Here is a 57671-nt window from a genome sequence, read left to right on the forward strand (position 1 = left end):
GCCATTCTTGAAGTGTGACGGGGTCACCCAACAAGTAGCGTACCGCTTGCTCTTCGAAGCTTTTTTGATGATAGAAGCCCGAGTAATAGCTGTAATCGCCAACGATGATATTGGGATTAGTGATGTGATCTTTAATGACTTGACCTTTTAACCACGTGTCGAAAACACTCATAACTCATCCTTTCAAATTTAGGTTGTACAGAGTTTAGAGGCTTTCTATTATTTCCAGTAGTTTGATTTTAGAGATTCAGAATTACTGTATGGAAATAAAATGGCTCAGCTACGTACCACTTTACGTCGCTTTGTGTGAGGAACGGAGTATTGCTGGTGCAGCAAAGCGACTGAATTGTTCGAATGCGCATGTAAGTCGGCAACTTAAACAGCTTGAAGACATATTGTCGGTGCAGCTTATTCAGCGAACTACGCGCCAGTTTAATTTGACCTACGATGGTTTGCGGTTTTATCAGCAGGTAAAGCAACTGCTCGAAGGCGCTGAGCAGATCAATGAGCAAGTCATGGCAAACGAGATCGTATCGGGAAAATTGAGAATAGCGGCGTCCGCTTCTTTCGGAGCTGCGTTACTCAGCCAAACATTGATCGAGTTTCGATTGCAACATCCACAAGTGAGCGTCGAAGTGATCTTCACAGAGACACCTCTCGACTTGATTGAGGCTGGGTTTGATATCGCATTCTACTTTACCGATACTCCCCCAGAGGGATACGTCGGCCATCAGCTACGCACTTTACACTGTAAACCGATCGCTCATCGCTCGTATTTAGCTGATAAACCAAATGTAAGTACGCCAGAGGATCTTGGTGACTTAGAGCACATCCTTTATAAAAGTCGTGACTTGGTGTTAGACAAGTGGACGTTTACGCATAAGCAAACTCAACAGCAGTGCAGCATTGAGTTAGAAAGTACGCTGAGTTTTAATCTTGTCCAGTCCATGTTGGATGCTACTTTGGCTGGCTGTGGTGTAGCCATGTTAGATGAATTTGCACTGGCTAAACTCGACCCTGCACAAAAAGAAAAACTCGTGAGTTTGCTGCCAGAATGGCAAACGGATGCGATTTTGCCGCTTTATCTGCTTTACCCAAAACGTGAGCACTTACCAAGAAGAACGCGAGCGTTCATTGATCACTTTAGGAACATATATTCTGTCGGCGAATAGCGACAACAAACTTAGCAACAATTGAGGAAGCAAAGGAATGCGAAAACACTGTATTGCGATTGGCGGTGGGGGCTGGATGATGGGAGAGAATCCGAGCCCGCTCGATCAATACATTTTGTCTTTGTCTGGTAAGGAGAATCCAAACATTTGTTTTATACCTACAGCCACGGGAGATGCCGATGAAGTGATTGAACGTTTTTACGATGCGAAGCTTAGTGAAAACGTGACCCATTTTCCGCTGTTTAAGTTTGAAGCTGGTTGGAAAGAAACGCTATTTGAACAAGACATCATTTACGTAGGTGGCGGTAATACGCGTTCGATGTTGGCCATTTGGCGCGAATGGGGAATCGATAGAATACTCAAGCAGTGTTATGAACAAGGCATCATCATTTGTGGCATGAGCGCAGGTGCAATTTGTTGGTTTGAGTTTGCGGTGACAGACAGTGATCCCGAAGCATACCAAGTTATGCGTTGTCTTGGATTTATTGACGGTTTGGCTGCGGCACATTTTTCTCATGTAGGTGAGAAGTTCGAGGTTTTCCAAGCCTTTGCTCGTTCTCAACCGAGCATCACTTGTTATGGCATTCACGATTATGCGGCATTGCACTTTGTTGATGGAAAATTGTTAGCTACTGTCACCAGCCTCCCTGATGCAGGCGTGTTGGTTAAAACAGGTAACGAAGAAAACATATTGCGAGGGGAGCTTCTTCAAATCAGCATTAAAGGCAATAACTACTGACCGGACACAGAAGAAGCTCATGGATTCAGCTAACTTACATTAAGTATCGTGCTTACAGCTCGTAACGTAGACCTAAGTGGTAGTAGCTTTCGTCTGCGTGCGCACCGCCAAACGAGACTTCTTGTCCATTGCTGTAGCCACGCGAGCCGTTACGATCAACGTAGTTTGTGTAGATAGAAGAACGAGGCGTCAGTTTGTATTGCACTTCTAGCGTTGTATCTTTCAGCTCTAGCTCGTCACCATCACTGTTTTCTAAAGAACGATAACCAGCACGCAGTACCCATTTGTCATTTACACTGTAAACCGCCGTTAGTTCCATCACTTTGTCGGTACTGGTTTGTGAGTAATAGCCCTCTAGTTCATCTTCCGAGTACAACGCACCCAACATCAAATCACCTAGGTAGTAACGCGTACCTGCGCCCCAGAATGTGTAATCGGTGTCGTTTCTTTCACGTGCATCACCTTTATTCTTCTGCATCGCCACCACTGGTGCCAAGGTACCCAAATTTCCCATGTCTAGCGTATAACGCAGTGCAGTGTTGTAACCGTAGTCGAGCTCAGAAGTGTTGTTTCCTAAAATGTACGCGACAGAAAAATCGAAATTACCTAGGTTGTTTTGGTATTGCAGCGTGCCATCTTGACGGAAAACTTGCGTCGCGGTTTTGTCGACTTTATTCGCTTGGCGCGCCATAGAAACATCGGAAGAGGCGAACACATCACCAATGTCGGTAAACATAATCAATCCAGATGCCACGCGACCACCAGTAATACGACCATAATCTTTCGCATCAATACCCGCCCATACATAACGTGCGGTCAGAGACGGTTTGTCGTTTACTTGGTTTGCGTATTCAGCTGCACCCACTTGGTATTGCGCTTGGCCGATGATCGACGCGTAGTCGTTGATGGTTTGTGAACCGTTTAAACCAATACGGCCATCAAACTCGCCATTTGCATCGCCGTGCTCATCATTTTTACTGGTGACATTGAAACCAAGACGAGAGTAAATATTTAAAACTGACCCATCTTCCGCTTGATACAGCTGCGCTGCCATTGCGTTTGATGCCATCAATGTTGGGAGAAGTAGAGTCAAAATGTGCTTTTTCATGATTAACGACCTTTCATTTCTATTGTTTTAGGTACGACAAAGCCCCTCCCGAGTAACGGAATAAGAAAAATTGTCGTGAAGTAGAGAGAGGGTGCGCCCTTGTTTGCCAAGGGCGCGAGCTAGTCCATTCCTATAGGGGAAGAATGATTTAGCTTAAATCGACGTCTTTGCAGCCAAAGAAGTAAGTCGCGAGAAAGCCGACGATGTAAGAGATAAGCAGGCCAGCAACAAACACCATCATGCCCGGGAAGATGCCATTTTCAGATGTCATGAGAGGAATCGCCACGATACCGGATGGGCCAAACACCGTATTAAGACCAACTGGTAAGCCAAGGTAAGAAACTAAACCGATAAAGAAGCCGCCCGCAGCACCACCAATACAAGCGGTAACGAATGGTTTTACACGTGGTAATGTCACGCCGTAAATCAATGGTTCGCCAATGCCTAGAAGACCCGGAATAATAGCGCCTTTAACTTGAGTGCGCAGTAGAGCGTCTTTTTTGGCTTTGAAATACAGCGCCATTGACGCGCCAACCTGACCGCCACCTGCCATCGCCAGGATAGGGAATAGTGAGTTAAAGCCCTGTGCTTCCATCAATGCGAAGTACACTGGAACAAAACCCTGGTGGATGCCAAATACCACAGAAATTAAGAACAAACCTGCCAAGATTGCAGCGCCTAATGGGTTATCGTTCAAGTTGAGGAACAACCAAGACATTCCTTTAAACAGCTCGCCGCCGATTGGCATGATGATCAAGAAGGTTACCGCACCCATGATCAACAGAGTGATAACGGACGTTAAGATCATGTCCAGATCATCTGGCATGTATTGACGAACCTTACGCTCGACTTGTGCACCGATGATCGCTGCTAAAAGTACGCCGATAATGTTGCCGCGCGGATCAATCGCAAAACCGAAAAACTCGTTCATGCCAGAGTAAATGCCGGATGTCGCCTCTGGGTTGTAACCCAGCACAAACAAAGAGGCGAGAATGGCACCATTAACACCAGAGCCGCCAAATGCTTGCTGCGCGTTGTAACCAATCAGAATACTTAGGAAAGCAAACAGACCCTTACCAAAGACTTTCATGTAGGCGATCAGATCCAACATAAACTGGCTTGGTGTCTGGTCGAGAACAAACATTTGTTCCAATAACGTCGCAAAACCTAGCAACAAACCAGCGGCAATAAAACCAGGGATCAACGGCGTAAAGATGGTGGCAAACTTGCTTAAAAAACGCTGAACCGCACTGGTTTGTTTGCTCTTCATCTGTTTTTTCTGCTCGGCCGCGACGGCAGAAAGATCTTGTTGCGGCTTATCTGGTTCTTCACTATCACCAGAGGTTAAGCTGTCGATCAATTGATTCATCATCTCAGCTGCTTGTTGAGCTTTTCCGGGACCGAGAATGATCTGAAACTGCTCATCGCTTTCCACCACACCCATTACGCCGGGAATTTGCTTGATAACTGATTGATCAGCCAAGCCATTGTTGGCGAGCGATAAACGCAAACGCGTCATACAGTTACCACATTTGCTTACGTTGCTACTGCCACCCACTGCGGACAGCAACTGCGATACTGTGTTTGAAGTTATTTTTGCCATAGGGTCTATCCTTCAGAACTCGGATTATTTAGTTATTATTTAGTGCTGCGCGAATAAAGCCGTTGTGCGCGGTGAGGCGTGATTTGGCTTGTTCGGCATCCAAATCGGCCAAAATCATTAAGATGGCGGTTTTGCAGTGGCGACCGCAGGCATTTAATGCTCGCTCTGCTTCTTCTTTTGATGCGTCGGTTGCTTCCACAACAATGTTGGTTTGGCGTTGTATGAGCTTGGCGTTAGTGGCTTCTACATCCACCATTAAGTTGCCAAATACCTTACCGCTACGAATCATTGCGCCTGTCGTGAGCATGTTTAGCACCAGTTTTTGTGCGGTGCCGGCTTTCATGCGAGAAGATCCAGTGACAACCTCTGCGCCAACTATCGGCAGAATCGCGATGTCGGCCGCTTCTGCCATGGCACATTCTGGATTACAGGCGATAGATGCGGTCGTGGCTCCGATGGATTTAGCGTAGTCCAAACCACCTAGTACATAAGGTGTACGGCCACTCGCTGCAATGCCTACAACCACGTCATGCTTGGTGAGGTGAAGTGCTTTTAAGTCGTCTTGACCCATTTTCGCGTTGTCTTCTGCGTTTTCTACCGCTTTTAAAATCGCTTGATGTCCACCAGCAATTAAGCCAATCACCATATCTGGATGCGTGCCGTAGGTAGGAGGACACTCGCTTGCATCAAGAATGCCTAAGCGACCTGACGTACCAGCTCCCATGTAAATTAAACGGCCACCATTTGCAAAAGCTTGGGTAATTGCGTCAACTGTCTCTGCAATTTGTGGTAGCACCGCTTTTAACGCGAGCGGGACTTTTTGATCCTCTTCATTAATGACTTGCAGCATCTCGATGGTCGAAAGCGTATCGATCTCGGCACTGGCTGGGTTACGGCTTTCTGTCACCAATCTGCTTAAATCAATTTTCATGTTTTGCACTCTTCGTAATGTTCAATCTGAGGGCGATTTTATGGAATAAAATATTCAGGTTTGGTGATAAAAATCACACTTGAGGTTATTCTTTATGCAGGAGAAATTTGGAATAATGAGAGAAAATATACGTCTATTACGTCCGGGATTAACTGTCTTGGTTAGAATAATCAGGGGGTTAAATCAAACGCCTATTATTTCTGATTTGGAATAATTTATTTAAAATTTTTGAGGTTTTTGTTGTGTCAGTTATCAATAAGATAGTCGCGAGGCGTACTCAGCTTTCGCAAAGTGGTCGTTTGGTTGGCGATTGGATTGTTGAAAACGCAGAAAAGGCGGCGCTGCTCACCAGCCAAGAACTTGCGGCGCAAGTAAAAGTGAGTCAATCGAGCATTGTGAAATTTACTCAGCGTATCGGCTTTAAAGGTTACAGCGAGTTTAAGTTAGCTCTGAATGAAGAGATTGGTCGTAAGCATGCGATGCAGTCGACACCGCTGCACAGTGATATTTTGGCTGACGACCCCATTGCGGTTATTTCACAGAAACTGGTGAAAGCGAAAACCGACGCTATGTTTCAAACCACCAATACGCTGTCTTACGAAGCGTGTCACCAAGCGGTGAAATGGTTGAGTGAAGCGCGTCGAGTGCAAGTGGTCGGGATTGGGGGCTCTGCACTGACCGCGAAGGATTTAAGCTTTAAACTGCTTAAACTTGGTATTACGGCGCTTTCTGAACAAGACAGCCACGTGCAGATTGCTGTTGCCCGCACGCTCTCTCCAGAAGATGTTCAGATCGCAATCTCGTTTTCGGGTGAGCGCAAAGAAATTCTCGTCGCGGCAGAAGCGGCAAAAGAGCAGGGCGCGAAGGTGATTGCGTTATCTGCGCCTGGAAGAAGTCGCTTGCGCGGTATTGCCGATATTACGTTTGATACGATTGCCAATGAAACGGAACATCGCAGCTCATCCATTGCTTCGCGTACCGCGCAAAACGTGATCACCGATTTGCTGTTTATCATCTTGGTTCAGCAAAGAGACGACAGTGCCCGTCAGTTGATCAGCGATATTAGTACCGACATCAAACAGATCCTCACATGATCGCTTGTTTAACAGCGGACTAGAGATCCGGATCGTGCCTCAGCAAAGCAATAAAAGCGGAGAGATGTTTTTCAATGGTGAGATCGGCAGAAATCGCGGGTAATTCCAACGTGATGCAAGGTAAATCACGTTCACTACACCAAGTGCCGAATGAGCCGGGTGTTTCGTAGTCGACATCGTCTACAATTGGCAGTTGGAACTGCTCGCGGAGCCATTTGGCAAGGTCGGAATGTTTGGGATCATCCACAAACGCAAGCGGTTCATGAAACGACACCACAAACTTTGGCTTGCGCAGTTCAATCAAGTTAATTAAAGCGCTAACTTCAGGCTCTAGTTGATTTTTAGTGCCAGTTTTCACCTGTACGTCTCGAACGGGGGTGTGAGAACTCCATCGATACACTGTGCCATGCTCAGTCCAATTTTGGGTTGGAAACGCGCGATTGAGATCCACTTGGTTTGCATTTGCGCGTGTGCCTAGCTGGTTGCCGTCAGGATTCATTGACAGAATCACATCATGTCGTAAGTTTTCAGCAGGCAAGCTTCTTAGCGCGCAGGACAAACCTGCAATCGAGGCTGTCTCATCCCCGTGAGTGCCTGCCAAAATCAAACCTCGTGAAGCACTTTCGACTTGAGCCGGAAAATACAGTAATGGCGCACCAAGCACGGAATGACCGTATGTTGTTGGCCGAATTAAAAATGCCGCTCTTTCCGTTCTTGGAATTAGACTCACCGTTATCTCCTGATTGATGAAGTAATATCAATATCTAAGCTAATTAAACCTAGCTAAACCGAACCGTTTAAACTCGTCAACGGTTGAAATGTTAATTGTGGCGTTTGCTTCACAAGACGCGTTAGGAGAACGAAAAACGATATGGATTTTAAAAAACATTCAACGGCGTTGCTGATTTCCTCTTTATTCACCCCTTTTCTTTCTGCATCTGTCGTTGCAGATACCTTACCTAACGGCGTTCAACTCGCCGCAGAGCAACATTTGGTACGTGCGAATGACGCAGAGGCGGCAACGCTTGATCCGGCAAAAGCCGAAGGTCTGCCAGAAATGCACGTGATTCGTGACTTATTTGAAGGGCTGGTGATTCAAGATCGTGACGGAAACATCATTCCCGGAGTGGCGGAATCGTGGGAAACCAAGGACAACCTAACCTTTGTTTTTCACCTACGCAAAGATGCGAAATGGTCGAATGGCGAGCCTGTGACGGCGGATGATTTTGTCTATTCACTGCGCCGAGCAGTAGATCCGAAAACCGCTTCTCCAAATGTTTGGTATCTCAAACTCACCAAGATCAAAAACATCGCCGATGTGGCAGAGGGCAAAAAGCCTTTGGACGATCTCGGTATCGCGGCGGTGGATAAATACACCTTACGTTTTGAGTTGGACAGTCAAGTTCCGTACTTTGTTGCTATGACCGGGCACACGTCCATGATGCCAGTGCATCAAGCGACAGTGGAAAACCGCGACAAGCCGTGGAGCGATCCAGACCAATTTGTTAGCAACGGTGCATTCACATTGGATAAGTGGGTCGTGAATGAGCGCATTGAACTGGTCAAGAACCCAAATTACTGGGACAGTGCTGATACGCATTTAAACAAAGTGACTTACATTCCGTTTGAAAACCAAAACGCGTCGATCAATCGCTATGCGGTAGGTGAGGTGGATATCACGTCAGATGTACCTACTCATATGGCGCAGAAGCTTAAACAAGATTACAAGCAGGCTTACACGGTGGTGCCATTGCTGTGCACGTATTACTACGCGTTCAATACCACTCGTCCACCATTTGATGATGCGCGAGTGCGTCAAGCGGTATCGTACTCCATCATGCGCGATGTGATCACGAATGGTGTCACTCAAGTCGGCAACCTTCCTGCTTATACTTTTGCGCATCAGTACACCGCAGGGTTTGATACAACGCCGCCAGAATACAGTAACTGGAGTCAACAACAACGTGATGAGAAAGCACGTGAACTGCTGAAAGAAGCGGGATACGGTGATGGCAAACCTTTGGATTTCAAATTGCTGTACAACACCAGTGAGGCAAATAAATCTATCGCCGTTGCAATAGCCTCGATGCTACAAAAAAATCTCGGTGCAAACGTGGAGTTAGAAAACCAAGAGTGGAAGTCGTACTTAGTGGCGCGTAAACAAGGCAATTTCGATGTGATGCGTGCGTCTTGGTGTGGTGATTACAACGAAGCGTCCACTTTCTTGAGTTTATTGCGTTCAGGTTCTTCGGGTAACTTTGCACGTTACAGTAGCCAAGCGTACGACAACGCGATGAACAGTGCATTGGCCGCAACGGATGAGAAAGCGCGCCAAGGTTTCTATGATCAAGCCGAGCAATTGTTGGCGGCGGATATGCCAATCGCACCGATTTACTACTACATGCAAGCGCGTTTGGTTCGTCCTACGGTTGGCGGTTTTGCCAAGAACAACGTAGAAGGTCGTATCTACTCGAAAGACCTCTACATCAAGAAGTAGCGCTCAAAACAAGCGATAAATATGAAGCCCCGAAGATGTATCTTACGGGGCTTCTTTTTATTGTTAGCGAGTGGAGAGTTTATTCACGAGCATAGCGACTCGTTTGCCAAGATACTCCGCCGTTGCAACATCAGAGGCATGCAACTGACCATCTTCATCACCTTGTGCAACAATACCGCCTTGTACACCATAACGATTCAGGTTTTGCTCCCCAGAATTGCTGATCTTATCCAACCCGACCCACATCATGCCGTGCTGGTATGCAAAGGTTTGAAGGTATTGCAGTGTGCAAGATTGATCGCCATTCAACGCTCCTCCGCTAGTAAAACCTGCTGCCACTTTGTTTGCCCACTTCTGGTGGTACCAAGATTCACTGCTCGCATCGGCAAATGCTTTAAACTGCGCAGCCACGCCACCCATGTAGGTCGGTGAGCCAAAGATAATCGCATCACACTCAGCAAGCTCATCCATTAAGTGAGGGTTCACAAAACGTCCCTCAATAATCTCACTGCCTTCAATTCGGTGAGAGAGGATTTCACATTCACCTTGCTGCTTAATGCCTTGTTGTTCAACGCCTGCGGCAATCGCGCGAGCAAGCTGACCAGTAACGTCGGTTTTAGAGAAATAAATAATCGCAATTTTGGACACAATGGTTCCTTTTTTCATTGTTGATTTTTAATCGTGCGACTAAGGCTAAAACCTCAAGCTAAGTTGAGGTCAAGAAGAGATTTGAGATAGATAAAGTACGAATTGGTATCTAAAGAGCTTTCTTATAGGGTAAGTCGACGGCATAACTACAGTGAATGCAACGACGATGAATATCGTGTATAAAAGCGTTAAAGGAAGATCTTAAAGATGTAGAAAACTCTCTTGGAAACAATGATAAAGGTACCGATACTAGTGATGAGTAATAGGCGGAAAAATAGATTAAAATATGTAAACTCAGACCTGATCCAAGGCGGGAAAAGTACATTTCATCGTTTCTTAAGGCGAGGGATTATTATCATTATGGTAGGAGGCCTTTCTACAGCCTCTTCCACGGTATTTGCACACTTTATAGCGGGTGTGTTTGATGTGGATATGAATGTTCATCCAGAGAGCTTAGAAGAAAAAGTGCATGCACTACTTTTTGTTTCGGTCAGTCTTGTTTTTTACCTCTTTTATGCCCTTATCTCGCTAAATATTAGTGGGTGGCTGATAATGAAGCTAAAAATATAAGCTTAACTAAAACCATGTCCTTGTATTTTAAGGAAGATGGAACTAGTGACGATTTTTTCTTTGCTTGCACCATCTCTATTTTTTGTATTTATTTAAGGTTCGTAAATAAGAAGCTTCCTTTGGTTGAAGTGGCGCTTTTGGTTTCGGCGATGTGTCATGCTTTTATCATGAAAGAATACAGTGGTGACCTTCAGCTTATACGTTTTGTCTCTTCACTGTTTTTCGCCATTAACTTTGGGTTATTTGTGACCACCAAGTGATACTAAAAAGCCGATGTAGATACATCGGCTTTTTAGTGGGTTATTTCTTTCTGCGAGTATAAATCCGAGATTTTGCTTTACTTGGCTCTGGCTTGTTTTTTGCCAGCTTTAGCACTGCTTTTTGCAAAATCTGGTTGTTTGGGTAAGTGATCAGCATTCAATCTCTAATTTGACTGATGGCGTTGGTACAATAAAAACAATAGGAGAATATAATGAATAGAATAGTAAGACTTTTGAAAATAGGTAGTCTCTTTACGTTTTTCTCCCTATTTTTAGTTTGGCTATTTTGTACAACACCTGATACTAGTACATTTAAGACTGTAAACTTGAGCTTGGATGAGGTGCTTTGTGCTGATTCTAGGGGATGGGGAAATGGGACAAAAGTTGCGATAATTAAAGATAAAAAAAGCAATCTACAATATCATGCAGATAGCCTGTCACCGCAGATGTGCAGATGGTTACAAACACAACTTTTAAGTACAACAACACTAACTGCTTCCGGTGCCTATGATGCTAGTTATGATCAGGGAAAAAATATTGAGTTACAACAGATATATTTAGGAAAAGAAATGATCTATCAAGATCAGTATATAACCGAAGCAGGATTTTGTAAGTATATCCCTCTATTAACATGTATATAAATGAACGTATTACAGAAGTATTGGTGCTAGCTCTCGTAGCATAAAGGATAGAGTTCAACGATGTAGCGCTGGCGTGTCGAGTATTAAAGCGTTAAAGGAATATCTTAAAAAGGATGAGTAGATGATCGTTTTATCGAGGGGCGTATCACTGTTTCTACTATTGATGTTGGTAGTTATGCTGCACACCGAGCTTTCAATTAGCGACGGTAATACCAATCTTTATGCTTTCATTCCTTTTGCACTAGTTTACTTATTACCTTTGTTCCCTAATTCGATTTTGGTCAAAATTAAAGTAATAATCATAATGGCTTTCGTGGTCTCTGTGGTGCTGTGTTTCGGTGTTTGGTTAACGTTCCCTGCAGCGAGGGGAGCTGTCGTCGGTTACTTTTTCGTAATTAACATACCAATATTTTTGACCCTTTATCAGAGGGTGAAAGCGGAATAAAAATAGCTGATGTATACCCGTGATTATGAAGGAGTCTTAGATTCGACATCACTTATCGCTAAAGGATAAATAACTTATGACGATTTTTTTCTTTGCTTGCGCCATCTCTATTTTCTGCATGTATTTAAGGTTTGTAAAGAAGACGTTTCCTTTGGTTAAAGTAGCGCTTTTGGTTTCGGCGATGTGTCATGTTTTTATCATGAAAGAATACAGTGATGACCTTCAGTTTATACGTTTTGTCTCTTCACTGTTTTTCGCTATTAACTTTGGGCTATTTGTGACCACCAAGTGATAACAAAAAGCCGGTGTAGATACATCGGCTTTTTAGTGGGTTATTTCTTTCTGCGAGTATAAATCCGAGACTTTGCTTTACTTGGCTCTGGCTTGTTTTTCGCCAGCTTTAGCACTGCTTTTTGCAAAATCTGGTTGTTTGGGTAAGTGATCAAGTTTCCGTTGTCGTGCTTAATTAACACGTGAAACATGCTGATTTCTTGAATCTCGCCACTGATGTCTTCGTCTTTGTCTACGACTTTAATACGATCGCCCACTCTGTATGGGAAGACAAAAAAGATCAAAAAGCTGGCGGTGATATTGCTCAGAATTGACCACTGCGCGATAAACGCCACACCCAATACGGCGAAAATGGACGATAGGAACAATGACACATCGCCATAGCCTATACCGGTGATAATGGCAAAAATAGAGGCGGTCAAAAATAGCAGCGCGACATTGAAACAGCGCTGAATAAAACTCAAACGAGCCTTTTTTACACCTTTCGTTGTTGCCAAATTTAGGATGGCTCGATTTACAATCCTCTTCAGGATGCGATACGCGATCAGGACAAAAATGCCCATCAATAATTTGTAACCGAGGGAGCCCGTAGTGAAATACTGGCTCACTTGCTCTAATTGGATCCAATCATTCATTTCTTCATCTCGACGATATCTAGAAAGCGGCTTTTATAGCTGATTTTTTGCTGTAAGTAATCACAATTTTTCTTTACACCATTTGTCTCTGTGTTGAGGTACCACAGAGTACTATATTGGTTAATCAAAGACTTAGTGAGCATTGCGAACTCTTTGGCTTCATTACTTATATTCAACCAAAGCTGACGTGATTTTGAAAAGAGCAATCTTTGAGCTGTATCCCATATCCGACATTCTATGACGCTAGTTCCTTATAAACGAGCTGAATATGACTTTTGTCCTGATAACCTAAGGTGTATTAATTGAAATAGCTTTTAGGGCGTTGAAAAATGGAAGAAGATGAAAAGGCGATTATGATTTTATTCGTGATTGTTGGCCTTGTACTCGTTTGGGTCGCGCTTGAAGAACTTAATTATCTCGGGCTCACAATAAAATAAGCCCCGTTAAACACAAGTTAAACGGGGCCCTTGTCTTTTATCAATGTGAATTCAGGCTAGCTAACCGCACGCACTTTGCCTTGTTTCAAATCGTTCAGCACTTGCGCTTTAGGACCATCTGCAATGATGCTGCCTTTTTCCATCACAATTACGCGATCAACGATGTCGAGCATAGACGTTTTATGCGTAATCAGAATCAGCGTTTCACTAGGTTTCAACTGTGCTAATTGATGCTTAATGTGCATCTCTGAGCGGTTATCCATCGCACTGGTTGGTTCATCCATGAGTAGAACAGGAGGACGACCCAAAAATGCACGAGCGATCGTGACTGCTTGACGTTGACCACCCGAAAGCATTGCACCACCTTCACCAACTTGGCGTTCTAAGCCCGCTGGGTCAGATTGCGTAAACGCAGTAACACCGGCACGATTCGCTGCGTCTAGTACGTCACGGTCATCGGTTAATGGGCGACCTAGCGTAATGTTGTCGCGGATAGAACCAAAGAACAGATTCGAATCTTGCGGCACACAACCAATATTACGGCGAATGTCGACATGATGCAGTTGTGCGATGTCGGTATCATCAATGCGAACATGACCTTCCGTCGGCTGATACAAGCCCATGATGAGACGCTCTAACGTGGTTTTACCCGAACCGATACGGCCTATGATCGCTACTTTTTCGCCTGGGTTAATGGTCAAGCTCAAATCTCGAATCGACGCCACCGGTGAATCTGGGTAGTGGAAGGTCACGCGTTCAAGTTCAATTTTGCCTTGTACTATTGGACGGTGAATGTAACGTTTACCTTCTTCTTGTTCATCCGGCATTTCCATGACTTGATTGATAATTGTCATAGAAGACTTCGCTTGGTTGTAGCGCGTAGAGAGTAAGGATAACTGAACCAAAGGACCTATCGCGCGGCCGCTAAGCATGGTTGCGGCAATCAAACCACCCATGGTTAAGTCGCCCTCTGCAATCAAGTAAACGCCTAGGATGATCATCCCTACGTTACTACTTTGCTGCACAAAACCTGCTGCGTTTTGAATGCTATCCGTAATTCGTCGGCTTTTTATATTCCAGTTCGCCATGTGCGCAACTGCCTCTTCCCAGCGGTATTGGAATTGGCTTTGCGCACTGAGCATTTTTACGGTTTCTAACCCAGCCAAGCTCTCTATCAAATTGGCATATTTTTGCGATGCTAGGCGTGAACCCTCCTCAATGGAGCGGCGCAGCGGCCCTTGTATCAGTAGCGAGTGAATAATCAAAATGACCACGCCCACCATCGGTACATACACAAGATCGCCAGCCATTAGCCATATAATCACTAAGAATAAAATGGCAAAAGGCAAATCAATGAGAGCACTGACGGTCGCTGAAGTAAAAAACTCTCGAATAGATTCGAATTCTTGTAAATGGCGAGCGAAGGCACCGACCGAAGGCGGCTTCGATTCCATTCTAATCCCCATCACTTTGCTGAACAGTTTGGATGAAATCAGAATGTCAGACTTCTTGCCCGCCACATCAATGAAGTAATTTCTCAGCGACTTGAGAATGAAGTCGAACAGGAACACGACAAAGATGCCACTTGCTAGTACCCATAGGGTTTCAAACGCAAGATTCGGAACCACTTTGTCGTACACCAAGCGAGTGAATAGCGGAGCGGCAACCGCAAAGAGGTTGATGAGAAGTGATGCGATTAAAACATCGCGGTAGATGCGTTTTGACTGCCACAAGGTTGACCAGAACCAGTGGCCTTCGTTGGTTTTGAGCACTTCGGGAGAGCGCTCATCGAAACGGAATTGCTTTTTAACTAAAAAGTACCGACCAGTGTATTGCTCAAGTAGGTCTTCTAATGGAATAGAGATCGGCACCATTCCACTTTCTAGGGTGGTGACTTCGGCCTCGCGTTTCTCCATATTGATGCTGTTGAGAACGCAAGAGTCACCGCCTTTAAGAACTAAGATTGCCGGCAGAATTAGGCTGGAGATGCTCTCCAGCTCTGCGCGGTTTTCCTTGGCAACCAATCCGGCCCTTTCCGCTGCTCTTGGTAGCAAAAATGGGGTCAGTTTACCGTCAGATAGCGGTAGTCCGTTGACTAGCGCTTCTGGCGAGTTAGCTAACCCATAGTAACGGCTAACGTAGATGAGCGAATTCAGTAAAGGGTCTTTCATCGTTGATAAACCTTTTTATTCCTTGTCGACGATGAATCCTTGGAATACCTCAACAAAATGTTCAGTGAGGAAGTCCAACTGGATTTGAGTTTCGATACGCGATGCGATAGTCGTAATACCAAGGTTGTGGGCAGTACGAGAGATCGACGTTAGCGTGAATTTCTGTTTTTCGTCGTGCAAGTTGTGTGTGAATAGGTAATCGAGCTTCACATAGTTCGGGCGGAACTCTTGGATGTATTCCAAAGATTGGAAGTTACGTCCGTAGTTATCTACGCCGAACTCAGCACCTGATTGGCGAATGGCATTACATAACAGTGCTGTGTGGTGAGGCTGATCGATAAAGCATTCCTCTGGAATTTCAAAGTGTAGCTTAGAGGCCACTTTGGCGTGTTTTTCCAGCATGCTAGTTGTCCAGCGAATAAACGATGGTTGAGACAAGCTGCTTTGCGCGATGTTAATCGCGACTGGGTCATTAAGTTCACCACTTTCTAGCATCTTAATCATTGATTCAATGACATACTGGTCAAAGATGTTGGTGGCGTCTAACTGTTCTAGTGCGAATAGGTATTGATTCGCACGATACGTTTCACCATCTTTTTCGATGCTTGAAAATACTTCGTTGTGGAATACTTTACCCCATGTGTTTTTCGCAGCTTGGAAACGGAATTTAACCCAATCACTATGAATGGCTTCTTCAACCAACGCTTTCCATTGCTGTTTACCCATCAAACTAGAAGGTGTATCACTGCCAATGAAGCCGTATGGCTTGTCTGGTTGCGCTTTGGCTTTCGATAGTGCGTTGTCCACCATCGAGAGGATTTCAGAGCGCGTTTTCTGGTCTTTGCTGTGTGCAACCCCTAGTGACGCTTTAGGTTTTGCTAAGCCTGTTGGGTCAGTATTTAGGCCGTTCACACAATTGACGATGCTGTCCGATAAAATGCGTAACTCGCTCTCATCCATATGAGGGAAAAGCAAGCCGAACTCATCACTAGATAAGCGAGCAATAGTGGCACCCGGTACATCAATGGTGTTTTTCAAACGTTGAGACAGTTCTTTAACGTGGGCATCTGCGCGTTGGTAATCTTTGGTCTCGTAAATGTCTCCAATGTATTCAGCATGGAGTAGCGCGATACCCCCTTGCGTTTGCTCTGCAAGCCATTGGTCGATTTGGTTGATGTAGAATGAGCGGTTACCCAATTTAGATATAGGATCGAGGTAAGCCTGAGCACGCAGACGTTGCGCCTCTTTGGCTTGCTCTTTGAATGATAGCTCGATTTGAGCAGACATCATGTTAATGCCATCTACCACCGCGATAAGATCTTTGGTTCTTGGACGAGCAAGCGGTTCACCAAATTGGTTATTCGCGATTTCATGCATTTTATTTACGATGGCCGTTAATGGTTTTAGCGAGCGACGTAGGATGTATGAAATTGCCACTAAACCAGCTAGAAAAATGACACTGAATACAGACAGCAAGCCAATAAAACCTTGCCAGAGCTGCTCGTAAGCTGCGCCTGGGTGGCTAATGATTTCTACTTCGGCGAGCTGCATCCAACCACTGGTCACAACACGCTTATCGTGAATCGCTTTAAATAGATTCATGTCGATAAACCATTGTGGCACCGTACTTGGTTTAACTGGGTAAGTACGCACGATCTGGTAGTCAGAATCTAATGCAGTAAGACGAACAACTGAGTAGGTGCTGCCGTCAAATAGAGCATTAATCACGGACTCAACCGCGACTTTATCTTTGTCCTTTAGGTAAGGAGCCAATGCCAAACCTACGGTGTTAATAGTGTTGTTGACCTCTGAACGTTGCTGTTGCTCCAAGCTGTCTCGAGTCGTGTTGAATTGGATTACGAATACTGATGCCAACAAGAGTATAAAGACCGTAACCATCCCCACCACAAGCTTCTTATATAGGGTCATGTTTCTCACTCGTCATAGTTAATTTTAGGTTTATTTAACTGCAACTTACGTTCGCGCGAGCGTAAGTCATTCCAAAGGCTCAACCGTGATGCTTTCCCTGCCAGCTCTCCAGTGCTAGCAGATGACTTCATCAACCACAGGTTTGTACCATTAAAACTGTATATCGGTAGCAAGTCGCTACGCTTAGAGGCTCGGACAATGTCAGGATTGATATTATCGAGAATGAGCGGCTCAGAACTTGGGGTAGGGTAGTAAGCTAATACCATGTGAAACTGATTCAGTTCGATGGCTTTTACGTATATTAACCGCATCTTTGAATCTGGTATTCCTAGCTCGAGTAAAGAGAAGTACTTAGCAATAGTGAAATCTTCACAGTCTCCTGCGTTACTCCCTAAAAATTCGAGTGGCGTAGCCCAATAATCTGTCTTTCCCCACAGTTTTATGTCGTCAACGAAATACAGCTGATTAAAAAAGTCGTTAACGCCAGCGAGCTGTTCATGAGTCTCTAATTGTTTAAATAAGTCGAGGTTCTTTCGCCATGTATTTACGCGCAATCCCGCACGTTCGCCGTACACCGCTGTGACCGTATTGACCCATCGTTGTTCTTTACTGTTCAGCGCACCAAGTTGGAACGACAAACAACTTAAGCTGATTAATAATGTAACTTTACGCTGCAAATTGGATCGCATATTCGACTCGTATCACAAGTATACTCTTCTAGAGAGTTCGTCAGTGAGAAATAAGTGCTTTTTATTTAATCACTTATCGCTCAATACTCCCTATCGCGAGTATCTTAATGTGGTTTACTCCTTCAAGGCGTTAGTTTTGGCACTTAAGATAGGCTTAAGTAGATACTCCAAAACGGTTCGCTTCCCTGTGATGATATCGACCGATGCTGTCATTCCTGGAATGATTGGTAAATCTGCATCTTGACCAAAGTTTGTTTTTTCGGTGCGTACACGAACAATGTAGAAGCTGTTGCCTTCTTCATCTTGAGTGGTATCCGCGCTGATATGTTCCAACTCACCCTCTAAACCGCCGTACTTTGTGAAGTCGTAAGCTGTAAACTTCACGATAGCATGAAGATCTGGGCGTAAAAATGCGATGTCTTTTGGCGCAATTTTCGCCTCTACCAATAGTGTGTCTTCTGTTGGTACGATCTCGACGATATCCATACCAGGTTGGATAACACCACCGACAGTATTGATGTTCAGTGTTTTGATTTTGCCTGTTACTGGCGAATTCACAACCGTTCGGTTTACTCTATCTTCCAAGCCCACCGCTGATTCAACCAAAGCAGATAACTGGTCTTGGGCGCTGTTGAGTTTCTCTTGCTGTTCAGAGCGGAATTTGAGTGCAACATCAATACGGTTGAGCATGGATTCTCGAATCGCTGATTGCAATACGGGAATCTTGAGCTCACTGGACGTCATTTCACGACGGGTATCGTTGACTTGGCGCTGTAATTTGAGCAGTTCAATACGAGGAACAACGCCCTCGTCTGCCAAAGGTTTGGTGATATCGAGTTCTTTTTTCGCGTATTGGTAGCTTTGACGCAAGTTCCTTACTCGCGCTTGGATCTCTACTAAGTCCTGCTGCTTTTGCTGCACTTGTTGGTCAATAACAGAAAGTTGGTTGCGTAAATTATCTAGATCTTCGCGATATTCTGCTTTTTGACGCTGTGTGAGTTGAGGTCGAGTCTCTTCCAAGGTTGGTGGGAAGGTCAGTTTACCGTAATCAAGTAGTACACTTTGACGCCAGTTTTCCGTTTCAAAATCACGATTAACGGCAACACTATTAATAGAAGCGGATAGTTGCAGCACAGATGCGGTAAGGTTGGCAACTTGTTGCTCACGTTCACGAAAATCTGAGCGAAAGCGGGTGTCGTCGATAAGCAGTAACTGTTGGCCTTTTTCAACCAACTGACCTTCTTTGACCAAGATTTCTTTGACTAAGCCACCTTCTAAGTTTTGGACTACTTGTATCTGTGAGGAGGGAATCACTTTGCCTTGACCAACCGTGACTTTGTCGATTTCAGCCCAAGATGCCCAACCTATTGCTGCAATGAAAAATAGCACCATAACCCAGAGCATAAAACGCGCGCTGTTGGGGGTATTGAGGAGCAATGCTGCAGTTTTGTCATCAACAAAATCCAACTCTTCATCGTTGAGTTTGTTGTAGTTATCTCGGCTCATCACAGTCCCTGCTTATATAATTACGGATTATCTTTTTGATCTTATTATTATTAACCGATCATGTCAGCATGCTCGGCTAATAAAATATGAGAAGAGGGTTATTCTCTCTTCAAATGAGCTTTCTTACACTTTCTAAATCAAACAAAAGCATAATTAGCGCCGGAGTATAGCTATTACGCCTTGAACTTGGCTTTATCCAACTGATGTTTTTTTAGTTTGTCGTACAAGGTTTTGCGTGATACCTGTAATTCTAGTTGAACCTCTTTGAGTCTGCCGCGATGTCTTTGCAATGCATCGAATAACAAGCAATATTCAAAGTATTCTGTGCGCTGAGTCATACTCTGAATTTCAAGACTTTTCTCACTGTTCCAATCTTCCATTCTAAAAGTATCTGGCTTGAGGGCACGAAGTTCAGCAAATTGGCGTAGCTGCTTAACGTTTTCTGGCCATTCGAGACTGGTGAGGTGTTTGACCTCTTCTAGGCTGATATGTGGCGGCTGTAACTGATATCGACTCGCTGTGTGGCGCACAAAGTGCTTGTATAAAGGCCCTATATCTTCCTTTCTTTCATCGAGCGTCGGTAAGTGAATTAGAGTCGCCAGGGATTTTAGAGTCGCCAGGGATTTTAGAGGTGGCTCGGCTTGGATGGTCGCGCCAAAAACACGCTCAAGTTTTGGGTGCTTGAATAAGTATTCCCATTGCTCAAATGATACATGCTCTGCGCTATGTAAGTACAAACTGCAGTGGCGTGTTCCTTCACTTAAGCGGTGTATGGCTTTGTCGAGCGCTTCTAATGAAAGCTCATAGAGGTCTTCACCAGAAGCGGCGATTAGCTCACTATCCGGTGTTGCATGTATGTCGTGGGCAAATTGTGCAGCGAGTCGCCGACCCGTACCATCTTGACCTACAAAAATGAGCGGCTGGCTTGTGGGCGCACTGATCAAGGCGCGACGAATGCTCACCATAGCCTTACTGTGACCAATCATTTTCGGACCAACATGAGTTTGCATGTCGAGCTCTTTCTTAAGCCAGATGTTTTCTTGCAACAAGTTCAGTTTATCGCTGGCATTGTTGAGCGATTTCATGAGCTGTTCCGTTGAAAACGGTTTTTCTAGAAAGTCGTACGCGCCGCTTTTCATCGCATCTACCGCGGTTTTCACATCTCCATGTCCAGTAAGTACGATGAATTGAAAGTGATCGTTTTTGCTTCGCAAAGTTCGCATAAACTCCAAGCCATCCATCACGGGCATATGGATATCGGTAATGATAATCGCAGGCATATTTGAGTCGATTACGCGTAAGGCTTCTACTGCGTTTGGTAAGCAGGTGACGTCTATCCCTTCAATCAGCAGGGCTTGAGACACGGCATCACGAATGTGTGGTTCGTCATCAACAAAGAAAACTGGGTTATTCATGGTCGTTTTCCACTTCTGGGGTACGTTTATTCTGACTGACAATTGGTAGCGTCACGATAAAGGTCATCCCTCCTGCTTGTTGTTCTGTGCTCTGATGTTTATAGGCACAGAGGGAGCCGTGATAGCTCTCTAAAATGCGTTTGGAGATGGTCAAACCTAATCCTAAGCCCTCTGGCTTAGTCGTAAAAAATGGATCAAAGATTTTTGCTAGGGCTTCGTCTGACATCCCTGGTCCGTTATCGGAAACAAGAATGTCGCAACTGTCATCATGACACTGAACAGCAATTGATATTTGCGGATCGATACAGTGGTTTTCCATCGCTTGTGCGGCGTTGTGGAAGAGGTTTATCAGCACTTGTTCTAATTCAACGCTGTGAATGGCCAGCTTCACATCATAGTCGATGGCCGGAACTTTTAGTGTTACTCCTTGCTTAATAAGCTTGTTGCTCAAAATGCTGGTGGCAGTATGTACCGCGTCGTGCAGTACTGAGATTTCATTGTGTGAATCGTGCGTGGCTTTCCGAGTAAAGACTTTTAAGCGGGCAATGACTTCCGAAATGGTGTCATTGAGTGTCAGCATTTTGCCCAAATTGTCAGCGACCATTGGGTATTTTTCCATTGCCAACAAACGCTGCGAGTTTTCGGTATAGGTTCTTAGTGCGGAAAGTGGCTGATTTATCTCATGATTAATACTGGCTGATAGCTCGCCCAACAGTGCCAATTTCGCGGCTTGCGTCAGCTCTTGTTGTGTTTGTTTAAGCTCTTGTTGGCTTTGTTCATATTGGCGGATGGTCTGTTGTAGCTTTTGGTTGGCTTCACTCAGAACTAGTGTCCGTTGCACTACTTTTTCTTCTAGGCTCACATTGAGATGAGCAAGGCGTGCTTTGTTAACTAGGGTTTGGAACCATGCTAACGCAATTAGAGCAATGAGCGCATATAAGATCAGGAAGACGATATCGGCCTGTAAAACGGCGGCAAGAACGCTGTTGTGGTTAATTAAGGCAACGACGCGAAACCCTTTATCCAATAAGTGTGTTGCGTATGCGAGGTAATTCGGTGATAGAAGCAATTGATTGTCATCAAACTCCGTGACACCACTGTGTGCCGTTAACTCACCAAAATATTCGGGTAAGGTATCGCCATATTGACGCGTTTCGGTAAGTTCATTTATTGCACTCGATGACAGTGGGAAAAGTGCACGATAGCGCCAGTCTGGTAAATTGCTCATAAACACGACATTGTGTTTATCTGTAATGAGTACGTCAGTCGTGGTTTGCGAAAGGCGCTGTTCTAATTGCTCCAAATTCACTTTTACTGTGATCACGCCAACGACTTCCTCATTTACCCACAGCGGAGATGAGAAGAAGTACCCACGTTTATTCGAGCGTACGCCTAATCCAACGTATTGAGCGGGCTCACCGCGTCGCGCATTTTTAAAATAGGGGCGATAGCTAAAGCTAGAGCCAACAAACGTATCTTCTTGCTGAAAGTTACTTGAGGCTATGACTAACCCGGTACGGTCATGAACGTAAATCGTATCGGCCAAGCTTTGCTTCAACCAATCTGCTAACAATAGGTTGAGCTCGTGAGAGGGCGTTCCGCGCTCTACTGCTTGGAGTAATCTCGGATCGTGACTTAATAGGTTTGGTATCTGTTCAAACTTTGCCAGCTCGTAGTCCACTTCTTGTGATACTTGCGCGGCTTGTCTCTCTAGCTTTTGTTGCCATTGATCATGTTGGTATTGAGTTGCGTAATGATGAGTAAGCGCAAGCCCTGAAATGCCAACGGCACACAGTAGCAGTAAAAAATGACGTAGGGCTTTGGGGTTGAGTAAGTTCACGATCGGCTCACTGGTTTTTTGTGTCATGGTATCAAATGAAGCACTGTGATGCTGTGAGCGGCAACGATAACAAGCACAATGATGTCCTTGTATTTCCTCAGTATCGGGAGCACAATCGACAAAAACGAGTGAAGGAGTAAAGATGGAACTTGCTGATATTCGTCGTGAGTACACCAAAGGTGGGCTGCGTCGTAAAGATTTGAAAGCTGATCCTATTGATCAATTTAATCTGTGGCTAGAGCAAGCAGTTGAAGCGGGTTTAACGGACCCGACTGCGATGACAGTTGCAACGGTTGATGAAAATGGCATGCCGTTTCAACGCATTGTTCTATTGAAAAACGTCGACAAAGATGGTTTTGTGTTTTACACCAACCTAGGCAGTCGCAAGGCCCAGCAGCTAGAGCATAACAGCAATATTAGTTTGCACTTCCCTTGGCATCCGTTAGAGCGCCAAGTTCATATTACTGGTGTGGCTGAAAAGCTTACCGCCGTAGAGAATATGAAATACTTTACTTCTCGTCCTAAAGAGAGCCAGTTGGCCGCAATCGCGAGCAAACAAAGTAGCCGTATTTCTGCCAGAGGTGTGTTGGAAGGTAAGTTTTTAGAGCTAAAACAGAAGTTTGCTAAGGGTGAAATACCAGTACCAACCTTTTGGGGTGGCTTTCGCGTAAAACCAAAGAGCATCGAATTTTGGCAAGGTGGCGAACATCGCCTTCACGATCGTTTTCTTTTCTCCCAGCATGATGGAAGTTGGGACATTGATCGTTTAGCGCCATAGGCTTATGGTCCCTCATGAATAAACAAACACCGCCGAATTGGGGCGGTGTTTTTGTAGGTAGAAGCGATGCGAATTATCGCTCTCCATTCAACACAACCGATAATTGATGCTTAAGCAGCGTTTTGGGTACAACAGAGCCGTAGCCTGCTTCCATTGCTTTATCTATTAGCTCGTTCTTGCTGTTCGCTGCAAACTTATTACGTAAGCGTGCGACGTGACCTTCAACGGTTTTTGTTGATATGCCCATGACCTGAGAGATAAATTGAGGCTTTTTGCCATAGAGCAAGAGGAAAAGCGTTTCTTGCTCGCGGCATGTGAGCTTCTCTGGTTTTGGTTGTAAGTCAGAAAAACGAAAGATGGATTGTTGATTTGGGTTGGTACTGATTGCACGACAAACCCAATACCCGACTTCAATCACGGCGGTATCGGTGAGTTCCCTTCCGTAGAAAATGGTGCCTACGATGTCGCCTTTGTCATCTCGCCACGGTGTTTTAGTAAATATATGTGCTCGCCAGCGGCCATCTGGATAAGGGTGGATATCCAGAATTTTTAGTGACTCGCCAGTTTCGAGAACGTGTTTATCTTGGCGTTGAAATTCTTGCGCGCATTCAGTGGTTGGGCTGGCCATATCAAAATCAGTTTTACCCAAGCACTCCTCGGGCGACGTGTGCCCTAACAGTTCTGCGTATTCCTGGTTTACGTATAGGAATACCGAATCTTTATCTTTGCATCCCCAACAACCTGGTAGCTGTTTAAGGAGGGATTGTTCTATGGTATCGACTGAAATATTCACAAAAGGACTCACTACATACTGCTTTTACCAATACAGAGACGTTCGTGTTATATGGCTCGTATTGATGTTGCCAAGTAGGCAGTTACGTTGCTAGAACACGTTCGTTGATTGGCGCTCAATCCAATTAAATTCATGGTGTTCGATGTTTTCGTCAGGTAGTCATAGACAACGACGAAATGGAACGAAGAGTTTAATTGGGAAAATGGTCTGTTTCATTACAGATATGTGCGCTCACGGATGTCCGCCAATGTTCGGCTTACAACTCGTATCGTCCTTGATCATGCTTCCTACTACTCAGTTGTAATGTGGTTGACGTTCATATCACTTGTGAGCGAAAGAGCAGCACCTAAGCATATGAGAGGGACAGTGAGACAAAAGCTATGATATCAGCTTATGCCATTGTTTTCATTGTTGAGAAGCGAAAAAAAAGCCAGCCTGAAGACGGGCTGGCAACACAAGATATAATCTTGTCGACGTGTAGAAGAGGTTCTAAATTACCTAGCGAGGGTCTGCTAAGTAAGTTAGAGGTATCAATGAGATACCGAGAGCTTTAGATCGTATGCATCTTAAAGCTCGATAACTAATGTATTGAATCAGAGGCATATTAGTAAGGGGGGAAATCCCTCTATGTTGAGCTTAAGAGTGGGTTTCGATCCGTTTCAGGGGCGACTTATCTAATATGGAGCACGGTGTTTTACAAAATAACAGATTGTTCGGTAATAAGGATCTTTACATTGATTGATTATATATACGTAAGGTGTTGCCTATCTATCCGTTTTTGTTAATAAAATTGGTTGCTCACTGACCGTAAATTAACCTCGCATGATCATCGTTCCGGAACTATGATCATGTAAATGAACTTGATCATGCTGGTTTGATCTTGTCGATTGAGTTGGGTAAAAGTTGCAACCCAACAAAGAAGGTATATGATGCGAAGACGTAAGCTGACCGTGTAAAGACGACTGTTTAAAATGAGTGATTCAGATAACCAAAAAATCCTTTCATATCAAGAGATTATGCTGCCAAAGCCGGCGGAGCTGATCACACTTCCGTCTTATATGGATTGCCACGATCATTCTTATACGCAGATCGTGATTGGTTTAAAAGGGCAAGCCGAATTTGAAGTGCGCGGGCGAGGTAATCTTGTCGGCCCTGGTCAAGGTTGTGTGGTTACCGCATGCTCTGATCATGCTTTCGGTGGCGTCATCAATCAATCGGATATTTTGGTGCTGAATATGCCCAAACCGACAAATGATGATCCTGAAATGCTGCAGAAAATCAATAACCTGGAGAGAGACCATGTCTACTTCCAGTTAGATAGTCAAATTCAGAAGCTGATACAGATGTTGGTTCAGGAAATGCGCAACCATCCGGATGACCTGCTGTTAAGTCGTGCGTGTAACGACACTGTGATTGCATTAATGCAGCGCCATATCTCGGCATTTGAGACCAGTCGAAAAGAGTCGCGCTTTGATTTGGAGGCGATTGATCGTTACATTGAGCAGCACCTGAGTCATAAGATTAGTGTGGCTCAATTGGCCGGGCGAGTGTTTCTTGGGGAAAGTCAGTTCCATTGCTTGTTTAAAGAGCAGATGGGGATTACACCTCATCAATATGTTCTCGGAAAGCGTATCGACATGGCTCGTGAATTAATCGAGCAAGGGCACCTTTCTTTAGGGCAAATTGCCGAGTTTACTGGCTTCTCAAGCCAGAGTACTTTTACTCATACTTTTACTCGCTTACAGGGAATATCACCTTCCCGTTATAAAAAACAAGTTGGATAACAACGCGTTTTTTAGGTCAAATAATCATCAATTAGAATAAAGCCATGCACTCTGCGTGGTTTTTTTATGTTTTATTCACGTGACCTATCTCTCGTTTTTTTAAATTCTCTGTTCTTTGCAGTGGCTGATATGCCACTTGATCCTACATTTTTTCTTAGAACGAGCTCTTCACAAAAATCTTATTGATATTCTTGATATTTTGTTGTGAATGCAATGAAAAAATTAAAATTTACAACACAAAATATTACCTATTTGAATGTGACTATGTGGATGTTTTGTTATAAAAGCGAGTTTTTGGCAAAAATGTCGTAGTTTTTGACAAGTATTCTTATCGGCCTCAAAATACACTGCCAGCCATTGATAATCCTCGAAGCGGTTTTCGAGGAGTGAGATTGAGGAACACACATGTTTACAGCTACGAACGTGTTGACACCGGAATTTATCGGGCAGCCGCTTGATAAGTTGTGGTCACTGATCTCGCCATTATATATGGTGGACGAGTCTCAATGGCTAGAGCAACTATTGCCACTAGCGACGCCGACAGAGGATGAAAAATCGGCGATCACTACCCAAACGACCCACCTTATCGAAGCCATTCGTGCCGATAAGAAGTCAATCCAGATGATTGATGCTTTATTGCTGGAATACAGCTTAGATACTCAAGAAGGTATCTTGCTGATGTGTCTTGCAGAAGCATTAATGCGCATCCCAGATGCCGCGACAGCAGATTCTTTGATTAAAGATAAGTTGAGTGTCGCAGACTGGAAATCTCACCTGAAAAACTCTGACTCTGTGTTTGTTAACGCATCAACATGGGGCCTCATGTTAACAGGTAAAGTGGTTGGTCTTGGTGAGCAAGGCACCCAGAGCCCAGGTCAGGCTGTAAACCGTCTGGTAAATAAATTCTCTGAGCCCGTGATTCGTAAAGCCATGTATCAGGCAATGAAGATCATGGGTCACCAGTTTGTTCGTGGTCGTACGATCGAAGAAGCGCAAAAGAACGGTCGCCCAATGCGCGACAAAGGTTTCACCTACTCGTTTGATATGTTGGGTGAGGCGGCGTTAACTACAGCGGACGCGAACAAGTACTTCAAAGATTACCTAATGGCGATCGAAGCGGTGGGTCGCGAGACTTACGGTAACGACACCAGCCCTGCGCCTTCGATTTCCATCAAGCTTTCTGCATTACACCCGCGCTACGAAGTCGCAAATGAAGAACGTGTAATGACAGAGTTGTATGACTCACTAATGCAACTACTAAAACGTGCTATTGAAGTCGACGTTGCAATTACAATCGATGCAGAAGAAGCGGATCGCCTTGAGCTTTCCCTGAAGCTATTTGAGAAAGTATACCGTAGCGATCTTGTGAAAGGTTGGGGCAAGTTTGGTTTGGTTATTCAAGCCTACTCAAAACGTGCGCTACCAGTCTTGGTGTGGCTAAATGCACTCGCAAAAGAACAAGGTGACGTTATTCCTCTGCGTTTGGTTAAAGGCGCGTACTGGGACAGCGAAATCAAGTGGTCTCAACAAGCGGGTTATGCAAATTACCCAGTATACACTCGCAAAGAAGCGACGGACGTTGCATACCTAGCTTGTGCTCGTTTTCTACTTAGCGAAGGTGTTCGCGGTAATATCTACCCACAATTTGCAAGCCACAATGCTCACACAGTTACGGCAATTGCTGTCATGGCGGAGCACAAAGAATACGAGTTCCAGCGCCTGCATGGTATGGGTGATTCACTGTATAACCATGTTATGAAAATGTACGGTCAGCCAGTACGTATTTATGCACCTGTCGGTAGCCATGCTGATCTTCTTCCGTACTTGGTTCGTCGTCTGCTTGAAAATGGTGCGAACAGCTCGTTTGTACACCGTCTAGTTGATGCGCGTTGTCCAATTTACGAGTTGACTCATCACCCTGTGGATGTGTTGACGGGTTTTGACACGCTACACAACGACAAGATCCCATTACCTGCCGACATTTTCCCTGAGCGTAAGAACTCATATGGCGTCAACATCGACATCGACAGTGAAGCGAAGCCATTTGAAGCTCAGGTCGAAAGCTTCATGGACAATCAGTGGGTTGCAGGCCCGATGATCAATGGTGAGCGCTTTGCCGAAAGCATGATCAAGGAAAATGCGGCTGAGATCATCACCGCACCATACGATCGCCGAATTGAAGTCGGCAAAGTGGCATTTGCAACTCTTGATCACGTTTCCGCTGCAATTGATGCGGCGCAAACTGCTTTCTCTGATTGGAAAGCCGTTCCTGTTGAGCAAAAAGCGGCTTGTTTAGAAAAGCTTGCTGACTTAATGGAAGAAAACCTAGCTGAGCTGGTGGCGATTTGTCACAAAGAAGCGGGTAAAACGATTCACGATAGCATTGATGAAGTTCGTGAAGCGGTGGATTTCTGTCGTTATTACGCGAAACAAGCGCAAAACTTACAGCCATTTGAGCTAGAAGGCTTTGATGGTGTGAAACGCATTTCTAGCCGTGAAGGTCTTGGTGTGTTTGTGTGTATTAGCCCTTGGAACTTCCCGTTGGCTATCTTCCTTGGTCAGGTAACGGCAGCACTGATTGCAGGTAACACTGTGGTTGCAAAACCTGCTGAGCAAACAAGCTTAATTGCCGCTCGCGCTATTGAATTAATGCTTGATGCGGGTTTCCCTGCTGGTGTGATTCAGTTACTTACTGGTCGCGGCGCTGAGATCGGTCATGCACTGACTTCTCATGATGCCATTGCTGGTGTGGCATTCACTGGTTCAACGGCAACGGCGCAACGCATTAACGTCACGCTTGCGGAGCGCAGCGCGAAACCGGTTCCGTTTATTGCGGAAACAGGTGGTCAAAACGCAATGATCGTGGACAGTACTGCATTGCCAGAGCAGGTGGTGCGTGATGTGATTCGTTCGGCGTTTGCATCTGCAGGTCAGCGTTGTTCTGCCCTTCGTGTTCTATTTGTACAAGAAGATGTAGCAGACCGTATGATCAACCTGATTCAAGGTGCGATGAATGAGCTGCATGTTGGTTTACCTTACCTACACAAAACGGATGTTGGTCCGGTTATCGACAGCAATGCAAAACAAAAACTCCTTGCTCACCTTGAGCAAATGAGCAAAACACAGACTAAAGTCGCTCAGCTACAGCTGGATGAATCGTGCCAGCATGGTGACTTTGTCTCACCAAGTGCGTTTGAAATCTCGGGCATCGATGTGCTGAAAGAAGAACAATTTGGTCCAATCTTGCACATTGTTCGCTTTAAAGCGTCTGAATTACCGAACGTGGTTGCGCAGATCAACAGAACGGGTTTTGGCTTGACGATGGGTATCCATAGCCGTAACGAAACCACGTACCGTTGGATTGAGAAACATGCACGAGTAGGTAACTGCTACATCAACCGAGACCAAGTTGGCGCTGTGGTTGGTGTACAGCCGTTTGGTGGTCAAGGCTTGTCGGGTACTGGCCCGAAAGCTGGTGGTCCACACTACCTATTCCGATTTACTCAACATCTTCTTGCTCAAGCAGAAAACGCATAAGGAGTCGCATTATGGTTCATCAGATCACCTATTTTAAAGATGCATTCTCTGCGTGGGAGCAGTGGAATCTGACTGATTTTGATTACAAATGCGAGCATGTTCTGGCATTTAAATCTGCACTAGAAGGGCAGCAGTCTACCGTTGCCAAAGTGGTTTCTTACCACTTGCAACAAGCATCAGCTCTTCTTGCAGAAACTCACCAGTTAGTTGGCCCTACAGGGGAAACTAACGAACTGTATGCCGCAGGACGCGGTGTGGCTTTGGTGATTTGTGAAAACAACATCGAGCCTGCTGATAATGCGTTATACAGTGCTTTTGCGATGATCACCTGTGCCTTAATTGCAGGAAACAGTGTGGTCGTTTGCAGTGACAATGCAGAGCTAAACCAATTGGTTAAGCAAGCTGTAGCGTTGGCAAACTTCCCATCTAACTTAGTCCAGGTTGTTGCGTACGATGCGTCTGCCCCGTTGCTTGAGAGCGATGTACGTAGTGTGGGTTATGTTGGGCGTTCACAGATTGAGCATGCGCTCAATCTTCAACTAGCTAAGCGTGACGGTGCAATCGTCGGCTTAGTTTCTGAAACGGATTTAGAGTCACCGAAATTGGCTCATGATCCTCATCTCTCGTTGCGCTTCATTACTGAGCGCACTCGAACGATAAATATTACCGCGGTGGGTGGTAACGCAACTCTACTCGAGTTGGGGAACGAAACTCACTAACCTGACTTGTAATGCCAATCTGGAGTAACTGGACTGAGAGCCGGTCCAGATTGGTTTTTTATACTCTGATGTATTGCTGAGACGGTAAAATATCAGGGCAGGCAAGGAAGGAAATAATTATAACGAGGACTATCTAATGATAGAAAATAGCTTTGCTATCACGTCCACTTTTGTGGCGTATTTACTGATTATGGTTGCTATTGGCGTTTACGCGTATAAGAGGACTTCCAATTCATCTGACTACTTCCTAGGTGGCCGTAGCCTAGGTCCGTGGCCTGCTGCATTATCTGCAGGTGCTTCAGACATGAGTGGTTGGTTGCTGCTAGGTTTGCCTGGCTATGCGTACGCTGCGGGTATCGAGGCCTTCTGGTTAGCCGGCGGTCTACTTCTTGGTACATGGGCAAACTGGCTCATCAGTGCAAAACGCCTACGTACCTACAGTATCCAAACTGACGCGCTAACGTTGCCAGAGTTCCTGTCACGTCGCTTCAACGATAAGTCGAAACTGATTCAGACAATCTCTGCGTTTTTCATTCTTCTATTTTTCCTTTTCTACACCAGCTCAGGTTTGGTCGCAGGGGGCAAACTGTTTGAGACGGTATTCGGTCTAGATTACACCTACGCTGTTATCATCGGTACGGTGTGTGTCGTTTCTTACACACTATTCGGTGGTTTCCTAGCGGTATCTTGGACTGACTTAGTGCAAGGTCTGCTAATGGCGGCTGCGCTAATGATTGTTCCTATAGCGGTAATGGACGGTGGTTTAGGTCAGCTAAGTTCTGATCTACATGACATCAACCCAGAACTTGCAACGCTATGGAATGACGCGAAAGGCGAACCATTATCTGCGATTGCTATTATCTCTCTAGCGGCGTGGGGCCTTGGTTACTTTGGTCAGCCACACATCCTAGCGCGTTTTAAAGCGTCTCGTTCAAACAAAGATCTAACGACTGCACGTCGTATCGCAGTGATTTGGACGGCACTATCTATGGTTGGTGCAATGCTTGTTGGTCTTGTTGGTCTGGTTTGGGTTACGGGTCATCCGGGTACTCAACTAGAGGACGGTGAGAAGATCTTCATGCTATTGGTTAACGCAGTATTCCACCCTGTCGTTGCGGGTATGTTGTTAGCAGCAATCCTAGCGGCGGTAATGAGTACCGCTGACTCACAGCTCCTTGTTTCATCTTCAGCGCTTGCAGAAGATTTCTACAAGCAAGTATTCAAGCCAGAAGCGTCTTCTGAAGAAATCGTAATGATTGGTCGTATCGGTGTTATCGTTATTTCGCTTGTTGCGCTATTCCTAGCGATGACGCCTGATAGCTCAGTACTTGGTCTTGTATCTTACGCTTGGGCTGGTTTTGGTGCGGCATTTGGTCCTGCGGTTGTACTTAGCCTTTACTGGAGCGGTATGAACCGTAACGGCGCGTTAGCAGGTATTCTTGTTGGTGGTATCACTATCGTGGTTTGGAAGCAGCTAACTGGCGGTTGGTTTGATGTGTACGAAATCGTACCGGGCATCATCTTCTCTACGCTTGCTATCATTGTGGTAAGTAAAGCAACGGGCGGTGCTGCGCAAGACGTGTTAGACCAACACCAGTCGTTCGAGAAAAAACTGGTTGAACTAGACTAGTAACTTCCCTTATATGAACACAAAGCCCGCTATTTTAGCGGGCTTTGTTTTATCCGAAACTTAATTAACGTTAATGGTGGTAGCTTGAGATCAGAGCTTAGCATTGCTCGGTTAGATTGGAATGTTAGTCGCGACGAATTTTGGCGTAAATAACGGTGTTACTCAGCTCTCCCGATGTGGTAAGACGTTCGTTTCTGAGCTCTCCTTCGAACTCATAACCACAGCGCTCGGCTACAGCCCGGCTCTTTTGGTTGGTGCTATCAGCATGAATTGCGATTCTCTTGGCACCCAAGTCATCAAACGCATAGCGCTCAACTTCGAGCACAGCCTCGGCAACATAACCATTGCCAACGGCAGCATCATCTAACCAATAACCTATCTCAAAGGATGGTACGTCGGGATCTCGAATCATCAAGCCGACCGCACCCAGTAAGCGATCGCTTTCCTTTTCAATGATGTAGTAACGCAGCTCTTCTTCGAAGTTTTCAAAGTTTGCGATGGCTTTCTCTGTCCCTTCTATCATCGCTTCTAATGTCAGCACATGAGGCACCCACGGCAGATAGACTTCGAGAGTCTTTTGGCTGCGAACGACAGCTTGATGCGCCTCTTCGGCTCGTTCTAAACAAGCAGGGATGAGTTTGAGACGTTTCGTTTCCATGCCGACTCTCCTATGGGTGAAAAATGAACGGAAAATCATTTAAACAGATGTACTTAGAATGATCTAGTCAACGCCGTCATATTATTCACTTGGTTTGCCAGAGAGAAACTGAGAGAATCGAACCGTTATCAAACCAACTAGGTTCATTATGAAACTTTTAGTAAGAAACTTGGCTCGTCACATGACCGAGCAAGATATCCGCAAATTATTCTCAGCGTACGGCAAAGTAGAACTGTGTTCGCTAGTGCTTGATCAAGACACGGGTTTGTCGAAAGGCTTCGGTTTTGTCATCATGCCGGACGAAGCAGAAGCCATTTCTGCTCTTGAAGCACTGAATTTGACGAACGTAGAAAAAAGCAAAATTCGCGTGAAAGTCGCACAAGACTAACACAGAGAAAAGCCAGCGTTATTGCTGGCTTTTTTGTCTTTCTATTTAGAGACCAAATTGGCAACACATTCTAGAATGTCTTCTCTTTTCGTTTTAGCGAGATTGATCATCAATTCTCTCTTCAAGTTGTTTCATTAAATCCTTTAACTGTAGAGAATCGAAATTGTTTGAATTCGGCACTTGGTAAGCGTCGTTGACTGTGTAGAGCATCAAACTTTTGCTAGAGAAGAACTCTTTCTGTATTTGGACTTTGACAATGTCATCAAGAGGTAGACGGAAGTAAACTGTTGAGCCCTGGCGGTACTTCAAGGTGTTGGTGCTTGCATCGATATCTAGCGTTTTAGGATTGAACACGCGGCGCGTGAAGTACGTTGAGAGAAGTTTCAATCCTATTATTGTGAGTGCTACGAGTCCAAACTCGACGATCTTGTCTGCTAGGTAGGAAAAATAGAACAGCGACAACAATACAGTTCCTAGCAAGAAAGGGTTGTTCTTGGGCAGATTTTGTGAAGTTTCATGGATGATCATCCGACATATCCCTCGACTTTATTCAGAAGCGACGAACGTGAGTTGGTAGACACAAACCTTTCGTTCTTTGCCTTGCATGCGCAATGTTTTGTCACCGATGTAAGGGATATTTAGTTTTTGGATCACCGATTTAGAACGCTGATTGTCCATCAAATGCATCACGGTTATTCCGTTTAACTCAAAGTGCATTCGAGCAAATTCGAGTAAGGCTTTGGAGGCCTCGAATGCATAGCCTTTCCCCCAATGTGGCACACCAACCCAGTAGCCTAATGTACCGTAGCCCTCTTCGATACGCGGTAAACTCACTGCACCAAGTAACTCCCCAGTGTTTCGCAAGGTAATAGCGTACGCCACGCCTTGATGCTGCTGATACATCGGATCGTGCCTATCTATCCATGCTTGCGCCATCGGTCGCTCATAAGGATGAGGGATGTTTGCTGTCATGTCGGCAATTCGCTTATCTCCAGCGAGTAAAGCCACTTGTTGGCAGTCATCGATATTGAATGGCCGGAGGACGAGTCTTTCGGTAGTGAGAATCGGTTGTATCGTCATGCATTTCTTCCTTGATGAGACGGCTATAGCTGCTAGCAACTGGTTTGCGGGGTAAATCGAGATAACAAGGCGTCTCGAAAGCTCGATCTAGCCAGGCGTGTAGTTGTCATGCGCCTTACTAAATAATAAGCCCGAACAATTGCTTATGTGTAATGTGTCGTATTATTACACACATAAGCACGTTTGCTCATATTGATGGTACAAAAGTTGAGGTCTGACCAATGTCTCAGTTTTTTGATACTTTCGTTCAATTTTTTGAAGATAGGGCACAAAAAATTAAAGGAGCTTTTTAATTGTGGAATTATTTTGAACAAAATATGTCAATTGTCAGTAGGACGAAAAAGTAGGGAGAAGAGAAATGCCGGATATATATTGCGCAGCTTGTAGAAAATCAACGCAACATAAAGTGATTATGAAGCGTTGCGAGCCTCAGTCTGTTGAGTCGTTAACAGGCAAAATGGTGAGTTTTACACAGCTGATGGCGAAATTTGTATCAGGTGAACATTATTACGAGATGGAGCCTCAATACTACTGCCGTTGTTGTAATCATCGTGCAATTGGAGAGGTTGTTCCACATCCTACACGGCATACATCGGCCGCACTCTAACTCTGAGTGATAGCCATGATTAATGGCTAAATAGGGCGGCGTTGCCCGAACGACATATCTATACAGGCGTGTCATGCGCTTTCAAATTTGCGACTCCGCGGGAGCCGCTAGGTTGCTTTTTCTCTTCATATCACGGTTACTAAGTGAGCGGCAATAATCATAGCTCTTTCCCTCCTTCGTTGTTTTCTGGTTATTCTCTGCTGAATTTCACATGCTGTGCATTTGATGGTTTGCAATTTTTTGAGCAACGATTAATGTGATGCTTTCTAAGTGGTTACAAGGAAGTGGGTTAATGAGTTATCAATTGGACCGGATTGATTTACATATTTTGAGAGTGCTTCATTCGAGAGGCAGAATTCCAGTTGTAGAACTAGCAAAGCTGATTAACTTAACGACTTCTCCATGTTCTGATCGTGTAAAGCGACTAGAAAAAGAAGGGTATATCAATGGTTACCATGCAGAGTTGAATGCGGAAAAGTTGGGGCTGGATGTGCAAGTATTCATCCATATTCGTTTAGACCAAACCAGTTTTTCTATTTTTGAAAAGTTTGCGAAAGCGGTGGAATTGATGCCTGAAATTGAAGAGTGCTACTCGCTCTCTGGAGATTTCGATACCATGATAAAAGTTCGTGTTAAGAGCATGAAAGCGTATCAGGAGTTTATGTCGAGCAAGTTAGGCACGCTTCCGGGCGTGATTCAAACTCGTAGTGAAGTGGTCATAGAAGAACATAAAACGGGATTTGGTGTTAATCCCGAGCTCCTTGGTTAGGCGAGGTATGTGTTGAGTCTCCTTATTGAGCGTGACTTGGCGTATTATTTTTTCAAGATAAAAAAAGGAGCCGAAGCTCCTTTTTTAATAAATCGGTGAGCGATTATGCCCCGATAAAGGTACTGATAACGCCAATTAAACCACCAAAAACACCGCCCCAAACGACTAGCCAGCCAAGGTGTTCTTTGATCATCTTTTGCACCATTTCTTTAACTAATGCCGGTGTTAATTCGCTTAAACGTTGATCGATGATACTTTCAATGTTCTGCTTTATCTCATCCATCATTGCAGGAGATTCGAATTGCTCTTTCAGTGCTTCTTTGATGTTATCGCTCTTGCTCAACTCAATGATGGATTCTTGCATCTTTTCGACGAAAGGTTGGCGCATGGGTTGTAGCGCTTCCGAGCCGCCAAACATCGCTAGCATGCCACCAAACTGAGAGCCTTCAATTACTTCCACTAGGGAATCAAATGCTGGATTTAAATCTACTTTCTCAATTACTGGTTGAAGATCGATGTTCACACCGCCCGCCATTTCTTTATTCAAGAATCGGTCAATGTTCGCTTCAGTAAAAAACTGTTCCATCATCAGGTTTTTGATAGCCAGTTTAAACTCTTCAAATCGCGCTGGGATCACGCCAGAACCGTATAATCCAGGCACTTTCTCAAACAGCATATGGATGGCAAGCCAGTTGGTGATGGCGCCTGAGAACGCAAACAGCCCTGCATACCAAAGATAGTCGTTTTGTAATTGATGACCTCCAGCCATCAAAGCGATAGCAAGGACATTCGTTAGCAAACTTTTGTTCATAGTGACCAGTTATATATGAATATCGGAAAGAATAAGTGGGCCTGATTCTATACCTAAGTCACATTAAGATGCTAGGTTTTGCCGTGATGAGTGACCGTGTTGCGAAGGGATAAAAATGGATGTACAGAAAAACAAAACCCGACAATCATTGTCGGGCCACTGCTTTTTCTTAGAAAAACTAAGATTCTATTTTTAATTTTAGATGCGGTAGATCTTACAACAAAGTTGGCATTTCCATCTTTCTGAGTAGCCAAATAGCTTGTCAGCCCAACTTGGTTTGAGTTGTACGATCTGCATTGAACCACATTTACACATAAGCTAATTACCTTATTGTTAATATAATAACTAAGCCATCTATTGAGTATAGCTGTTTCTCAAAAAGTGAAATGACAAATGAAGACGGCTCAATACTCTGTATTGTGTTCATTGCAATGGATACGCAACGAGGCGGTATATTAGCAGAAAAAGTGTGAGCTTTATCATGGAGAGTGTTTCATATATGAGAAACCACAATGGCTATATGAGCATCTAGCCATGGATTTAAATAAAAAACGGCGCTTAAAGCGCCGTTTTTATTGAGCTTATCACTCGTTAAGAAGCGTGTTGATTGTCTAGTTCTTCAGCGATAAATCCGCCAGTTTGATGCGCCCAAAGCTGGGCGTAAATGCCGTTATTCGCAATGAGTTCTTGATGAGAACCTTGTTCAACGATGCTGCCTTTATCTAGCACGATGAGGCGATCCATTTGTGCGATGGTCGATAATCGGTGAGCGATAGCAATAACTGTTTTCCCTTGCATTAATTCATTCAAGCTTTCCTGAATCGCTGCTTCGACTTCTGAATCCAGAGCCGATGTTGCTTCATCCAGTACCAGCAATGGTGCGTCTTTGAGTAGCACACGAGATATTGCGATACGCTGACGTTGGCCTCCAGACAGTTTTACACCACGTTCACCAACTTGCGCATCGTATCCGACATTACCAAATGGGTCGGTCAGAGTTTCGATAAACTCATGGGCATGCGCTTGCTTAGTGGCTTTCAGCAAATCTTCTTCTGTCGCATCTGGATTGCCATACAAAATATTGTCTCGAATTGAACGGTGTAACAGAGAAGTATCTTGGGTCACCATACCGATCTTTGAGCGCAAAGAGTCTTGTGTGACTTCTGAGATGTTCTGTCCATCGATCTTAATGCTGCCGTCTTCGACATCGTGGAAGCGAAGTAACAAGTTCACCAAAGTCGATTTTCCGGCGCCGGAGCGCCCGACCAAGCCTACTTTCTCTCCTGGTTTGATGTTGAGGTCGAGATGGCTAATCACGCCTTTGTTCTCACCGTAATGGAAGCTGACGTTATCAAAGTGAATGCTTCCTTCAGTGACAACCAAGTCTTTTGCGCCTGGTTTATCTTTAATATCAATAGGCTTAGAGAGCGTTTTCATTCCATCGACAACGGTTCCCATGTTTTCAAAGAGGGCGCCAACTTCCCACATTATCCACATAGACATACCGTTTACGCGCAATGCAAGACTAACAGCAATCGCAATCGCGCCAACGCTAATGGCACTATCCAACCACAGGTAAATCGATAAAGCAGCAACGGAAAAGACCAAAATATAGTTTGAGATCTCTACAGCGACGTCGAAGCCGGTCACTAGGCGCATTTGACGATAGACCGTATTTAAAAATCCTTTCATGCCTTGCTCGGCATATTGGGTTTCGCGCTGGCTATGAGAAAACAGTTTGACGGTTTGAATATTGGTATAACTGTCGACGATACGCCCTGTCATTGTCGAACGTGCATCGGCCTGCGCTGAAGCGACGTCTTTGAGCTTAGGGACAAAATAGATTTGGATAGCGATGTAAGCTAGCAGCCAGACGATCATTGGGATCATCAAACGCCAGTCTGCCGTCGCTAACATAATGATCATGCTGGTGAAGTAAACCGTAACGTAAACAAACACATCCATAGCTTTCATTACGGTTTCGCGCACAGCTAATGAGGTTTGCATGACTTTCGTTGCGACTCGGCCTGCAAAATCATCTTGATAGAAGTTCAAGCTTTGATTGAGCAAATACCGGTGTGCAAGCCAGCGGATAGACATTGGGTAGTTGCCCAATAACGTTTGATGAACGAGCAACGAGTACAAGATCACCAATATAGGCATGACAACCAGCAATAAGGCTCCGTAGAAAATCAAATCCGATTTGTTGTCTTGTAAGAACGTTTCTGGATTGCTGGTAGACAACCAATCAACCAATTGTCCCATGGCGCCAAACAACATTACCTCAACAACAGCCACAATTGTGGCCATCAAAGACATGATGATCAAAGGCTTTTCATAACCACGAGTGTAATAACGCAGAAAAGCGAACATCCCTGAAGGAGGCTGATCCGGTGTAGATTTGGGGAACGGCTCTGTAAAGCCTTCAAATCGTTTAAACATAACTCATCCTAAAGTTAAAACAATGCCATATGGGGTGGCTAAATCCATCGATTCACGCTGCTTTGGACGAAACCGCGTGTATGAGAGTTTCTTGCCTGCTCCTCGATAAAGCAGACCGATTGACGAGAGGGGCGAAAAAATAGTCTAACCGATAGTGTCTTAAATGTAACTAGTTGGTTATGAGTGTGATTGTCTATGGTTCTGATTCTTATGATGAATTCTTATCATGTTCATTACGGTGCCATAAAAGCTTAAACCTGCAAAGTGACAATAAAATTTAGGGAAAAATAAACTTAATGCAGCAAAAATTACTTTTGGGCAATTAAATTAATTGTCAAAACAGCAAAACTGAAGTTAACAATAAATTTACAATCTCCTCATTCTAGTGATAAGGAATATATTGGATGCTATTACACGAATCAGTGACCCAATTTGCTAATGGGAAAGAAGAAAGCACGCAAAGTGCTCAGCGCCAAACCGCAAACTGCGTAGTGATGGTGCCACCGAAAGAGTTTCGTTTTAATGAAGAAACCGCACAAGATAATGAGTTCCAACATAAAGTGTCACTCAGCCAAGAAGAAGTCTCACGTCGAGTAATGGCCGAGTTCGCGAGTATGGTTGCAACGCTGCGTCAAGAGGGCGTTCAAGTTGTTGAGTTTGATTATCCAACTTCAGATGTTGCGACGCCAGACGCGGTATTTCCAAACAACTGGTTTAGCACTACGCCAGATGGCACGTTGTACACTTTTCCAATGGCCTGTGAAAACCGTCAAAAAGAAGTACGTCCCGATGCACTTGTGGCAGCACTAGCGCAAGCAGGGCGAGAGGTTCATCGACGCAGCAGTCTAACTGAATATCTTGACGAGCAAGCGTATTTAGAAAGCACGGGTGTGATGGTGTTTGACCACCTAAATAAAACGGTCTACGCCGCACTCTCACAACGTTGTGATCGTCTGGTTTTAGAAGATTACGCCGATCGTATTGGCTATGAACGAGTGATTTCTTTCCAAACTCGTTTGCCGTCTGGTGCGCCGATTTATCACACCAATGTGATGATGGCGGTTGGCGAACAGTTTTGCGTGATTTGTGACGAAGTGATCCCAGAATTTGAGCGTCGTTTTGTAATGAAGTCACTCGCCAAAGACAAGCAAGTCATCTCAATTTCGCTTGAGCAAATGAACCAGTTCTGCGGTAACATTCTGCAACTGGAAACGATCAACGGCGACAAGGTGATTGCGATGTCGCAATCGGCGTACGATGCATTCTCACCAGCACAAAGAAACCAATTGGCGACGCACGGTAAATTGCTGCCATTCGACGTTTCTACCATAGAATCTATTGGTGGTGGTTCGGTTCGTTGCATGTTGGGTGAAGTGTTCTTACCTAATCGTAAAGCTGTGCTTTAATAAACTGCACATTTCTTTTCAGCCGCAGTGAAAGGCTGACGAAGCATTCTCTTCAAGGGTTTTTAGCCGTTAGCTCTGTGGCAGTACAGACTAACGGCTTTTTTGCGCTTTTTAGTTTTCTGAAGATTTGCGTAGGCGACGCTTGGTTTAAGCGCCTAAAATAGGATGGTTCACCTAGCAGATTGTGGTAAAGTCCGCGCCTGCGTTTTACCGCATCTTCATTGTTTTTATTGCCTCTTCAACCAAAAGTACAAGGTTTCGCTAATGCCATTTTCTACTCTCTCATTGAGTTCTGAGCTGATTCACGCCCTGCCAAAAGACTTCAAGAAACCGACCGATATTCAAGCGTTGGCCATTCCTGAGCTGTTGGCTGGTCAAGATCTATTGGCTTTGGCAAATACAGGCAGCGGCAAAACCCTTGCTTATGGTTTGCCTTTGTTGGAAAAGCTGGGTGTCAATCCAGAGCAAAAAGCGCTGATTCTTGTGCCAACTCGTGAGCTGGCAATGCAAGTGAGTGAAGCAATTAACCAAGTTGGTCAAGTTCTTGAACTCAACGCAGTGTGTTTGTGTGGCGGCGTTGATAAAGAGCAACAACAGCAGGCGCTAGCGACAAATCCTCATATCCTTGTCGCGACGACAGGTCGTTTGGTTGATCTGGCAAACAACGGTTTAGACTTAAGCAATATCCATTACCTAGTGTTGGATGAGGCGGATCGTCTGTTGGAAATGGGCTTTTGGCCTGACGTGCAAAATATTGCGGGGCTGATTTCAAACCAGCGTCAAACCGCAATGTTCTCGGCAACGTTTTCAGATGAGTTGAAGGGTAAAGCGAAGCTGCTTATGCAGGCAACAAAGCAAGTTGCAGCGCATCAAGAAAACAGCACCAACCAAGATATTGCTGAAACGCTGTACCTCGTCAACAAAGGCAGTAAAACCAAGGCATTGATTGAACTGATTCAAAAAAACGCGTGGACTAAGGCATTAGTCTTTATTGGTGCGAAAGAGAACGCCGATGGCTTAGCGAAGAAGCTGAATAAAGCGGGCATCTCAACCAATGCGTTGCATGGCAATAAGAGTCAAGATGAGCGAGAAGAAGCACTGGCGCAGTTTAAATCTGGGCAAATTCAGGTGTTGATTGCCACCGATCTACTAGCGCGTGGCATTCACATTGAGCAATTACCTGTAGTGATCAACTTTGAACTGCCAATGTATGCAGAAACCTATGTTCACCGAGTAGGACGTACCGCTCGCGCAGGCGAACAAGGTGTCGCGATGTCATTGGTTTGTCATGGTGAAATGGACGCACTAAGCGCGATTCGTCACCTGACTCAACGTGCATTACCAGTGCAAGATCTGGCAGGTTTTCCAGTAACGGATAAGCCATCAACTGGCGAGAGCAAACGCGCGCCACGCGATAAAAAAGCCAACCGCCGAACTAATGCTAAGAAGAGCATTAAGCAGTTCCAAGGTAAGTCGAAACGCCCAGCCCCGAGTGCGAAGTAAACCAAAAAAAACACGCTCTGACGGCATAGTCGGTTCAGAGCGTGGCTTAAATTTTACTTTGGGGTGTTAATCCACAGTTGGGCCAACCAAGCGCATTTCCCAATCTTCAACTTCGCCAGTTTCTAGGCGGCGCTCGACCAACTTGCCCCAAGACTCGACTAACGGCAGCTCAGACAGCTTAGTGAGTTCTTTTCTATCTAAACAGCCAGTGAAAACCGCGCCCATGATGCGAGCCAGTGGCCATTCTGGATAAGGTCTTTCGCACAGAATAATCTCGTCACCTGCACCGATATCGCCTTCTTCCAACACTCGGAAATACCAGCCTGTTCGAAGCGTATCTTGCAGTCTTCTCGCCATGTCGTGTTGGTCAAAACGTACGTTAAGTTTCCAACAAGGCATGCGACCTTGCGACACTTCCAGTAGTGTTGAGCCGATGCGAATTTTATCTTTCAAGCAAATCGTGGATTCGGTGACGCCTTCGGAGCTGATGTTTTCGCCAAAGCCGCCGGCGGATTGGAAAATTGGTCTTTTGCCTAATTCTTGTTGCCAGATTGGGTAGTGCTCGCTTGGGTAAATATGAAGCGCTTTTTGAATGCCACCATGAAAGCGCGGATCACCTTGCTCATCACTGGTAAAACCAAGCTCTGTTGCGTGCTGGCGCTCAGGTAGCACTTGTTTGTTGATTGCGCTTTGCGCTCCATGAGCATAAGGGACGGTTTTCCCTGCTAGCACAGCTTTTACGACGCCGATTTTCTTCATATAACCTCCTTATTATTTGAATGAGAGATAAAGTGTTTACCTTCATTCGCGATGCGGAGCATGATAGCCTAGTAAACTTGTGTCGGTATAGGGATAAAAAGACAACTAACAATGCTAACTCGCCAAATTGATTCGAAGTCAGGCGTCGTCACCTCCAATGAGATGATGGCCGCGAATCCCCATTCTCCTGTTTTAGTGAAAACCATCGACATGCCAAAAGGTTACATTGATGCGCTGCATCAACACACTTGGCATCAAATCATCTTTCCTATCAAAGGGTTATTGCAAACACAAACGGAGCATTATCAGCATTTGGTTCCGCACACCTCTGCGTTATTTGTTCCTGCGGGTGTTCAACACGAGTCGATTGCTCTAAGCAACACGATATTTGTTGGTATTTACCTCAACCCTGAGTTTGGCGCAACGTACGAGCCACAAGTGAGAACCATTGCTTTAACGTCGTTTTTAAATGAGCTTTTACAAGAGATCCGCAGACAGTGTGAAGGTGAGACAAGCCACGAAGAAGTGCTGCATTTGCTGGCGGTGCTGCATGATCAAATTTTGAAACGCAACGTGCAGACATTTCAGTTATTGCTGCCACAAGACAGACGACTAAAACTGATTTTCGAGCAGTTGACCGACGAGCCCGCGTTGAGCTGTTCGCTAAAAGAGTGGGGGGAGAAAATTGGGGCGTCTGAGCGTACTTTATCACGGCTGTTCGCCAAGGAATTCAACACTTCATTTCTACTTTGGCGGCAACAAATTCGGCTAATTTACTCGCTTTCTTTGTTAGATGAATCGTTGCCAATCCAAGCCATTGCAGACCTAGTGGGTTATCAAAACGACTCATCCTACATCAAAGCATTTAAAGCCTATTTTGATATGACGCCACAACAGTTTAGAGTGAACGGCGCATCGCGCAGGTAGAAATACAGAGCTTCGACTTCACTTAATGCTTTTGAGTAGAAGTCGCGAAACTTCCTTTTTGAATTTCAATTACATGGTATGAATAACAATGGCACCAACGATAAATACTCGAGTGAATCAATTCTGTTTTGGTCAACCCAAAACGTCGCTGTCGTTGGAAAAAGAGCCCCTCAAACCGCTTGCTCAGGGCAAGGTTCGGGTGCGACTGGAAGCCACCAATATTAACCCAAGTGACTTGCTTTCCATTCATGGTGTTGGGCAATACCGCCGCGTTCACGTACCACCTCGCGTGCCGGGATTTGAAGCGGTTGGGCGTGTGGTGGAAGTCAGTGCAGTTGATCAAACTGACCTTCAAGTTGGGCAAAAGGTGTTGGTGGCGATGAGTGGGACTTGGCAATACTACATAGATGCCTCGCCTGAGAATCTTTTTCCGCTACCTGAGAGTTTGGAGAACGGCTATGCCTGTCAGTTGTACATCAACGCGTTAACCGCGTGGGTGATCACCACTAAAGTAGCTAAGTTGAACAAAGACGATGTGGTGATCATCAATGCAGCAGGGTCAGCGATCGGTAAGATATTTGCCCAGCTCGCCCATTCACTGGGTTTTGCACTGATTGCTGTGACTTCAAAGCCAGAAAAGTATCCGTACGATACGATTCCAGTGTTGGACGCAAAACAAGACTTACACGCGCAACTGCAAACGCGCAAACTGCCACAACCAACGGTCGCTCTGGACGCGATAGGTGGTGAGGCTGGCACGGATCTTATTCGTACTTTGAAAGAAAACGACCAATACATCAACTACGGAACATTGTCGTTAACGCCTTATACGCCTGAGTTTTTTGAATCGATGAAGGCCAACAACATCGACTTTAGTACATTCTTTTTGCGGTATTGGGAAGAATCGGTAGGTAAAGGCGGGAGAAAGACGGTGTTCGCTGAAATGTTAGAACATTTTATTAGCAGCGACATAAAGTTAAACGTTGCATATTATCTGCCGTTAGAGGACTTTCAAACAGCGATTGAAATGGTTGAGCGACGCTCGTCAGCAGTGTCAGGAAAAATCATTTTGACGCTGTGAATTACAGTGAGCCTGTTGAGAAAAGGGAGGATAAAATCCTCCTTTTTTATGGGTTTACTTGTAATGATTGGGCTATTTTAGATGGAAGATTTGCTCTGTTTCGAGCGATGTCATCGCACGTACTTGACGCCAAATGTAATAAAAAATACCGAACATCATCAACATACTTGGGATGGCAATCATTGGGTAACTGTACAGCGTCATTTTCCCTAACTCTTCGTTAAAGGCAGCAGTACCAGAAGGGCTAGTCACAATCCAAGTCGCAAGGAAGTAGTTCATTGCAGATGAGAACGCAAAAGTACTTGCAAACAGGTAGTTAGAAGACATAAGGCAACGTTCGAACGCATCGGTTTTACCATTTTCTTTTAAACGTTGGTTAATCAACGCGAGATTCAACACTGTGTCATTCAGTACTAACTTCTGCATCAGTGGGTAGCGGGTAAACGTTGAACCCAAAACCGCTAAACCGATCAGGCCAGGAATCAGGGCTTCTTTTAGTGCTAACCAGCGTGTATCAAGCTCTAACAAGCCGATGCCACCAGTTAGTAGAACACTGATAAAGCCCAGAGCAGAAATAAAGTTAAATTTCTTGTTACGGACAAGGTCCATACCGCCATAAATGATAGGAAATAGCAAAGCGACAACCAGCGCCATTGCTGTCCCTAGATGCTCATCGCCACTAAACTTCATCAAAATGAAGGAAGGGATAAATACGTTGAAAAGGATTTCAAATAAGGGATTCGGCTTTTTCGCCGTCGTGTTACTCATAATGTTTTACTGACTCTACTCTATGTCGGCTGTTATTGTACTTTGACAAGAAGTGTTCATCTAGTCGCGCTTGATGTAAAGCGTTAAAGCGTCGAGTTGTGTAACGACTTATGAAATAGACCGGAGCATAGCCAGTTAGTTTACATGGTTGACTACTTTTTGTGTCTTAATGACTCTCCTTCTGTGCGATGATCTGATTACGCGCTCTGAATAATCGAGTCGCCACTGTGTTGTGGTTGAGCCTCAAGGCTTGGGCAATTTCATCATGATTCAACCCAGCCACTAAGCTCAAGAGCAACGGCTCTCGGTATTTGGGTTCGAGAATCATCATTTGTTTTTGAAGCCAATCTTGGGCCATGTCGTAGTCACTGCCAGGGTAGGTTTTTGTCTGTATTGCACACTCATCAATGTCGACAAAATCGTACTGTTTTCTATCAAAGCGCCGAGCATTCTCACGACGCAAAATAGTAATGAGCCAAGACTTCGCGGCGTTGGGGTCATTTAATTTATCAAAGAATCGCCACGCTTTCAGAAAGGTTTCTTGCGCTAAATCTTGAGCAAGGTGGTGATCTTTGCATAACCAATACGCGAGACGGTAGATCTCTTGGTATCGATCTTTCGTCAGTGCTTCGTAACGTTTATGTTTTTCCATAGCATTAAGATAAAAAGTTTGGAGAGCACGTTGTGTCTGCCAGATGAACGACAACCCTTTTTATCGCTTTTACAGTGATAAAAAGGGTTGTTCGATTAGGAAGACAAATTCGAAGAGTTAACCTTCCAAATATCGAAGGGTGACTCTGATTTCTTTCTTACCCGCTTAAAATGGTTGGTTGGAAAAGCGTGAGTACTGGATGGCATCTGCGACTTCCTGAGCTTTAGACTCTGAAGTCATGAGATGCAGTAACTTAAGGGCGGCCTGATAGCTGACTAGGCTGCCGTTTGAGGTGATGACTCCATCATCAACCACAAAATTCTGGTCGAACTGTACATCAACTGCTGGATAGTCTTTTTGTAATCCGTTTTCACCTCCAGCCCACGTCGTTGCTTTCTTACCGTTTAAAAGGCCAGCTTCGGCTAACAAATACGCGCCAGAGCAATTACTTGCCATCCAATCTGCCGCCTTTGAGGTAGTTCTAATAAAGTGAATGAGATCTTTATTTTCGATTAGTGCATCCATGTCATAGCTGGATGTTAAAACCAATACGTCGAGTTCCGGCAGATCACCAATCCAAGCATCCACACCAATTTTTAATCCTTCTTCAGTGGTGATGGTTTTCTGATCTGAGACGGAAATGGTGAGCACGTCATAATCACTAAACCAAGTGAGACGACTTGCGACGCCAAAGACCTCTAAAGGCGCAGTAACATCAGAGGTCAGTACGCCATCGTAAACCAGAATACCAATTCGTTTATCTGCGGCATGTGCTGTTTGAAGCACCCCAAAGAATAGGACTAGTGTCGCTATCAATAGTTGTAGTGCATTCTTCAATCCGTTTTTACCCATGGTTTTTTCCTCGCTAACAGAGCATCAAGTTATTGAGGTTCATTATATTTAGGCTAATTAGTGATTGAAGAGCCACTTGGTCTTTACTAAAGTGAATAAAATTCATGAATAGAGTTCATTGGTTATATGGATAAGATACGGTCCCTACGATTTTTTATTGCCACTTTAGATGGCGGTAGTTTTGCTGCGGCTGCCAAAGTGTATGGCACTGACCCTTCGACCGTGAGTAAAGCCATACATCGTCTTGAAAGCGATTTGGGTATACAGCTTTTTCAACGTTCTACGCGACAGAGCCGCCTGACAGAAGCTGGTCGTAGGTACGCAAATACTGCTAGGTTTGTACTGGAGGAGCTGGCGGCATGTGAGGATTCATTAAAAAGTCACAATGATGCGCTTTCAGGGCAGCTTAAGATTAATGTGCCAGTCTCGTACGGTCGCCTCTATATTCGTCCTTTATTAAAAGAGTTTTGTCGCCGCTACCCTAACATCACTATCGATATTCATTACGATGACGCCTACGTTGATATTATTGAGCAAGGTATTGATGTGTCGATTCGCTCTGGTGTCGTTCACGATAGTCAATTGATTGTGCGTCAGCTCAGCCCTATCGATTTTATCATTTGTGCCAGTCAGGATTACTTAGCGCGCCATGGTGTTCCGAGTGGCTCGGATGTATTCAATGACCATTCTTGGGTTCGTTTTCGTTTTAAACAAACGGGGAAACTGTTGCCGATTCGGATGCCAGAACCAGACGGTGCGAGTGAATATGACCCCGAAAGAAACTACATTGTAAATGACGGTGAATCTATGGCAGAGCTTTGCGCAGAAGGCTTAGGATTGACTCAGATCCCTCATTTTATCGCGAGAGACTGGCTTAAAGCGGGGCGTTTAGTGCCGATATTTCCGAGCATGCGCCAAGCAGGAAATGGCGTGTATCTTCTCTATGCCAACCGGGAATATGTGCCTGCCCGAGTGAGGGTGTTCATCGATTTTATCACTCAAGCAATACAGGATATGGATGAAACGCCATTCCATACTTGGGCTGAAACGTTGCCGATTTATCGACCGAACCAAGGCGATTGAAAACTTCATGTGAGTCTTTGGTTAAAACCCCCTAAGCTATATGGCGCTTTTATTGGTTTTTGTTAGTTTATTGGGCGTTATTATCGAAAAGCGCAGTTTGCTCTTCGTCACTCATAAAGGAAAGACAATGCCAACTAAGATCTTAGTGCCTGCTTTGGCCCTACTTCTCAGCGCATGTGGCGGCGATGGGGAGTCGTCAGCCCCAGCAGAAAGCGGCTCACAAAACACAGGTTCCACATCGTCACAAGGCACATTTGCCGAGCAGATGCTTGCAGCGGTCAACAGCGCCCGCTCTACTACACAACAGTGTGGCGCAACCACCATGCCACCTGTTGGGGCCCTGACTTGGAGCTACGATTTGGAAAGCGCCGCTTATCGACATTCAAGCGATATGGCGAACAGCGATTTCATGAGCCACACAGGCTCTGATGGCAGCAAAATGTCAGATCGAGTTAACGCAACGGGTTATGCTTGGAGCGCCATTGGTGAGAATGTCGCCGTAGGGCAAAGCACCATTAACGCCGTCGTTAACGCGTGGTTATCGAGTGAAGGTCACTGCCTTAATATCATGAGTGCGGATTTTGATCAGATGGGCGCGTCGCTTGTCGAAAATCACTCTGCACGTTACGGGTATTACTGGACTCAGGTTTTTGCCAAACAGCGCTAATGCGATAAAGAAGCCCGATAGATAAAAAATAAAACGCCAGCAGTCACTATCTGCTGGCGTTTTATTATTTACATCTCTTTTAGCTTGTCAGGTTACGAAGTTTTGGGTCATCCACCAGGTATTCAACAAATTCAATCTCAAAACCTGCAGGGTCAATAAAATACACATTTTTGCGGTATGGTTCATCAGCGCCAGGTTGGGCAATCGGATAACCTGCATCGGTTAGTCTTTTGATGATTGCATCGACGTTGTTGGTCACATAAGCAAAATGCGCTAGCCCAACTTGGTGCCCGCTCAACTCGCGGTTTTCTCCTTCGCCGTGGTCACTCATGGCTATGTATTGATACTCGTCGCCAAAATGTAGCCAGTTTCTTGGTTTGCCACTCCATTCGCCTTTACCTTCATCACGCACGTACCAATGTGGAAATGCAGTTTGGTAAAACTTCAGCATTTCAGGGATATCTTTCACGACTAAGTTAATATGTTCTAGTTGGATCATGATGTGCTCCTTTTTGTCATTTTCTAGCCAACGATGAATATGCTAAAACCTCAAGTTAAGTTGAGGTAAAGGGCTTTTTTAAAATTTTTTAGGGTTGATATCTTTGGATCTGGATACATTGAGAGATTCGGTGGGTTTGGTGCTTTGAATCTGAGAGCTGGGTTAGGGGCTTGCAACCTTGTTTCACCTTTTGTTTGTTCGTGTTCTTGCTAATCATTTTCGATCGAGTTTGTGGTGAGTAGATTCCCAGCCTCACCTAGGTTCGCGGCAATGACGGAAAGAGAGTGCTAAACGAAGAGCGTCATTCTGAAAGAGCCTAAGCGAGTATTCAGAATCTACTTTCAGTGTGTTGTTATGTTGCGTTGTGAATTGAACTATCCGCGAGCACAGAACCAGTTCCTCCCTTTTGAGCTCTGCGTGTTGAGAGCTTCGGAGTTTGATACAAGGGGAGGTTAGGTGGGGTTGCTGGTTTGAGGTTGAATGTTGGGTAAGGTGCTTGCAACCTTGTTTCACCTTTTGTTTGTTCGTGCTACTCATTTTCGATCGAGTTTACGGTGAGTAGATTCCGAGTCTCACCTAGGTTCGCGGGAATGACGGAAAGAGAGCTAAACGAGCAGCGTCATTCTGAAGGAGCCTAAGCGAGTATTCAGAATCTACTTTCAGTGTGTTGTTATGTTGCGTTGTGAATTGAATTATCCGCGAGCACAGAACCAGTTCCTCCCTTTTGAGCTCTGCGTGTTGAGAGCTTCGGAGTTTGATACAAGGGGAGGTTAGGTGGGGTTGCTGGTTTGAGGTTGAATGTTGGGTAAGGTGCTTGCAACCTTGTTTCAACTTTTGTTTGTTCGTGCTACTCATTTTCGACCGAGTTTACGGTGAGTAGATTCCGAGTCTCACCTAGGTTCGCGGGAATGACGGGGAGAGAACGCTAAACGAACAGCGTCATTCTGCAAGAGCCTAAGCGAGTATTCAGAATCTATTCGCAGCGCGTTGTGATGCTGGTGGAGTGAACTGAATTATCCGTGATTGTAGAGCCATTCCCTCCAGTTTGAACTCGGAGCGCTGAGAGATTTGCTTACACCTCTCCCCAAACCAAAAAAGCCAGCAGTTAGTACCTGCTGGCAAAGTCTTTGGGCTTCTAGGTTTTTTGATTTTATTTCTTGTTACTCATCGCTGTCACGGTGCCCCGATTGGTTTTCCGGGGAAGAAAACACAGCACCGTGCGCTTTGTGTCCAAGAAATTTGGAGATTAGCCTTGCTTACGGATTAGGTAGTCAAATGCGCCTAAGCTTGCTTTTGCACCTTCACCCATCGCAATGATGATCTGCTTGTAAGGAACGGTTGTTGCGTCACCCGCTGCGAACACACCTTCTAAGCTAGTATCGCCACGGCTACCGACTTCAATCTCGCCGCGCTCAGATAGGGCTACTTCTGAATCTTTTAGCCATTCTGTGTTTGGTACTAGACCGATTTGAACAAAGATACCTGACAATTCAATCTCTTTGATTTCATCTGTGTTGCGGTCTTTGTACTTCAAGCTTGTTACGCGAGTACCGTCACCCACTACTTCTGTTGTTTGCGCCATCGTGATGATGTCTACGTTTGGTAGTGAGTTCGCTTTGTCGATAAGCACTTGGTCTGCGCGAAGTACGTCTGCGAATTCAAGAACCGTTACGTGTTCTACGATACCAGCAAGGTCGATAGCTGCTTCGATACCTGAGTTACCACCACCGATAACTGCAGTTTTCTTACCTTTGAACAGTGGACCGTCACAGTGTGGACAGTACGCGACACCTTTGTTGCGGTACTCTTGCTCACCCGGAACGTTCATTTCACGCCAGCGTGCACCTGGGCTTAAGATGACACTCTTACTCTTCAGCGTTGCGCCGCTTTCAAGTTGGATGTGAATCAAACCATCTTCTGTATGTGCTGCGCCCATTAGCTTCTCAGCTTGTTGCTCAGTCACGACGTCTACATCGTATTCTTTTAGGTGTTCTGCTAGGTCAGTTGCCAGTTTTGGACCTTCAGTGCGTTTTACCGAAATGAAGTTCTCAATTGCCATGGTGTCCATAACTTGACCACCAAAGCGTTTAGCAACAACGCCAGTGCGAATACCTTTACGAGCAGCGTATAGAGCAGCTGCGCTACCACCAGGACCACCGCCGACAACAAGTACATCGTATGGGTCTTTTTCGCTCAGTGCTTTCGCGGCTTTCTCGCTCGCGCCGTCATCGACTTTGTTTAGGATTTCAGTCAGAGACATACGGCCTTGACCGAATAGCTCACCGTTCACGAATACGCTTGGTACGGCCATGATGTCGCGTTGTTTTACTTCATCTTGGAACAAACCACCGTCGATCATGGTTGCTTTTACTTTCGGGTTGATCGCCGCCATCATGTTGAACGCTTGAACCACGTCCGGACAGTTTTGGCACGACAGTGAAATGAAGATTTCTACGTCTAGATCTTTGTCTAGTGCTGCGATTTGCTCAATCACTTCTGGTTCTAGTTTGATTGGGTGACCGCCAGAGTGAAGCAGTGCCAATACTAGAGAGGTAAATTCGTGACCCATTGGCAAGCCTGCAAAGCGCAGTGCTGTGCCTTTTGCTGGGTTAGTTACCGCCATCACAGGTTTACGTGCGCTTGCGTTGTCGTCACGTTCAACGGTGATTAGGTCGCTCATCTCTGCGATTTGGTTCGCTAGAGACAAAATGTCATTCGATGCTTTGCTTTCATCTAGACTAACCACTAAACGAACTTCTTCTTTTACATTAGCCAGATATTGTTTGAGTTGTTGTTGGATCGCTTGGTCTAACATAGTTGTTACTACCTTAATTAAATAGTTACCAATCAAAACAAGTATTTGTTCATTCTTGCTAGCTAAAATCGTTGATAACTGCGTTATAGATTTTGTAGTTAGAGTAACTAGCTATCGAAAATCTATGCCTGGTTCTAAACGATTTTTTCTACGCAATTACTGCACACCTACTTATTCAGATAGGTAATAAAAAGTGGTTACTGTAGATAAAACCTGAGGGGGAGAGAGCAAATCAGGCAGAAGGTCGTCAAGGTATCTAACCTGAAGTGCTCTCTAATTCAGTTCTAATCAGAAAAAGGAAATCGGGAACCGATTAGAACTTAAATTTCAGTGGCTTAGATTTTGCCAACTAGGTCTAGTGATGGAGCTAGTGTCTCTTCACCTTCTTTCCATTTAGCTGGGCAAACTTCGCCTGGGTGCGCTGCTACGTATTGAGCTGCTTTCACTTTGCGTAGTAGGTCTTCTGCGTCACGACCGATACCTTCAGCAGTGATTTCCATTGCTTGGATAGTACCTTCTGGGTCGATTAGGAACGTAGCGCGGTCTGCAAGACCTTGACCTTCACGCATCACACCGAAGTTGTTTGTGATGTTGCCTGTTTGGTCGCCAAGCATGTAGTACTGAATCTTACCGATTGTGTCTGAGCTGTCGTGCCATGCTTTGTGAGTGAAGTGTGTGTCAGTTGATACTGAGTAAACTTCTACGCCACGTTTTTGTAGCTCTTCGTAATGGTCTGCTAGGTCGCCCAGTTCTGTTGGACATACAAACGTAAAGTCTGCTGGGTAGAAGAAGAATACTGCCCATTTACCTAGAACGTCTTGTTCTGTTACTTCAACGAATTCGCCGTTTTTGTACGCTGTAGCTGCAAATGGTTTGATTTGAGTATTAATCATAATTTACTTTCCTTTGAATGTTTTAAGCTGAGCTGTTGTTGCTTTCGGAAAGTATATTCTCATCGGAGTGTGTTTAAGGAAAATCGCTTGTAACTATCCTATTGATAGCCATTTCCTATTTCACTTGATAGGGAAATCCGATGTAAGTGAGTTTGCTTTGATAGGTTTTATTGAAGATGAAGGCAGATTAGCAATAGAGAATACCGATGATGACTTTGAGTAGATCTTCTAGCTAAGAGCGAAAGAGCCTGCATCTCGGCAGGCTCTTTTTAATAGGAAGTGGGAAAGCGGATACTTCTATTTTGTTAGCCCAGATTGTCGAGCACTTTGCCACACAACTTCTTCAGCATGATCATTTCATCTAGCTCTAAGGTGATTTTGCACATCATGGCGTTTGGCACCGACTTGGCTTGTTCTTTAAGGTCACGACCTTGCTCGGTGAGGTTGAGTACGCGAACGCGCTCATCGGTTTCACTTCGGCCGCGTTCTACATAGCCTTTTGCTTCTAATCGTTTAAGTAGCGGCGTAAGTGTGCCTGAGTCCAAATGCAGTTGTGACCCCAATTCTTTTACGCTGGCACCGTCTTTTTCCCACAGCACCATCATCACTAAGTACTGCGAATAAGTCAGATCAAGCTCGTCCAGCAACGGGCGGTAAGCTCGGATCACGGCATTTGCTGCGCTGTAGAGCGGGAAGCAAGCTTGGTTTTCGAGTAAGAGTTTATCGTCGTCGGTCATGGTGTTGTCGGTGTAACACTGGCTCATTGGCGTTGCCTACCTGCTCACAGAGAAAGAGAGTTATAAAATAAATTGTGCACAATATAGTTGCAAACGATCTTTACTTCGATATAAGATTGCAAGCAATTAAATTGTGCACAACTTAAATTAAGAAGGACACTCGCATGACTACTCTATACAAAACTCAAGCTACCGCTTTGGCTGGTCGTAATGGTCAAGTAAAAACAGATGACGGTCTTCTCGATTTAGAGCTGTCATACCCGAAGGAAATGGGCGGCACAGGCGCAGCAACTAACCCAGAACAGCTTTTTGCCGCGGGCTATTCAGCGTGTTTTTCTAACGCGATTCTGCACGTAGCGCGTGAAGGTAAAGTAAACCTGAAAAGCGCACCCGTAACAGCGCAAGTGGGCATCGGCCCGAACGATAACGGCGGTTTTGCACTAACAGTGAGCCTAGCGGTAGAGCTAGACATGGCACAAGAACAAGCGCTAGAGCTAACGCGCATTGCACACCAAGTTTGCCCATATTCAAACGCAGTTCGTGGCAACATTGATGTGGCAGTAACGGTAAACGGCGAAGCAATTTAAGCGGTTTCAACCACTGCACAAAGACAAGAAAGCCTGCAAGCACGCAGGCTTTTGGTTTATTTGATGGCGGTGCAGAAGCTAACGTCTGCATGGTGCGTTTGTGGGTCGAAGCTGTGGTAAAGCTCAAAGCAAGGACGGTCGTCGTTCTCAATACCGGATTCAATCACCTTGCTCATGACATCATCCCACGCTTTTGAGTATTGGCTCGGGTCAGTAATGTGCTGGCGCATCACCGCGTATTGACCGCCGGGGAAGTCTTGCAGCTCAATGCCTTTCGGAACTTCGGTATCTTCTGGCACCATCAAGCAGATATCAGTGCGACACTTCTCGTCTGGCGTGATTTCAGGATTATCATGGTAGATGAAGATGCAGGTATTGCCTGCTAAACCTTTCATTCCTGCCCATTGATACAAGCGACCTGATGGCTCCTCATAGCCTTGGCCGTAAGGGCCGTTTAGGCGAATGTAAGCCAGTTTTGCTTTTTCAAAGTTTTGCGTTTCCATTGTCATGCTCCATTTGGTGAGTTCAGAGCCAGTATATGAATCGCTTGGTGTTACTTCGTTTCCATTCTTGCGCAACGTGTGTCCAATCTTGCTGTTTCGTGCTAATTCAGAAAACTGCTGGTAGTTTTCGCAGTCGCGAAAGGCCGTAGGTGTAACGCCATAATGTTGTTTGAAGGCTTTGGCTAAACTCTGTGAGCTGGAAAATCCGTATTCTAGGGCAATGTTCAATACCGGTTGTTTGGATTTGAATAAGTCATCGGCGGCGGCTTCTAGACGTAAACGTCGAATGAAGTCGGCCAGTGTTTCGCCTTGCACGGCTTTGAAGGTGCGATGAAAGTGATAAGGGGAAAGGTTCGCCAGCGCGGCCACTTCTGGCAGGTTGAGTGGTTCATTAAAGTGTTGTTCTAAATAACGAATCACAGGAACCAGTCGTTGGTGGTAGTCGACGCGTATCGGGGGATTTCCTTGTTCTGTTCAGCTTGTTTTCTCTGCTCAAAGCCTACCGCAATCCAACAAGCTTGCAAGGGAACTGGGTGAGAAATGCGTGGCGAGATGCGCGTCAATCAGTCACACTCAACTAACAGATGTTTAAGCAAAAACGTTGCGCTTATTATCTTTACTAACCGCTAGGACAATCATGATAGCTTGGAAACACACTCTGCCAGAGTACGAATGGCTCATTCATCAAGTGTGGTACTTGGAAGTGCCAGAGGGTGAAGTCATTGACCCCAAGCCGCACCTTATTCCAAACCCGCGTGCTCATTTACTCTTTACGCCACCAGAGCAAGGCTACAGCTACGACACTGGAGACACTAAGCTTACTGGCAAAGGCTGCCATTTATTAACGGCTAACGAACACTTGCTGCTGTTGGAAGATACGGCTCCCATCAAGCGTATTGGTATCACCTTTCGCCCAGAGGGTTTGTATGCCATTGAGTCACTTTTTAGTGATGTATCCCAAATTAGCGCAATTAACCAATGCGAATGGTTTGATTGGCTCAGCGCGGCGTTTGATGAGCGCTTTCAACAGGGCCTATGGCTGCTAGAGTTGCAAGATTCACCGCAATGTTTGCTGAACTACATCAAACAACATCTAGATGCGTTAGATATCGAACCTTGCCATACCAAACCGTTTTTGGCGTCACAAAAAGCGGTATCCGTGATGGACGCTCAAGCGCTACGTTCACCTGAGTTAGCGATGGATATTGATGAGATAGCCAAACAGTGCGCCTGTTCTCGCAGAACGCTTGAGCGCAGTTTCAAGCAAGTGGTGGGGTTGAGCGTTAAGCAGTATCAACAAATGGCACGTCTGGAGCAGATGATTTTGACCCTCTACAAGCAACAAGAAGCGATTGATTGGGCGAGCTTCTCACAACAATTTGGTTTCAGTGACCAATCACATTTGATTCGTACCCTCAAACAGCAGCTAAGAAAAACGCCGAGCAAATACTTGAAAAAGCGCGACTTAACCATCGATATCTATGGCGACTTTGAGTCGTAATTCATTGCTAATCAGCCCGAAAGTTGTCGCAAAAATCCAATTTTTCTCTTATCCGCTGAGCTACTATTTTCAGCAGATAACGAGGTAACACATGTCATATCAAAAACTAAAACAAGGCGAAGCCATCCCATTTAACGAATCGTTGACTATCCAAATGATTCAAGGCTCTGATCTACAAGATATTATCGAGATGTTGAACGACGATAAGGTCAATCAGTATCTATTCTTCGCACCTGCTGACAACAGCTTATATGAGGGTTTCTTTGGCCCTATTATTGAAAATACGGCACAAGCGATCAAAAAGGGTGTTTGGCCAGACTGTCCAACGTTCGTGATTCGCGACCAACAAGGTCAGTACATGGGAATGTGTGCGGTGACCGCAGTGATGTTCTTAACTGGCAACTACGAAGTGGGTTATCAATTACCTACTTACGCATGGGGCAAAGGCGTTGCAACCCGTGCTTGCCAAATGATGACCGAGATTGGATTTACTGAGCTAAACGACCATAAAGTCAGTGCCGATTGCTACGCTTCTAATGCTGGTTCTTACAAGACGTTAGAGAAAAATGGTTTTACTCAAGAAGGCCGTCAGAAAGACTACTACAAACTAACGCAAGGCTTTGACGACAAGCTCTATTACGGCATAACCGCAGAACAATTCGCGTCTTTAAATCGCTAATAATTAGCCGACAAAAAGTAGCTAACAACAAAGTAGCCAACAAAAAAGGCCGTTAACCCACATGCTCGGGTTAACGGCCTTTTCTATATTCAGCGCTAAATGGCTAACACTTAGTTGCCTTGGTTTTGGCTTTGAAGCTTCTCTTTTGCTTCTTCAACCTTTGAGAAATCCAATCCCAACTCGTCTACGGCTTCTTTAATTAGCGCAGGGTTTTGCATCACTTGCGCCATCAGCATTTGTAGCTTGTCTTGTGGCAAACCTAGTTGGCTGATTGTTGCCATTGCCGCTAGAGGGTTTTGCGTCAGAGTCTGAAAAATCTCGTTGATTTGTTCGTCGCTGATATTGTTCTCTTTCAGCAAGGCGATAATTGGGTTCATCATATTTCCTTTCAATCATTCATTGGATGACACTTAGGTGCAGTGTATCACTCGGTTACCTGTGTTTGTACTAGCTGAATAATTGGGGTAATCACTCAACTTTTCAATACCCCGTTAGTTCCATATAACCTGTCCCAGAATGAGAGCCCTTAATGCGCACAGGGCCTTCCCAATAAGGCACTGAAAGCGGCATTTTCGCTTTCGGGTTGAGTGCAGAAACGGTTAGCTCGATTTGCTGCTTAGGAATCGACACTTGCCACTGGGTTGGATACTTTCGCCCTTGGATTTCTGTTTGCTTAGTCGCCTCTAGCTGAATGTCTTTCTGTGGGATAGCAATGCCAGAACCATCTTGCTGCATCAGCCTTGCGCTGGAGTAACTGGCTGCTCCGGTTTTGGAATCCCGCAATTGGAACACCACCAAGCTAGTGTCGTCACTCAACCTTAGGGCAAACCAGTCCCAGCCTTGTTGTGAGTCGAGTAAGAATTGCGAGCTCCACTCTCGGTCTATCCAACCTTTGCCGGATACTTGATGGGTTTCGCCGTCGATCGTGACTTCACCGGAGACATCAATAAACGGTTGGCTGTAGTAATACGAAGCCACCTGACCATCGCCACTTTTGGTACTGTAACCTTGCTCGCCTTGCTTTTGATAAGGCGCAGTGCTGGTAAGCGTCAGCGAATAGCCAAACTGTTTGGAGTTTGCATTCAATGTGGCAGGGAAGAGATCGGTGGTTGAAGAAGTCCACTGCCAATCATCGAGGTAAA

At 45.1% G+C, this 57671-nt stretch carries 53 protein-coding genes and 1 pseudogene (2 of these 54 cut by a window edge); 23 read left to right on the plus strand and 31 right to left on the minus strand.

What is annotated here, in order from left to right:
* Positions 1-172, minus strand: partial view of a CatB-related O-acetyltransferase gene (catC, locus tag R7P67_RS00570; RefSeq protein ID WP_213905571.1) — the beginning only. It extends 488 nt beyond the left edge of the window; the window shows 172 of its 660 coding nt (coding positions 1-172); its start codon is at positions 170-172; its stop codon lies off the left edge, out of view.
* A gap of 88 nt (positions 173-260) precedes the next feature.
* On the opposite strand from catC, the gene R7P67_RS00575 reads away from it, so the two are divergent.
* A complete protein-coding gene (locus R7P67_RS00575; RefSeq protein WP_053308011.1) occupies positions 261-1172 on the plus strand; it encodes a LysR family transcriptional regulator in 912 nt (303 codons plus the stop codon).
* Between the two features lie 37 nt (positions 1173-1209).
* On the plus strand, positions 1210-1911 hold the full coding sequence (locus tag R7P67_RS00580) for a peptidase E (RefSeq protein WP_262653137.1): 702 nt from the start codon (positions 1210-1212) through the stop codon (positions 1909-1911).
* Between the two features lie 52 nt (positions 1912-1963).
* Here the strand turns inward: R7P67_RS00580 and R7P67_RS00585 are convergent, their stop codons facing one another.
* The 3 genes from R7P67_RS00585 to murQ all read right to left on the minus strand — a co-directional run bounded on the left by R7P67_RS00585 (position 1964) and on the right by murQ (position 5553).
* Positions 1964-3019: a porin gene (locus R7P67_RS00585; protein ID WP_262653138.1), complete on the minus strand. Its 1056-nt coding sequence runs from the start codon at positions 3017-3019 to the stop codon at positions 1964-1966.
* A gap of 148 nt (positions 3020-3167) precedes the next feature.
* Entirely contained in the window at positions 3168-4622 is a 1455-nt protein-coding gene (gene murP / locus R7P67_RS00590) for a PTS N-acetylmuramic acid transporter subunit IIBC (protein ID WP_005383588.1), read from the minus strand.
* A gap of 28 nt (positions 4623-4650) precedes the next feature.
* The gene (gene murQ / locus R7P67_RS00595) at positions 4651-5553 is read right to left on the minus strand and encodes an N-acetylmuramic acid 6-phosphate etherase (protein WP_262653140.1); all 903 of its coding nucleotides are present in this window, start codon (positions 5551-5553) and stop codon (positions 4651-4653) included.
* 242 nt (positions 5554-5795) lie between these two features.
* Here murQ and R7P67_RS00600 point away from each other — a divergent pair, with 242 nt between their 5' ends.
* Entirely contained in the window at positions 5796-6647 is an 852-nt protein-coding gene (locus R7P67_RS00600; RefSeq protein WP_033907250.1) for a MurR/RpiR family transcriptional regulator, read from the plus strand.
* 19 nt (positions 6648-6666) lie between these two features.
* Here the strand turns inward: R7P67_RS00600 and mpaA are convergent, their stop codons facing one another.
* On the minus strand, positions 6667-7377 hold the full coding sequence (gene mpaA, locus R7P67_RS00605) for a murein tripeptide amidase MpaA (protein ID WP_213966432.1): 711 nt from the start codon (positions 7375-7377) through the stop codon (positions 6667-6669).
* A gap of 141 nt (positions 7378-7518) precedes the next feature.
* Here mpaA and R7P67_RS00610 point away from each other — a divergent pair, with 141 nt between their 5' ends.
* Entirely contained in the window at positions 7519-9144 is a 1626-nt protein-coding gene (locus R7P67_RS00610) for an ABC transporter substrate-binding protein (protein WP_213966431.1), read from the plus strand.
* Between the two features lie 63 nt (positions 9145-9207).
* Here R7P67_RS00610 and R7P67_RS00615 read toward each other — a convergent pair whose 3' ends face one another.
* Positions 9208-9792, minus strand: a complete 585-nt coding sequence (locus tag R7P67_RS00615) for a flavodoxin family protein (protein WP_213966430.1) — start codon at positions 9790-9792, stop codon at positions 9208-9210.
* Between the two features lie 231 nt (positions 9793-10023).
* On the opposite strand from R7P67_RS00615, the gene R7P67_RS00620 reads away from it, so the two are divergent.
* The gene (locus tag R7P67_RS00620; RefSeq protein ID WP_025500824.1) at positions 10024-10362 is read left to right on the plus strand and encodes a hypothetical protein; all 339 of its coding nucleotides are present in this window, start codon (positions 10024-10026) and stop codon (positions 10360-10362) included.
* Between the two features lie 300 nt (positions 10363-10662).
* Here the strand turns inward: R7P67_RS00620 and R7P67_RS00625 are convergent.
* Positions 10663-10776 (minus strand): annotated as a pseudogene (locus R7P67_RS00625) (mechanosensitive ion channel family protein); the annotation flags it as partial.
* A 58-nt stretch (positions 10777-10834) separates the two neighbouring features.
* On the opposite strand from R7P67_RS00625, the gene R7P67_RS00630 reads away from it, so the two are divergent.
* On the plus strand, positions 10835-11263 hold the full coding sequence (locus tag R7P67_RS00630; RefSeq protein WP_262653143.1) for a hypothetical protein: 429 nt from the start codon (positions 10835-10837) through the stop codon (positions 11261-11263).
* A 777-nt stretch (positions 11264-12040) separates the two neighbouring features.
* On the opposite strand, the gene R7P67_RS00635 is transcribed toward R7P67_RS00630, so the two are convergent.
* From R7P67_RS00635 to R7P67_RS00665, 7 genes are all read right to left on the minus strand, one after another.
* Entirely contained in the window at positions 12041-12634 is a 594-nt protein-coding gene (locus R7P67_RS00635) for a mechanosensitive ion channel family protein (protein ID WP_213867958.1), read from the minus strand.
* Between the two features lie 493 nt (positions 12635-13127).
* Positions 13128-15242: a type I secretion system permease/ATPase gene (locus R7P67_RS00640; RefSeq protein ID WP_005374556.1), complete on the minus strand. Its 2115-nt coding sequence runs from the start codon at positions 15240-15242 to the stop codon at positions 13128-13130.
* A 15-nt stretch (positions 15243-15257) separates the two neighbouring features.
* Positions 15258-17171, minus strand: a complete 1914-nt coding sequence (locus R7P67_RS00645) for an EAL domain-containing protein (RefSeq protein WP_005383568.1) — start codon at positions 17169-17171, stop codon at positions 15258-15260.
* A 5-nt stretch (positions 17172-17176) separates the two neighbouring features.
* Positions 17177-17860, minus strand: a complete 684-nt coding sequence (locus R7P67_RS00650; RefSeq protein ID WP_005374561.1) for a transglutaminase-like cysteine peptidase — start codon at positions 17858-17860, stop codon at positions 17177-17179.
* Between the two features lie 114 nt (positions 17861-17974).
* Complete coding sequence (locus tag R7P67_RS00655) at positions 17975-19366, minus strand: HlyD family type I secretion periplasmic adaptor subunit (RefSeq protein WP_005374562.1); 1392 nt, start codon at positions 19364-19366, stop codon at positions 17975-17977.
* Positions 19367-19539: 173 nt separating this feature from the next.
* On the minus strand, positions 19540-20781 hold the full coding sequence (locus tag R7P67_RS00660; protein WP_262653146.1) for a sigma-54-dependent transcriptional regulator: 1242 nt from the start codon (positions 20779-20781) through the stop codon (positions 19540-19542).
* Complete coding sequence (locus tag R7P67_RS00665) at positions 20774-22648, minus strand: ATP-binding protein (protein WP_262653148.1); 1875 nt, start codon at positions 22646-22648, stop codon at positions 20774-20776. Before R7P67_RS00665 ends, R7P67_RS00660 begins: the two co-directional genes overlap by 8 nt.
* A 115-nt stretch (positions 22649-22763) precedes the next feature.
* Between R7P67_RS00665 and pdxH the strand changes: the two genes are divergently transcribed.
* Entirely contained in the window at positions 22764-23399 is a 636-nt protein-coding gene (gene pdxH, locus R7P67_RS00670; protein WP_005374570.1) for a pyridoxamine 5'-phosphate oxidase, read from the plus strand.
* A gap of 73 nt (positions 23400-23472) precedes the next feature.
* On the opposite strand, the gene R7P67_RS00675 is transcribed toward pdxH, so the two are convergent.
* The gene (locus R7P67_RS00675) at positions 23473-24192 is read right to left on the minus strand and encodes a PAS domain-containing protein (protein WP_017820063.1); all 720 of its coding nucleotides are present in this window, start codon (positions 24190-24192) and stop codon (positions 23473-23475) included.
* Between the two features lie 971 nt (positions 24193-25163).
* Here R7P67_RS00675 and R7P67_RS00680 point away from each other — a divergent pair.
* The 4 genes from R7P67_RS00680 (at position 25164) to putP (ending at position 31862) form a co-directional block, all read left to right on the plus strand.
* Positions 25164-25976 carry an AraC family transcriptional regulator gene (locus R7P67_RS00680; protein WP_025768702.1) on the plus strand — a complete coding sequence of 271 codons (813 nt, stop codon included), beginning with the start codon at positions 25164-25166 and terminating at the stop codon, positions 25974-25976.
* Between the two features lie 405 nt (positions 25977-26381).
* Positions 26382-29513: a bifunctional proline dehydrogenase/L-glutamate gamma-semialdehyde dehydrogenase PutA gene (gene putA, locus R7P67_RS00685; RefSeq protein WP_017820065.1), complete on the plus strand. Its 3132-nt coding sequence runs from the start codon at positions 26382-26384 to the stop codon at positions 29511-29513.
* 11 nt (positions 29514-29524) lie between these two features.
* On the plus strand, positions 29525-30232 hold the full coding sequence (locus R7P67_RS00690; RefSeq protein ID WP_005392153.1) for a delta-1-pyrroline-5-carboxylate dehydrogenase: 708 nt from the start codon (positions 29525-29527) through the stop codon (positions 30230-30232).
* A gap of 136 nt (positions 30233-30368) precedes the next feature.
* Positions 30369-31862: a sodium/proline symporter PutP gene (gene putP, locus R7P67_RS00695; protein ID WP_005374582.1), complete on the plus strand. Its 1494-nt coding sequence runs from the start codon at positions 30369-30371 to the stop codon at positions 31860-31862.
* 124 nt (positions 31863-31986) lie between these two features.
* On the opposite strand, the gene R7P67_RS00700 is transcribed toward putP, so the two are convergent.
* A complete protein-coding gene (locus R7P67_RS00700) occupies positions 31987-32520 on the minus strand; it encodes a GNAT family N-acetyltransferase (RefSeq protein WP_053350135.1) in 534 nt (177 codons plus the stop codon).
* 148 nt (positions 32521-32668) lie between these two features.
* Here R7P67_RS00700 and R7P67_RS00705 point away from each other — a divergent pair, with 148 nt between their 5' ends.
* Positions 32669-32908 (plus strand): RNA recognition motif domain-containing protein, encoded by a 240-nt coding sequence (locus R7P67_RS00705; protein WP_005374587.1) that lies wholly within the window; start codon positions 32669-32671, stop codon positions 32906-32908.
* A gap of 93 nt (positions 32909-33001) precedes the next feature.
* Here R7P67_RS00705 and R7P67_RS00710 read toward each other — a convergent pair whose 3' ends face one another.
* The gene (locus R7P67_RS00710) at positions 33002-33436 is read right to left on the minus strand and encodes a hypothetical protein (protein WP_262606658.1); all 435 of its coding nucleotides are present in this window, start codon (positions 33434-33436) and stop codon (positions 33002-33004) included.
* Positions 33437-33454: 18 nt separating this feature from the next.
* Positions 33455-33988: a GNAT family N-acetyltransferase gene (locus R7P67_RS00715; protein ID WP_064376339.1), complete on the minus strand. Its 534-nt coding sequence runs from the start codon at positions 33986-33988 to the stop codon at positions 33455-33457.
* Between the two features lie 358 nt (positions 33989-34346).
* On the opposite strand from R7P67_RS00715, the gene R7P67_RS00720 reads away from it, so the two are divergent.
* The gene (locus R7P67_RS00720; RefSeq protein WP_130545664.1) at positions 34347-34595 is read left to right on the plus strand and encodes a hypothetical protein; all 249 of its coding nucleotides are present in this window, start codon (positions 34347-34349) and stop codon (positions 34593-34595) included.
* 292 nt (positions 34596-34887) lie between these two features.
* Positions 34888-35364, plus strand: coding sequence for an Lrp/AsnC family transcriptional regulator (locus R7P67_RS00725; RefSeq protein ID WP_005374595.1), 477 nt, complete (start codon positions 34888-34890; stop codon positions 35362-35364).
* A gap of 103 nt (positions 35365-35467) precedes the next feature.
* On the opposite strand, the gene R7P67_RS00730 is transcribed toward R7P67_RS00725, so the two are convergent.
* Positions 35468-36175 carry a DUF445 domain-containing protein gene (locus tag R7P67_RS00730; RefSeq protein WP_262606657.1) on the minus strand — a complete coding sequence of 236 codons (708 nt, stop codon included), beginning with the start codon at positions 36173-36175 and terminating at the stop codon, positions 35468-35470.
* Positions 36176-36766: 591 nt separating this feature from the next.
* The gene (locus R7P67_RS00735) at positions 36767-38617 is read right to left on the minus strand and encodes an ABC transporter ATP-binding protein (protein WP_262653152.1); all 1851 of its coding nucleotides are present in this window, start codon (positions 38615-38617) and stop codon (positions 36767-36769) included.
* A 404-nt stretch (positions 38618-39021) separates the two neighbouring features.
* On the opposite strand from R7P67_RS00735, the gene R7P67_RS00740 reads away from it, so the two are divergent.
* Positions 39022-40023: an arginine deiminase-related protein gene (locus tag R7P67_RS00740; RefSeq protein ID WP_005383547.1), complete on the plus strand. Its 1002-nt coding sequence runs from the start codon at positions 39022-39024 to the stop codon at positions 40021-40023.
* A gap of 264 nt (positions 40024-40287) precedes the next feature.
* The gene (locus R7P67_RS00745) at positions 40288-41526 is read left to right on the plus strand and encodes a DEAD/DEAH box helicase (protein ID WP_213873686.1); all 1239 of its coding nucleotides are present in this window, start codon (positions 40288-40290) and stop codon (positions 41524-41526) included.
* A gap of 66 nt (positions 41527-41592) precedes the next feature.
* On the opposite strand, the gene R7P67_RS00750 is transcribed toward R7P67_RS00745, so the two are convergent.
* Positions 41593-42285, minus strand: a complete 693-nt coding sequence (locus tag R7P67_RS00750) for an MOSC domain-containing protein (RefSeq protein ID WP_262653155.1) — start codon at positions 42283-42285, stop codon at positions 41593-41595.
* Between the two features lie 111 nt (positions 42286-42396).
* On the opposite strand from R7P67_RS00750, the gene R7P67_RS00755 reads away from it, so the two are divergent.
* Entirely contained in the window at positions 42397-43212 is an 816-nt protein-coding gene (locus tag R7P67_RS00755) for an AraC family transcriptional regulator (protein WP_206959560.1), read from the plus strand.
* Between the two features lie 88 nt (positions 43213-43300).
* Positions 43301-44293, plus strand: coding sequence for a zinc-dependent alcohol dehydrogenase family protein (locus tag R7P67_RS00760; protein WP_258481614.1), 993 nt, complete (start codon positions 43301-43303; stop codon positions 44291-44293).
* Positions 44294-44365: 72 nt separating this feature from the next.
* On the opposite strand, the gene R7P67_RS00765 is transcribed toward R7P67_RS00760, so the two are convergent.
* From R7P67_RS00765 to R7P67_RS00775, 3 genes are all read right to left on the minus strand, one after another.
* A complete protein-coding gene (locus tag R7P67_RS00765) occupies positions 44366-45061 on the minus strand; it encodes a VC0807 family protein (RefSeq protein ID WP_005383527.1) in 696 nt (231 codons plus the stop codon).
* 166 nt (positions 45062-45227) lie between these two features.
* Positions 45228-45758, minus strand: a complete 531-nt coding sequence (locus tag R7P67_RS00770) for a sigma-70 family RNA polymerase sigma factor (protein WP_255209459.1) — start codon at positions 45756-45758, stop codon at positions 45228-45230.
* A 120-nt stretch (positions 45759-45878) separates the two neighbouring features.
* Positions 45879-46565, minus strand: coding sequence for a DJ-1/PfpI family protein (locus R7P67_RS00775; RefSeq protein WP_262653157.1), 687 nt, complete (start codon positions 46563-46565; stop codon positions 45879-45881).
* 126 nt (positions 46566-46691) lie between these two features.
* Here R7P67_RS00775 and R7P67_RS00780 point away from each other — a divergent pair, with 126 nt between their 5' ends.
* Positions 46692-47648 carry a LysR family transcriptional regulator gene (locus tag R7P67_RS00780; protein ID WP_005374613.1) on the plus strand — a complete coding sequence of 319 codons (957 nt, stop codon included), beginning with the start codon at positions 46692-46694 and terminating at the stop codon, positions 47646-47648.
* 127 nt (positions 47649-47775) lie between these two features.
* Positions 47776-48315, plus strand: coding sequence for a CAP domain-containing protein (locus R7P67_RS00785; RefSeq protein ID WP_005398264.1), 540 nt, complete (start codon positions 47776-47778; stop codon positions 48313-48315).
* Between the two features lie 79 nt (positions 48316-48394).
* On the opposite strand, the gene R7P67_RS00790 is transcribed toward R7P67_RS00785, so the two are convergent.
* The 4 genes from R7P67_RS00790 to R7P67_RS00805 form a co-directional block, all read right to left on the minus strand.
* On the minus strand, positions 48395-48814 hold the full coding sequence (locus R7P67_RS00790; RefSeq protein ID WP_186585576.1) for a VOC family protein: 420 nt from the start codon (positions 48812-48814) through the stop codon (positions 48395-48397).
* A 1246-nt stretch (positions 48815-50060) separates the two neighbouring features.
* Complete coding sequence (ahpF, locus tag R7P67_RS00795) at positions 50061-51629, minus strand: alkyl hydroperoxide reductase subunit F (protein ID WP_005374617.1); 1569 nt, start codon at positions 51627-51629, stop codon at positions 50061-50063.
* Positions 51630-51964: 335 nt separating this feature from the next.
* A complete protein-coding gene (gene ahpC / locus R7P67_RS00800; protein WP_005374632.1) occupies positions 51965-52522 on the minus strand; it encodes an alkyl hydroperoxide reductase subunit C in 558 nt (185 codons plus the stop codon).
* A 305-nt stretch (positions 52523-52827) separates the two neighbouring features.
* Positions 52828-53286 (minus strand): MarR family winged helix-turn-helix transcriptional regulator, encoded by a 459-nt coding sequence (locus tag R7P67_RS00805; RefSeq protein WP_213962286.1) that lies wholly within the window; start codon positions 53284-53286, stop codon positions 52828-52830.
* A 137-nt stretch (positions 53287-53423) separates the two neighbouring features.
* On the opposite strand from R7P67_RS00805, the gene R7P67_RS00810 reads away from it, so the two are divergent.
* Positions 53424-53846: an organic hydroperoxide resistance protein gene (locus R7P67_RS00810; protein WP_213866663.1), complete on the plus strand. Its 423-nt coding sequence runs from the start codon at positions 53424-53426 to the stop codon at positions 53844-53846.
* A 56-nt stretch (positions 53847-53902) separates the two neighbouring features.
* Here R7P67_RS00810 and R7P67_RS00815 read toward each other — a convergent pair whose 3' ends face one another.
* Complete coding sequence (locus R7P67_RS00815; protein WP_225491599.1) at positions 53903-54802, minus strand: GyrI-like domain-containing protein; 900 nt, start codon at positions 54800-54802, stop codon at positions 53903-53905.
* Positions 54803-54986: 184 nt separating this feature from the next.
* Between R7P67_RS00815 and R7P67_RS00820 the strand changes: the two genes are divergently transcribed.
* Both R7P67_RS00820 and R7P67_RS00825 read left to right on the plus strand, forming a co-directional pair.
* Positions 54987-55850 (plus strand): helix-turn-helix domain-containing protein, encoded by an 864-nt coding sequence (locus R7P67_RS00820; RefSeq protein ID WP_213866665.1) that lies wholly within the window; start codon positions 54987-54989, stop codon positions 55848-55850.
* 91 nt (positions 55851-55941) lie between these two features.
* Positions 55942-56529 carry a GNAT family protein gene (locus R7P67_RS00825; RefSeq protein WP_318085848.1) on the plus strand — a complete coding sequence of 196 codons (588 nt, stop codon included), beginning with the start codon at positions 55942-55944 and terminating at the stop codon, positions 56527-56529.
* Positions 56530-56639: 110 nt separating this feature from the next.
* Here R7P67_RS00825 and R7P67_RS00830 read toward each other — a convergent pair whose 3' ends face one another.
* A complete protein-coding gene (locus R7P67_RS00830) occupies positions 56640-56906 on the minus strand; it encodes a DUF2999 family protein (protein ID WP_004746427.1) in 267 nt (88 codons plus the stop codon).
* Between the two features lie 103 nt (positions 56907-57009).
* Positions 57010-57671: the 3' portion of a lipocalin-like domain-containing protein gene (locus tag R7P67_RS00835; RefSeq protein ID WP_262653164.1), read on the minus strand. 448 nt of this gene lie beyond the right edge of the window; only the last 662 of its 1110 coding nucleotides appear in the window; the start codon falls outside the window, past its right edge; the stop codon is at positions 57010-57012.

This window comes from Vibrio sp. Vb0937 (assembly GCF_033338855.1).

Coding starts and splice junctions, on each gene's coding strand:
- R7P67_RS00575 (WP_053308011.1), top strand. CDS start 261: ATGGAAATAAAATGGCTCAGCTACGTACCACTTTACGTCGCTTTGTGT.
- R7P67_RS00580 (WP_262653137.1), top strand. CDS start 1,210: ATGCGAAAACACTGTATTGCGATTGGCGGTGGGGGCTGGATGATGGGA.
- R7P67_RS00585 (WP_262653138.1), bottom strand. CDS start 3,019: ATGAAAAAGCACATTTTGACTCTACTTCTCCCAACATTGATGGCATCA.
- murP (WP_005383588.1), bottom strand. CDS start 4,622: ATGGCAAAAATAACTTCAAACACAGTATCGCAGTTGCTGTCCGCAGTG.
- murQ (WP_262653140.1), bottom strand. CDS start 5,553: ATGAAAATTGATTTAAGCAGATTGGTGACAGAAAGCCGTAACCCAGCC.
- R7P67_RS00610 (WP_213966431.1), top strand. CDS start 7,519: ATGGATTTTAAAAAACATTCAACGGCGTTGCTGATTTCCTCTTTATTC.
- R7P67_RS00620 (WP_025500824.1), top strand. CDS start 10,024: ATGATAAAGGTACCGATACTAGTGATGAGTAATAGGCGGAAAAATAGA.
- R7P67_RS00630 (WP_262653143.1), top strand. CDS start 10,835: ATGAATAGAATAGTAAGACTTTTGAAAATAGGTAGTCTCTTTACGTTT.
- R7P67_RS00635 (WP_213867958.1), bottom strand. CDS start 12,634: ATGAATGATTGGATCCAATTAGAGCAAGTGAGCCAGTATTTCACTACG.
- R7P67_RS00640 (WP_005374556.1), bottom strand. CDS start 15,242: ATGAAAGACCCTTTACTGAATTCGCTCATCTACGTTAGCCGTTACTAT.
- R7P67_RS00645 (WP_005383568.1), bottom strand. CDS start 17,171: ATGACCCTATATAAGAAGCTTGTGGTGGGGATGGTTACGGTCTTTATA.
- R7P67_RS00650 (WP_005374561.1), bottom strand. CDS start 17,860: ATGCGATCCAATTTGCAGCGTAAAGTTACATTATTAATCAGCTTAAGT.
- R7P67_RS00655 (WP_005374562.1), bottom strand. CDS start 19,366: ATGAGCCGAGATAACTACAACAAACTCAACGATGAAGAGTTGGATTTT.
- R7P67_RS00660 (WP_262653146.1), bottom strand. CDS start 20,781: ATGAATAACCCAGTTTTCTTTGTTGATGACGAACCACACATTCGTGAT.
- R7P67_RS00665 (WP_262653148.1), bottom strand. CDS start 22,648: ATGACACAAAAAACCAGTGAGCCGATCGTGAACTTACTCAACCCCAAA.
- pdxH (WP_005374570.1), top strand. CDS start 22,764: ATGGAACTTGCTGATATTCGTCGTGAGTACACCAAAGGTGGGCTGCGT.
- R7P67_RS00680 (WP_025768702.1), top strand. CDS start 25,164: ATGAGTGATTCAGATAACCAAAAAATCCTTTCATATCAAGAGATTATG.
- putA (WP_017820065.1), top strand. CDS start 26,382: ATGTTTACAGCTACGAACGTGTTGACACCGGAATTTATCGGGCAGCCG.
- R7P67_RS00690 (WP_005392153.1), top strand. CDS start 29,525: ATGGTTCATCAGATCACCTATTTTAAAGATGCATTCTCTGCGTGGGAG.
- putP (WP_005374582.1), top strand. CDS start 30,369: ATGATAGAAAATAGCTTTGCTATCACGTCCACTTTTGTGGCGTATTTA.
- R7P67_RS00700 (WP_053350135.1), bottom strand. CDS start 32,520: ATGGAAACGAAACGTCTCAAACTCATCCCTGCTTGTTTAGAACGAGCC.
- R7P67_RS00705 (WP_005374587.1), top strand. CDS start 32,669: ATGAAACTTTTAGTAAGAAACTTGGCTCGTCACATGACCGAGCAAGAT.
- R7P67_RS00710 (WP_262606658.1), bottom strand. CDS start 33,436: ATGATCATCCATGAAACTTCACAAAATCTGCCCAAGAACAACCCTTTC.
- R7P67_RS00715 (WP_064376339.1), bottom strand. CDS start 33,988: ATGACGATACAACCGATTCTCACTACCGAAAGACTCGTCCTCCGGCCA.
- R7P67_RS00720 (WP_130545664.1), top strand. CDS start 34,347: ATGCCGGATATATATTGCGCAGCTTGTAGAAAATCAACGCAACATAAA.
- R7P67_RS00725 (WP_005374595.1), top strand. CDS start 34,888: ATGAGTTATCAATTGGACCGGATTGATTTACATATTTTGAGAGTGCTT.
- R7P67_RS00730 (WP_262606657.1), bottom strand. CDS start 36,175: ATGAACAAAAGTTTGCTAACGAATGTCCTTGCTATCGCTTTGATGGCT.
- R7P67_RS00735 (WP_262653152.1), bottom strand. CDS start 38,617: ATGTTTAAACGATTTGAAGGCTTTACAGAGCCGTTCCCCAAATCTACA.
- R7P67_RS00740 (WP_005383547.1), top strand. CDS start 39,022: ATGCTATTACACGAATCAGTGACCCAATTTGCTAATGGGAAAGAAGAA.
- R7P67_RS00745 (WP_213873686.1), top strand. CDS start 40,288: ATGCCATTTTCTACTCTCTCATTGAGTTCTGAGCTGATTCACGCCCTG.
- R7P67_RS00750 (WP_262653155.1), bottom strand. CDS start 42,285: ATGAAGAAAATCGGCGTCGTAAAAGCTGTGCTAGCAGGGAAAACCGTC.
- R7P67_RS00755 (WP_206959560.1), top strand. CDS start 42,397: ATGCTAACTCGCCAAATTGATTCGAAGTCAGGCGTCGTCACCTCCAAT.
- R7P67_RS00760 (WP_258481614.1), top strand. CDS start 43,301: ATGGCACCAACGATAAATACTCGAGTGAATCAATTCTGTTTTGGTCAA.
- R7P67_RS00765 (WP_005383527.1), bottom strand. CDS start 45,061: ATGAGTAACACGACGGCGAAAAAGCCGAATCCCTTATTTGAAATCCTT.
- R7P67_RS00775 (WP_262653157.1), bottom strand. CDS start 46,565: ATGGGTAAAAACGGATTGAAGAATGCACTACAACTATTGATAGCGACA.
- R7P67_RS00780 (WP_005374613.1), top strand. CDS start 46,692: ATGGATAAGATACGGTCCCTACGATTTTTTATTGCCACTTTAGATGGC.
- R7P67_RS00785 (WP_005398264.1), top strand. CDS start 47,776: ATGCCAACTAAGATCTTAGTGCCTGCTTTGGCCCTACTTCTCAGCGCA.
- R7P67_RS00790 (WP_186585576.1), bottom strand. CDS start 48,814: ATGATCCAACTAGAACATATTAACTTAGTCGTGAAAGATATCCCTGAA.
- ahpF (WP_005374617.1), bottom strand. CDS start 51,629: ATGTTAGACCAAGCGATCCAACAACAACTCAAACAATATCTGGCTAAT.
- ahpC (WP_005374632.1), bottom strand. CDS start 52,522: ATGATTAATACTCAAATCAAACCATTTGCAGCTACAGCGTACAAAAAC.
- R7P67_RS00805 (WP_213962286.1), bottom strand. CDS start 53,286: ATGAGCCAGTGTTACACCGACAACACCATGACCGACGACGATAAACTC.
- R7P67_RS00810 (WP_213866663.1), top strand. CDS start 53,424: ATGACTACTCTATACAAAACTCAAGCTACCGCTTTGGCTGGTCGTAAT.
- R7P67_RS00820 (WP_213866665.1), top strand. CDS start 54,987: ATGATAGCTTGGAAACACACTCTGCCAGAGTACGAATGGCTCATTCAT.
- R7P67_RS00825 (WP_318085848.1), top strand. CDS start 55,942: ATGTCATATCAAAAACTAAAACAAGGCGAAGCCATCCCATTTAACGAA.
- R7P67_RS00830 (WP_004746427.1), bottom strand. CDS start 56,906: ATGAACCCAATTATCGCCTTGCTGAAAGAGAACAATATCAGCGACGAA.